Source organism: Parazoarcus communis SWub3 = DSM 12120 (genome assembly GCF_003226565.1).
Taxonomy (GTDB): Bacteria; Pseudomonadota; Gammaproteobacteria; order Burkholderiales; family Rhodocyclaceae; genus Parazoarcus; species Parazoarcus communis.
This window is the reverse complement of sequence record NZ_QKOE01000015.1, coordinates 57672-114706: the sequence shown is the minus strand read 5'-3', so window position 1 is coordinate 114706 and position 57035 is coordinate 57672. Positions and strand designations below refer to the sequence as shown.

47 protein-coding genes (1 of these 47 only partly in view) are annotated in these 57035 nt (G+C 63.5%); 23 read left to right on the top strand and 24 right to left on the bottom strand.

Translation table 11 applies throughout. The annotated features are described in order from the left end of the window. The 5 genes from DNK49_RS25170 to DNK49_RS17530 form a co-directional block, all read right to left on the bottom strand. A partial coding sequence (locus DNK49_RS25170) for a retention module-containing protein (protein WP_120719292.1) occupies positions 1-989 on the bottom strand: 989 nt, incomplete at its 3' end. A 289-nt stretch (positions 990-1278) separates the two neighbouring features. Then, positions 1279-1617, bottom strand: coding sequence for a hypothetical protein (locus DNK49_RS17545; RefSeq protein ID WP_110527472.1), 339 nt, complete (start codon positions 1615-1617; stop codon positions 1279-1281). A 3-nt stretch (positions 1618-1620) separates the two neighbouring features. Continuing rightward, positions 1621-2130, bottom strand: coding sequence for a response regulator transcription factor (locus DNK49_RS17540; protein ID WP_243632426.1), 510 nt, complete (start codon positions 2128-2130; stop codon positions 1621-1623). A 104-nt stretch (positions 2131-2234) separates the two neighbouring features. Further along, positions 2235-3671 carry an HlyD family type I secretion periplasmic adaptor subunit gene (locus DNK49_RS17535; protein ID WP_424445275.1) on the bottom strand — a complete coding sequence of 479 codons (1437 nt, stop codon included), beginning with the start codon at positions 3669-3671 and terminating at the stop codon, positions 2235-2237. Further along, entirely contained in the window at positions 3668-5836 is a 2169-nt protein-coding gene (locus tag DNK49_RS17530) for a type I secretion system permease/ATPase (protein WP_110527466.1), read from the bottom strand. The genes DNK49_RS17535 and DNK49_RS17530 overlap by 4 nt, the downstream gene beginning before the upstream one ends. A gap of 232 nt (positions 5837-6068) precedes the next feature. Here DNK49_RS17530 and DNK49_RS17525 point away from each other — a divergent pair, with 232 nt between their 5' ends. Further along, positions 6069-6437, top strand: a complete 369-nt coding sequence (locus DNK49_RS17525) for a PilZ domain-containing protein (protein ID WP_110527464.1) — start codon at positions 6069-6071, stop codon at positions 6435-6437. Between the two features lie 42 nt (positions 6438-6479). On the opposite strand, the gene DNK49_RS17520 is transcribed toward DNK49_RS17525, so the two are convergent. The 4 genes from DNK49_RS17520 to DNK49_RS17505 are packed head-to-tail and all read right to left on the bottom strand — an operon-like array spanning position 6480 to position 9581. After that, the gene (locus DNK49_RS17520; protein ID WP_110527461.1) at positions 6480-7088 is read right to left on the bottom strand and encodes a DUF3299 domain-containing protein; all 609 of its coding nucleotides are present in this window, start codon (positions 7086-7088) and stop codon (positions 6480-6482) included. Between the two features lie 2 nt (positions 7089-7090). Then, positions 7091-8359, bottom strand: a complete 1269-nt coding sequence (locus DNK49_RS17515; protein WP_110527458.1) for an ABC transporter permease — start codon at positions 8357-8359, stop codon at positions 7091-7093. Continuing rightward, the gene (locus DNK49_RS17510; RefSeq protein ID WP_110527455.1) at positions 8356-9012 is read right to left on the bottom strand and encodes an ABC transporter ATP-binding protein; all 657 of its coding nucleotides are present in this window, start codon (positions 9010-9012) and stop codon (positions 8356-8358) included. The genes DNK49_RS17515 and DNK49_RS17510 overlap by 4 nt, the downstream gene beginning before the upstream one ends. 50 nt (positions 9013-9062) lie before the next feature. Further along, a complete protein-coding gene (locus DNK49_RS17505; protein WP_165843369.1) occupies positions 9063-9581 on the bottom strand; it encodes a ZrgA family zinc uptake protein in 519 nt (172 codons plus the stop codon). Positions 9582-9719: 138 nt separating this feature from the next. Here DNK49_RS17505 and DNK49_RS17500 point away from each other — a divergent pair, with 138 nt between their 5' ends. From DNK49_RS17500 to DNK49_RS17485, 5 genes are all read left to right on the top strand, one after another. Then, a complete protein-coding gene (locus DNK49_RS17500; protein ID WP_110527452.1) occupies positions 9720-10157 on the top strand; it encodes a Fur family transcriptional regulator in 438 nt (145 codons plus the stop codon). An 88-nt stretch (positions 10158-10245) separates the two neighbouring features. After that, positions 10246-10392 (top strand): hypothetical protein, encoded by a 147-nt coding sequence (locus DNK49_RS24155; protein WP_165843368.1) that lies wholly within the window; start codon positions 10246-10248, stop codon positions 10390-10392. Between the two features lie 14 nt (positions 10393-10406). Continuing rightward, positions 10407-11165 (top strand): metal ABC transporter ATP-binding protein, encoded by a 759-nt coding sequence (locus tag DNK49_RS17495; RefSeq protein ID WP_110527449.1) that lies wholly within the window; start codon positions 10407-10409, stop codon positions 11163-11165. Next, the gene (locus DNK49_RS17490; RefSeq protein WP_345790820.1) at positions 11162-12034 is read left to right on the top strand and encodes a metal ABC transporter permease; all 873 of its coding nucleotides are present in this window, start codon (positions 11162-11164) and stop codon (positions 12032-12034) included. The genes DNK49_RS17495 and DNK49_RS17490 overlap by 4 nt, the downstream gene beginning before the upstream one ends. Positions 12035-12049: 15 nt before the next feature. Next, positions 12050-12991, top strand: coding sequence for a metal ABC transporter substrate-binding protein (locus DNK49_RS17485; protein WP_110527446.1), 942 nt, complete (start codon positions 12050-12052; stop codon positions 12989-12991). On the opposite strand, the gene recD is transcribed toward DNK49_RS17485, so the two are convergent. The 6 genes from recD to DNK49_RS17455 form a co-directional block, all read right to left on the bottom strand. Beyond that, positions 12954-14819 (bottom strand): exodeoxyribonuclease V subunit alpha, encoded by a 1866-nt coding sequence (gene recD, locus DNK49_RS17480; protein WP_243632425.1) that lies wholly within the window; start codon positions 14817-14819, stop codon positions 12954-12956. The two genes, DNK49_RS17485 and recD, sit on opposite strands and share 38 nt — an antisense overlap. Continuing rightward, positions 14816-18610 (bottom strand): exodeoxyribonuclease V subunit beta, encoded by a 3795-nt coding sequence (recB, locus tag DNK49_RS17475; protein WP_243632424.1) that lies wholly within the window; start codon positions 18608-18610, stop codon positions 14816-14818. The genes recD and recB overlap by 4 nt, the downstream gene beginning before the upstream one ends. Then, a complete protein-coding gene (gene asd, locus DNK49_RS17470; RefSeq protein WP_110527440.1) occupies positions 18603-19454 on the bottom strand; it encodes an archaetidylserine decarboxylase in 852 nt (283 codons plus the stop codon). Before asd ends, recB begins: the two co-directional genes overlap by 8 nt. 130 nt (positions 19455-19584) lie before the next feature. Continuing rightward, positions 19585-21003, bottom strand: coding sequence for a hemerythrin domain-containing protein (locus DNK49_RS17465; protein ID WP_110527437.1), 1419 nt, complete (start codon positions 21001-21003; stop codon positions 19585-19587). After that, complete coding sequence (gene nosR / locus DNK49_RS17460; RefSeq protein ID WP_243632423.1) at positions 21000-22343, bottom strand: response regulator c-di-GMP phosphodiesterase, NosR family; 1344 nt, start codon at positions 22341-22343, stop codon at positions 21000-21002. Before nosR ends, DNK49_RS17465 begins: the two co-directional genes overlap by 4 nt. Further along, a complete protein-coding gene (locus DNK49_RS17455) occupies positions 22340-23680 on the bottom strand; it encodes a sensor histidine kinase (RefSeq protein WP_110527435.1) in 1341 nt (446 codons plus the stop codon). Before DNK49_RS17455 ends, nosR begins: the two co-directional genes overlap by 4 nt. A gap of 97 nt (positions 23681-23777) precedes the next feature. Here DNK49_RS17455 and DNK49_RS17450 point away from each other — a divergent pair, with 97 nt between their 5' ends. Next, positions 23778-25175, top strand: coding sequence for a cyclic di-GMP phosphodiesterase (locus DNK49_RS17450; protein WP_165843367.1), 1398 nt, complete (start codon positions 23778-23780; stop codon positions 25173-25175). A gap of 42 nt (positions 25176-25217) precedes the next feature. Here the strand turns inward: DNK49_RS17450 and recC are convergent, their stop codons facing one another. The 3 genes from recC to DNK49_RS17435 all read right to left on the bottom strand — a co-directional run bounded on the left by recC (position 25218) and on the right by DNK49_RS17435 (position 29609). After that, on the bottom strand, positions 25218-28604 hold the full coding sequence (gene recC / locus DNK49_RS17445; RefSeq protein ID WP_110527488.1) for an exodeoxyribonuclease V subunit gamma: 3387 nt from the start codon (positions 28602-28604) through the stop codon (positions 25218-25220). 50 nt (positions 28605-28654) lie between these two features. Further along, positions 28655-28879 (bottom strand): DUF3820 family protein, encoded by a 225-nt coding sequence (locus tag DNK49_RS17440; protein ID WP_110527429.1) that lies wholly within the window; start codon positions 28877-28879, stop codon positions 28655-28657. Positions 28880-28994: 115 nt separating this feature from the next. Beyond that, the gene (locus DNK49_RS17435) at positions 28995-29609 is read right to left on the bottom strand and encodes a MarC family protein (protein ID WP_110527426.1); all 615 of its coding nucleotides are present in this window, start codon (positions 29607-29609) and stop codon (positions 28995-28997) included. Positions 29610-29827: 218 nt separating this feature from the next. On the opposite strand from DNK49_RS17435, the gene DNK49_RS17430 reads away from it, so the two are divergent. The 13 genes from DNK49_RS17430 to DNK49_RS17370 all read left to right on the top strand — a co-directional run bounded on the left by DNK49_RS17430 (position 29828) and on the right by DNK49_RS17370 (position 44017). Beyond that, positions 29828-31486, top strand: a complete 1659-nt coding sequence (locus DNK49_RS17430) for an ATP-binding domain-containing protein (RefSeq protein WP_110527423.1) — start codon at positions 29828-29830, stop codon at positions 31484-31486. A gap of 125 nt (positions 31487-31611) precedes the next feature. Continuing rightward, the gene (locus DNK49_RS17425) at positions 31612-33684 is read left to right on the top strand and encodes a type VI secretion system Vgr family protein (RefSeq protein ID WP_110527485.1); all 2073 of its coding nucleotides are present in this window, start codon (positions 31612-31614) and stop codon (positions 33682-33684) included. Between the two features lie 8 nt (positions 33685-33692). After that, on the top strand, positions 33693-34715 hold the full coding sequence (locus tag DNK49_RS17420; protein WP_110527420.1) for a DUF2169 family type VI secretion system accessory protein: 1023 nt from the start codon (positions 33693-33695) through the stop codon (positions 34713-34715). 2 nt (positions 34716-34717) lie between these two features. Further along, the gene (locus tag DNK49_RS17415) at positions 34718-35758 is read left to right on the top strand and encodes a beta-ketoacyl synthase N-terminal-like domain-containing protein (protein WP_165843366.1); all 1041 of its coding nucleotides are present in this window, start codon (positions 34718-34720) and stop codon (positions 35756-35758) included. Positions 35759-35775: 17 nt separating this feature from the next. After that, a complete protein-coding gene (locus tag DNK49_RS17410; protein WP_110527414.1) occupies positions 35776-36156 on the top strand; it encodes a DUF4150 domain-containing protein in 381 nt (126 codons plus the stop codon). 4 nt (positions 36157-36160) lie between these two features. Next, positions 36161-37186 (top strand): AHH domain-containing protein, encoded by a 1026-nt coding sequence (locus DNK49_RS17405; RefSeq protein WP_165843365.1) that lies wholly within the window; start codon positions 36161-36163, stop codon positions 37184-37186. A gap of 19 nt (positions 37187-37205) precedes the next feature. Beyond that, positions 37206-37766, top strand: coding sequence for an imm11 family protein (locus tag DNK49_RS17400; protein WP_110527408.1), 561 nt, complete (start codon positions 37206-37208; stop codon positions 37764-37766). Between the two features lie 26 nt (positions 37767-37792). Further along, entirely contained in the window at positions 37793-38221 is a 429-nt protein-coding gene (locus tag DNK49_RS17395) for a hypothetical protein (protein WP_110527405.1), read from the top strand. Between the two features lie 8 nt (positions 38222-38229). After that, complete coding sequence (locus DNK49_RS17390; protein ID WP_133255120.1) at positions 38230-39444, top strand: hypothetical protein; 1215 nt, start codon at positions 38230-38232, stop codon at positions 39442-39444. An 18-nt stretch (positions 39445-39462) separates the two neighbouring features. Next, complete coding sequence (gene tagH, locus DNK49_RS17385) at positions 39463-41220, top strand: type VI secretion system-associated FHA domain protein TagH (protein ID WP_110527399.1); 1758 nt, start codon at positions 39463-39465, stop codon at positions 41218-41220. Beyond that, on the top strand, positions 41217-42047 hold the full coding sequence (locus DNK49_RS17380) for a PP2C family protein-serine/threonine phosphatase (RefSeq protein ID WP_110527397.1): 831 nt from the start codon (positions 41217-41219) through the stop codon (positions 42045-42047). The genes tagH and DNK49_RS17380 overlap by 4 nt, the downstream gene beginning before the upstream one ends. A gap of 31 nt (positions 42048-42078) precedes the next feature. Next, positions 42079-42732, top strand: a complete 654-nt coding sequence (locus DNK49_RS17375) for a glycine zipper domain-containing protein (RefSeq protein ID WP_110527394.1) — start codon at positions 42079-42081, stop codon at positions 42730-42732. 49 nt (positions 42733-42781) lie between these two features. Then, positions 42782-44017 (top strand): hypothetical protein, encoded by a 1236-nt coding sequence (locus tag DNK49_RS17370; protein ID WP_110527392.1) that lies wholly within the window; start codon positions 42782-42784, stop codon positions 44015-44017. A 26-nt stretch (positions 44018-44043) separates the two neighbouring features. On the opposite strand, the gene DNK49_RS17365 is transcribed toward DNK49_RS17370, so the two are convergent. From DNK49_RS17365 to tssJ, 6 genes are read right to left on the bottom strand one after another with little or no spacing between them, the layout of a single operon-like run. After that, positions 44044-46011 (bottom strand): serine/threonine-protein kinase, encoded by a 1968-nt coding sequence (locus DNK49_RS17365; RefSeq protein WP_110527389.1) that lies wholly within the window; start codon positions 46009-46011, stop codon positions 44044-44046. A 32-nt stretch (positions 46012-46043) separates the two neighbouring features. Further along, a complete protein-coding gene (gene tagF / locus DNK49_RS17360) occupies positions 46044-46745 on the bottom strand; it encodes a type VI secretion system-associated protein TagF (RefSeq protein ID WP_110527387.1) in 702 nt (233 codons plus the stop codon). Between the two features lie 2 nt (positions 46746-46747). After that, entirely contained in the window at positions 46748-50323 is a 3576-nt protein-coding gene (gene tssM, locus DNK49_RS17355) for a type VI secretion system membrane subunit TssM (protein ID WP_110527385.1), read from the bottom strand. A 33-nt stretch (positions 50324-50356) separates the two neighbouring features. Next, entirely contained in the window at positions 50357-51658 is a 1302-nt protein-coding gene (locus DNK49_RS17350; RefSeq protein WP_110527383.1) for a DotU family type VI secretion system protein, read from the bottom strand. A 33-nt stretch (positions 51659-51691) separates the two neighbouring features. Continuing rightward, positions 51692-53026, bottom strand: a complete 1335-nt coding sequence (gene tssK / locus DNK49_RS17345; RefSeq protein ID WP_110527382.1) for a type VI secretion system baseplate subunit TssK — start codon at positions 53024-53026, stop codon at positions 51692-51694. Between the two features lie 56 nt (positions 53027-53082). After that, positions 53083-53598 carry a type VI secretion system lipoprotein TssJ gene (gene tssJ, locus DNK49_RS17340; RefSeq protein ID WP_165843364.1) on the bottom strand — a complete coding sequence of 172 codons (516 nt, stop codon included), beginning with the start codon at positions 53596-53598 and terminating at the stop codon, positions 53083-53085. A gap of 16 nt (positions 53599-53614) precedes the next feature. On the opposite strand from tssJ, the gene tssA reads away from it, so the two are divergent. From tssA to tssC, 3 genes are all read left to right on the top strand, one after another. Beyond that, positions 53615-54874 carry a type VI secretion system protein TssA gene (tssA, locus tag DNK49_RS17335; protein ID WP_110527379.1) on the top strand — a complete coding sequence of 420 codons (1260 nt, stop codon included), beginning with the start codon at positions 53615-53617 and terminating at the stop codon, positions 54872-54874. Between the two features lie 118 nt (positions 54875-54992). Beyond that, positions 54993-55502 (top strand): type VI secretion system contractile sheath small subunit, encoded by a 510-nt coding sequence (tssB, locus tag DNK49_RS17330; protein WP_110527376.1) that lies wholly within the window; start codon positions 54993-54995, stop codon positions 55500-55502. A 62-nt stretch (positions 55503-55564) separates the two neighbouring features. After that, on the top strand, positions 55565-57035 hold the 5' portion of the coding sequence (tssC, locus tag DNK49_RS17325) for a type VI secretion system contractile sheath large subunit (RefSeq protein WP_110527373.1). The gene runs 26 nt beyond the window's last position; 1471 of the gene's 1497 nt are visible here — the first part of the coding sequence; the start codon lies at positions 55565-55567; its stop codon lies off the right edge, out of view.

Here is a 57035-nt window from a genome sequence, read left to right as displayed (position 1 = left end):
TCGGCATCGGCGTCCGCATCAGCATCCGCGTCGGCATCCGCGTCGGCATCCGCGTCGGCATCCGCGTCGGCATCCGCGTCGGCATCCGCGTCGGCATCCGCGTCGGCATCGGCGTCCGCGTCGGCATCGGCGTCCGCATCCGCATCCGCATCCGCATCCGCATCGGCATCGGCATCGGCATCCGCATCAGCGTCCGCATCCGCGTCGGCGTCCGCATCCGCGTCGGCGTCCGCATCTGCATCGGCATCAGCATCTGCATCAGCATCAGCATCAGCATCAGCGTCGGCATCTGCATCAGCATCGGCGTCCGCATCTGCATCTGCATCTGCATCGGCGTCCGCATCAGCATCGGCATCGGCGTCGGCGTCCGCATCGGCATCAGCGTCCGCATCGGCATCAGCATCAGCGTCTGCATCCGCATCGGCATCCGCATCCGCATCAGCGTCGGCATCCGCGTCTGCATCAGCGTCGGCGTCGGCGTCGGCGTCGGCGTCGGCGTCGGCATCAGAATCGTCCTCAGCGCCGGCGCCATCAAACTCATCGATGAACGTCGGCAACTCAGTGCCGAATTCGAACGCAAGCGGATCGACAGCCTCGTTTACGCGGAGCAGGCGGACAAAATTGCTGCCCTCACCCCCCGCTCCGCCAGCAAGACCGGCAGCCGGGGCTTCGAGGATGTCGTCCAGGTTCTGACCCTGATTCAAGGCCTGGATGACCTGGTCGATCGAGCCCCCGGCAAGTTGCGCTTCGGCAGCCGTGGGGCGAGTGGATTCGGCAAGGTCTGCGGTGAGTTTGACGGTTTGCGACTCATCGATGGCCAGCAGATCACCGTCGACGGTTGCCAGTTCGACCCGGCCGCCAGCCGAGGTTACGATGGACTCACCCTCATGCAAGGCGTCACCCGCCTTAAGCGGACGGGTCTTGCCCGCTGCGTCGCGGATGAAGGCGTCGCCAGTAACAGCAACTACAGTTGCGATGATTTGTGCCATTTCTAATAGTCCTGATGAATTCAAGAACACCCGAGCACTGACGCACGGGCGGAAATTGCTGAATTACCATCAAGCCTACCGATTTAGCAGAAACGGCAGAATTGGACCTAAGTACAGTTCGTGCGGAATTTCACACCTGAATGATCATCCCGGCAAGCGCAGTTGATCGCTGGCTGCCAACCCAGCAACCAGCAGAGCACCCGATCATCCGCCTTCGACAGTGGTCACCGAGCCGATAAGTGTGCGACACGCCAATTGCTGCATCTATGATCATTGATGCGAGCGTCAGTCAGATCAATCCATCCCCATCATCGAGCAAGCTGAGTTTGTGGCGCTCTGCACGCGCACTGCGACGCTCCATCAACTTGCTTTGTGCAGCAGGGGGCAAATCCGTGAACCGGATGATCGAGCGCTCGATGAGCAGATCGATCACGTCCTCGAGCACCCGCACGAAGCCCAGATCCGACCGCCGCAAAGCGTCCACTTCATCACTGACCGTGGAGCAGAACGCAACGACGTCGGGGGCGTCGTTCGACACCTCGACCCAACCCTGCGCCGGATCCTGCTCTGTCGCATCGCGACTGAGCGCAATGATCTGGCCACGTTCATCACGTTTGACGTACACCATGACCTAGTCCGCCACGCCGGATGTGACTCGACCCGCAAGACGCAAGGTCAGTTGCAGCCGATCGCGAACCTGCAGTTTCTCGAACACAGAGCCGAGATGAGCCTTGACGGTACGTTCGGTAATGCCGAGCTGAGCAGCGACCTCCTTGTTCGATCGGCCAGCAGCCACCGCACGCGCCACCTCAAGCTCACGCGCAGACAGAATGCTTTCCAGCGGTTCAGACGATTCTGGTAATTGACGACGGATCGCGCCAACAAAGCGCGACAGGAGTTCCGGCCCGACCCACAAACCGCCGATGGCGACGACCTGGGCAATCTCCCGAAGAAGCGTGGGCACGGCAAATGAATGGCAATAGCCACGGGCGCCAGCCTCAAGCGCGGTCAGGGCCTCTTCCGTCGTCGGGCTGCTTGAGAGCACCACGACACCGCAATCCGGCTGCTGCGCCCTGATCCCTGCCACCAGCGCCTCCCAGGCGGGGTAGCCTGCAGGCAACCAGACGATGTCACCAGCCATGAGGGTCGGACGGCTTTCAGCCTCAACCACCCGTCCATCGGGAAACGCCTCGCACCAACGTCCCGATGGCGGGACTGATCGGTCAACTATCAGAATATTACGTGTCATCGCTCGGTCATCGCATTGGCCTTGGCCCGCAGCACGGGCTTGAGCAGGTAGGAAAGTACCGTCTTCTTGCCGGTCAGCACATCGACCTCGGCCACCATGCCAGGGATGATGGGCAGGTTCTCGCCAAGCCGGGACTCATGCGTGCGGACGCGTACCAGATAAAAGGCATTGCCTTTATCGTCAGTGACGGTATCGGCCGAGATATGCTCGACCTCCGCTTCCAACCCGCCATAGATCGAGAAATCGTATGCAGTGAACTTCACCAGTGCAGGCTGCCCCGGACGCAGGAAAGCGATGTCCTTGGGCTTGACCTGCGCCTCGAGCAAGAGCGCGTCATCCAGCGGCACGATCTCGACAATCTCCTTGCCCGGTTGCACGACAGCACCCACGGTGTTGACCAGCAAACGCTTGATCGTACCGCGCACCGGCGAACGCACTTCGGCATGCTTGACCTTGTCAGCCAATGCGCGGCCCCCTTCGCTGAGCCCGGCCAGCTTGGCCATGGTGTCCGAGAGCTCATTGCGCAACTGGTTGCGGACATTGAGCTCGACCTCACGGATCTTGCCACTGGCTTCGGTAATGGCAGCCTGTACTCGCGAGATCTGTGCCGAAGCCTGATCGCGTTCACCGCGCAGGCGGGCAACATCCCGCTCAAGGCGTAACAGGTCGACTTCGGAAACCGCACCTGAAGCCATCAGCGGACGCGTCACGGTCAGTTCCTGCATCACCAGGTCGTACGCTCGCCCAGCTTGTTCCCTGCGTGCCCGGATCTCATTGAGTTCCTGTTCGCGCTGCGTCAGCTGCTGGCGCGCAATCGATAACTGTGCATCCATTTCAGCCGACGAAGATTCATACAGACGCCGCTCGTGTGCAGCAACGTCCGGTGCATCCCGCAGAACCTCTTCAGGCATCTTCAGTGGCGTGCCCTGCGTCAACGCTTCGAGCCGGGCGGCCTTGGCTTGCAGGGACAGATACTGGGCGCGGTTCTCCAGCATCGATGAAACGAACCGGGTGGGGTCAATGCGCACGAGCAACTCGCCAGCATCAACTACCTGCCCTTCCCGCACCGGCATCTCCTCGACCACACCGCCATCAACCGACTGAATGATCTGCAGTTGAGAAGACGGAATGACCTTGCCTTCGCCACGCGTGACTTCATCAAGCGGCGCAAAAGCTGCCCAGACCAATAACATCAGCAGTAGCACTGCAACGACACGCAACAACCAGCGTGCCCGCAACGGTTCCTGCTGCAGGCGCGCCCAATCGGCGTCCCCCGCCCAGTCAAGCCGGGCGGACTCCCGTTGTGGCGGCAGCAAGCGTGCAAACACCCGGTCCAGCAAGGGGCGTGCTGGCCTGGACAGCCGCGTTGACACCACCCCAATACCATCGAAGGCACGCTGCGCGGTACTGCCTGACTGCTCGCGAGCCATCATCCTGCCCTCCCGATGCGGCCTTGACGCAAGGCTTCGACCACCTGGGCCTTGGGCCCGTCAGCAACAATGCGCCCTCCATCGACGACAATGATGCGCTCGGCAAGATCGAGCAAGGAAGTGCGATGCGTGATGACGATCATGGTCTTGCCAGCAGCAAACCCCGCCAGCCGGCGCTTGACTTCCTCCTCGCTGGAGTGATCCATCGACGCAGTCGGTTCGTCGAGCAGCAGCATCGGCGGATCATTGATCACCGCACGCGCGATCGCGACACCCTGACGCTGACCACCCGATAGGGACTCGCCGCGCTCGCCCACCACCATGTCGAAGCCGCGCGGATGCGCATTTGCAAAATCGGTAATGCCAGCGACCTCGGCGGCCTTCAGCACTGCGCTGTCTTCGGCCAGGGGCGATGAAAGCGCAATGTTCTCCCGCAGGGAGCCGTAGAACAGGGTGACGTCCTGTGGCACATAACCAATGTGTCGCCGCAGTTCGGCCGGATCGAGCTGGCGCAGATCGATGCCGTCGATCAGCACGGCACCCGACGTCGGCCGATACAGACCGAGAATGAGCTTTTCCAGCGTTGTCTTGCCAGAGCCGATACGTCCCAGGATGGCAACGTGCTCACCCGGCCGGATGCGGAACGATACCCCACGCAGGGCCTCGACCTCCTGCCCCGGATAGGTGAAACCAACGTCACGAAACTCGATCTCGCCCTTGAAGCCCTGACGACTGATGAAGGTCGCGCCCTCCGGACGCTCGACCTCACGCTGCATCAGGGTATCGAGTGAAGTCAATGCGGTCGAGGCGTTATGGTATTGCACCAGCAGGCCAGCCACCTGTCCGATTGGCGCCATCGCCCGCGTCGACAGCATGTAGCAGGCGATCAGCCCACCCATGGACAGCGCCCCCTCTCCGATCAGATGCACGCCAATCAGGATCACCCCCAGGCTGACCATGTGCTGCACCCAGCTGGAACCGTTGACCGTAGACGCAGACAGCAGGCGTAGCTGCGTGCCAACGCGGGCCAGCAAGGCGGCGCTGGCCTCCCATTTGCGCTGCACGACCGCCTCGGCCCCCATCGACTTCAGCGTTTCCATACCGACCAGCCCCTCAACCAGCGTCGCGTTGCGCTGCGCACCGGCACGGTAGGTCGCCTCGGCCAGCTCGTGCATGCGGCCCTGCACGGCCATCGCATAAATCAGCAGGATGACCATCCCGAGTACGAAGGGCAGCACCAGAGGCCAGGCAATCCAGCCAATCACGATCATGAACAACACGGCAAAGGGCAGATCGATGAACGCGGTCACGGTAGCCGAGCTGATGAAGTCGCGGACCGACTCGAAAGCCCGCAGGCTGGCCGCCAGCGATCCAGCCGACGCGGGTCTTTGCTCCATGCGCATGCCGAGCACACGTTCCATGATGAAGGCGGACAGCCGAACATCCGCCCGACTGCTGGCCAGATCGACAAAATGTCCGCGCAAGGTGCGCAACACAAGATCGCCAGCCAGCACGACAAGCACGCCTGCAGTCAGCACCCACAGGGTTTCAATGGCATTGTTCGGCACCACCCGGTCATACACATTCATGACGAACACAGGCATCGCCAGCGCGAACAGGTTAACCATCAACGCCGCAAGCAGCACATCGCGGTAGATGCTGCGATTCTCCGCAATCACCCCCCAGAACCAGTGTTCTCCGCGCACTGCCCCGACCTGTGGCGCCCGCGCATCGAAGCGGAACCCGGGGCGGACGTAGATCACATGGCCGGTGTACTGTACGGCCAACTCTGCCACCGGCAGCACGACCTCTGCTTCGCCCAGTTCAGGAAACACGAGTCGCGCGCTGCCACCATCCTCGCTGAACCCAAGCAGGACGCAGGCACGCGCACCCGACAACAACAGCACCGCCGGTAGCAGGGCGGTATTGATTTCTGCCAGATCCGTTACGGCAATATTGCTGCGCATGCCGGCACGACGGGCCGCGCGTTCGAAAAGACTGGGCGACAAGCGCCCCGCCTCGAGCGGCAAGCCCGCCACCACCCCATCACGGGTCTGTACCTGTCCATGGGCACGTGCAATCAGCAACAGACAGTCGAGCAAGGGGTCCTGCGCCTGCGTCCCGGGCAACGTGGCCCAGTCCGTCTGCCAGCCCTGACCCGCCTTCATCACAGTCTCACTTGCTTCTGCCACTCATCGCTCCATTGGACAAGCTCCCAACCCGATATTCTGGCCAGCTTCGCCGAACTGGCAAAGCCCGATATGCCCGCGAATGCGCATTGAAGCACACTCTGCGACAAACTACCCAGGTTGAGCACAGGGTCTTCGGCTTGCCGACCCGGTCAACGAAGAACAGAATGCGCCTGCACCGCCCACTCGCTACCCATTAGAGGAAGACAGCATGGAAACCACCCAACGGCGGCATTTCTCCCGCATTCATTTTCATGGTGCAGCCCGGGTGCTGTGTGACGACCACGAGTACCCCTGCGAAGTACTGGATCTGTCGCTGAAAGGCGCACTGCTCCGGCTGACCGCGCCGCTGCCGCAGCAGGCTGTCGGTCAACGCTGCCTCCTTGAGCTGGCCCTGGACGAGGGCGACGCCAAAGTCCGCATGGAGGGCGACATCGCGCACCAGGAGAACGGACAGCTGGGCCTGAGTTGCCGCGAGATCGACCTGGACAGCGTCACCCATCTACGCCGTCTGCTCGAGCTCAACCTCGGTGACGCGGAGCTGCTCAACCGCGAGTTTGCTGCCCTGATCACGCCATGACGGCACCCGACGCAAGGCGCAGTCTTCCCTCCGCCTGCAGCCTTACTTAGGCATCGGATCCTTGTACTCCTCGACCTTGATGCCCTTGATCTGGTAGCCGGCGTTACCCAGCTCGGAATCGAAACGGGCGACGTTGATCACGCCATTGACCCACACCGGCGCCATGTTCAGGCCCGCCGCGATCGGTTTGTCGGGAATGACGTGAATCAGCTGATTGGCCGGCGGCGGCGGCACATGCACACAGGCACCAAAGTAGGGTACCAACAGGAACTCGCGGATGGTCTTGCCGTCGGTCTCGAGCGGCACGACAAAGCCCGGAATGCGGATGCGCTGGCCGTTGAAACGTTCGACCAAGGGTGCCCGATCCCATTCCTCGCGGATCTTCTGCATCACCTCCATGGCCCGGGGGTCGCTATCTTGCAGTTCGTCGAGCTTGAGATCGGCAAAGAACTTCTCCGGGTTCCAGTCGGCCGGGATCAAGTCATCCCAGCTGATTTCGCGAAAGCCGCCCTTGACCGGCACGGACTTCGCCGGCAGCCGGTCACCCACCTGATAATCGCCAGATGACGCTTTTTGCGCCCATGCCGACGCGCCACCCAAGCCCACCACGACGGCGGCAAGCAGCGCGCCCACCCGCTTCATTACACTCATGCTCACATCCTGATCGTCATGCCATCGGCCACCGCATAGCGATAGGCCCGGTAGGCTGGCACCAGGCTCGCCAGCACACTGGCGGCGAGCACCGCGCCGAGCAAACCCCATTCTGACAGCGAAGGCCAGCCGATGCCGAGATAAATCCCATAGGTCGTGGTCAGCCAGCCCCCACTCATCCAGATCAGACCATGGACCAGCAACAAGCCGCAAAGGATCCCGACCACCGCCAGGGTGACGCTTTCCAGCATCAGCAAGCCCAGGACATGTCGCGGCCCGGCCCCCAGTGCGCGCAGGATCGCCAGTTCGCGCCGACGCTCGCCCAGGCCGGCGATCATCACCGCCACCAGTCCCGCCAGACCGACCACCACTACGACGGCAGCAACCGCCAGCAGGGCACGCTCGGCAACCCCGACCAGCGACCACAACTCCTGCAGCGTCGCGCCGGGCAGGATTGCAGTCAGTGGCTCGTCGGCGAAGGTATTGATCTGGCGCTGCACGCGGAACACCGTCACCCGGTTCTTGAGCCCGACCATCGCCGCAGTGACCGTCTTGGGCGTCAGATCGAACTTGCGTACATGCTCGGCGCCGATACTCACCCCAGGAATCGGCGCACCACCCTGCCAGTCGACATGGATCGCCTCGATGCCTTCGAGACTGACCAGCACCGAACGATCGACCGGTGTTCCGCTGGGCGCCAGGATCCCGACCACGGTGAAGGGTTTGTCGCCATGGTCGGCAAACCCGCCGCTGCCATGGCTGAGCACAATCTTCGCGCCCACCTGATATCCATGACGAACTGCAAGCTCGGCGCCGATCACCGTCTCGAAGATACCCTCGGGCGCCGGCGCAAACGCACGACCAGCAGCAAAGACCAGGGCGCGATCATCGCCATGACGGAAGCGGGCAAAGTACTCGGCCGTCGTACCCACCACACGGTATCCAAGATGGGTGTCCCCGAGCGACAGCGGCACCACCCAGTCGACCTGCGGCAAGGCGGCAATGTGCTGCACGCTTTGCCATGACAGGTTGTTGCTTGCATTGCCGATGTGAAATACCGAGTACAGCAGCAACTGCACCTGCCCGCCGCGTGCGCCAACGATGAGGTCAGTACCGGACACCGTGCGGGCGAAGCCGTCACGGGCGTCGTTACGCAAACGCTCCACGCCGATCAGCATTGCCACCGACAAGGCAATCGACAACACCGTCAGCAACACCGAACCACGCCGGTTCAGCACACTGCGCCACCCCAGATACGCGATCGTGTTCATGCGACCTCTCGCACCGTAGCCTGGTTGATGTCCGCCAGTTCGACCACCCGGTCGAAGTGCTCCGCCAGACGGGCATCGTGACTGACGAACAACAAGGCGGCCCCTGCCGCCGCACACTCATCCATCAGCAAGTCGACAAAGCGTGCCTGCAATTCAGCATCCAGCGCCGATGTCGGCTCATCGGCCACGATCAGGCCGGGGGCGCCAATCAAGGCCCGCGCCGCCGCCACACGCTGCTGCTGTCCGACTGAAAGCGCCGCCGCGGGTCGCTCAAGCAAGGCGGGCGTCAGTCCCAGCCGGGCCGCCAGCCGTTCGGCCTCAGCCTGTGGAAGCACGCCCATCTGGCTCAGGCGCGCGCGGCGGGCGGGCGAAAAACGGCAAGCCAGCAGGATGTTGTCCCGCGCCGAAAGCCATGGGAGCAGATTGAACAACTGGAACACGAAGCCGATGTGATCGGCGCGAAAGCAATCGCGCGCCGCCGCGCCAAGCACATCAAGTGCTTGCCCCCCGACGCTGATCCGCCCGGCACTTGGCTGCAGCACCCCGCCGATCAGGGACAGCAAGGTGCTCTTGCCACTACCGCTCGCCCCACGCAGAAACACCCGCTCACCCTCAGCGAGTTCGAATCGCTCGATGTTCAAGGTCTCTGCCATGGCTCCGGGCCAGCAGAACCGCAAGCCCTCGACCTCGACTGCAGCTTGCCTCACAGCGGCAGGTCAGCCTGCTTCGAGCGCAGCGTGACAGCAGTCTGGCCGCGAGGCGACAGACGCTCGGCGCGAATCTGCCGGGTCCGCGAGAAGACATCGAACACCTTCACCTGCAGAACATCGAGTGCAGCCGGCGTCGCGCATTTGAGCGTATAGACTGCGCTCACCCCCGCATGCCCATGTGCATGACCGTGATGATCCTGCGAACCGAAAGGCGCCTCGACAGCCACATCGACCATCGCGCAACCTGCTGCTGCCGGCAACCCAAACAAGCGCTCGAACGCACCAACTGCTTCGAGCGCCTCCTGCAGCGCCTTGCGCTGACGATCGTTACGGGGCTCGTGCTCGAACCCGACCAAGTTGTCGAGCGGCGTCTCGAAACTGATCTCGACCTCAGCCCCGGCAATCGCCACCCGCAACTCGGCGACTCCATGTTCGTGGGCAGCATGCGGCCCGTGTGCCATCGCAAGACCGGCGCAGGCCATCAGCAACCATCCGTTCAGCAAGCGTTTCATCAAACCTCCGTCACAGAGCAGGCAGCAACGCCGCCACCCATTTAATGCTACAATGTTGCAGTTACTACCGCAAATATCAGGCACATCGTGAGCCCCACGCCCGCCCCTCGCTCCCGCCCCGCCGGTGACCGCCACCAAATGGCGCGCGAGCTGATCACCCGCCATGGCGGCCGGGTAACCCGCACCCGGATCGCTGTGATCGAGACCCTGCTCGCCAGCGATCAACCCCTGTCGCACGATGAACTCGGCAGCATGCTGGCCGAGATCGACATCCCGCACGACCGCGTGACGCTATACCGGGCACTCGACTGGCTGGTGGAGCACGGCATTGCCCGCCGCATCGCGGGTGGCGACCGTGCGTGGCGCTTCGAGGCGGCCCGGGCAGATGGGCATCGGCATGCGCACTTTCACTGTGACCATTGCGGTCAGGTCATCTGCCTCGAGCACCTTGAACCCAGTTTCAGCACCGTACTACCCGACGGCTACCGGGTCGATCGTGCCGAACTGATCCTGCACGGCGCCTGTGCAAGCTGCAGCCCGCAGCGCAGCGCCAACGAGCCCTGCTGCCCGCACTGATGCGAACGCTCACGCTGCGCCTGTTGCGCCCCCTCCCAGAACACGCGATCAGCCACTGAACAACCCGCACTGCCGCCCACCGGACTCCATGCACGTTCATCACCATACGCCCTCCAGACCGCGCCATCCGCGCAGCCCCCTCAGTCCGCTCGGCGCGGGGCTGGGTATCCGGCTGGCCATCGCGGCCGCTGCCATCAGCGCGCTGTGGCTGGCGCTGGCATGGGCGCTGAACTGAGAGGCGATCCGGACATGCAGCCCGACCTCCCCCCCTTGCTCCGCTTCGACAACCTGACCCTCGGTTACGAACGCCATCCGGCCATCCACCACCTGAGTGCAGCCATCCCGGCGGGCGCCCTGGTTGCGGTGATCGGCCCCAACGGCGCCGGCAAGTCCACGCTGCTCAAAGGCGTGGCCGGCGAGCTGCGCCCGATTGGCGGCCACATCCACCTGCCGGAGTTCGGTCGCAAGGGTATTGCCTACATGCCCCAGCGCAGCGAGATGGATCACAGCTTTCCGGTGTCGGTGTTCGACATGGTGGCCATGGGGCTGTGGCACGAGCTGGGCCCCTTCAGCGGCCTGAGCCGCGCACAGCGCGACCGTGTCGGCCATGCGCTCGAGGCTGTCAGCCTGGCCGGTTTCGAACGCCGCCCCATCGGCTCGCTGTCCGGCGGTCAGTTGCAACGCGCACGTTTTGCCCGCCTGATCCTGCAGGATGCCCCCGTGATCCTGCTCGATGAACCCTTCGCCGCGATCGACACCCGTACGGTGGATGACCTGATGCACCTGATGCTGCACTGGCACGGCGAAGGCCGCACCATCCTCACCGTGGTGCATGACTACAACCAGGTCCGCCAGCATTTCCCCACCAGCCTGCTGCTGGCGCGCGAACTGGTTGCTTTTGGCCCGACTGCGGCAGTCCTCACCGACGCCCATCTTGCCCGCGCCCGCCACCTGTCCGAAGCCTTTGATGACAACGCCCCCGAGTGCCATGTCGAGGAAGCGGCATGAGCCTGTACGAACTGCTGCTGGCCCCCTTTGCCGACTTCGGCTTCATGCGTCGCGCACTCGTCGGCTGCCTGGCACTGGCCTTGGGTGCCACGCCAGTCGGCGTATTCCTGCTACTGCGGCGCATGAGCCTGATGGGGGATGCGATGAGCCATGCCATCCTGCCCGGCGCGGCACTGGGCTATCTGGCCTTCGGCCTGTCCCTGGGGGCGATGACGATCGGCGGCATCATTGCCGGCCTGGTGGTGGTATTCGCCGCCGGCATCGTGACGCGCGCCTCCATCCTCAAGGAAGACGCCAGTCTGGCGGCGTTCTACCTGCTGTCGCTCGCCGCCGGGGTCATGATCGTCTCACTGCGCGGGCGCAACCTGGACCTGTTGCATGTGCTGTTCGGCTCGGTGCTGGCGCTTGACGACGCCTCGCTGATCCTGATCTCCGCCATCTCCAGCGTCACCGTGCTCGGCCTTGCGCTGCTGTTCCGCCCACTGGTGCTGGAGTGCTTTGACCCTTCCTTCCTCCGCGCAGTCAGCCGGCTGTCGCCGGTGGCGCACTACGGCTTCCTGATGCTGGTGGTCCTGAACCTGGTCAGCGGTTTCCATGCATTGGGTACGCTGATGGCGGTAGGCATCATGATCCTGCCCTCGGCCGCGGCCCGGCTGTGGGCGCGCAGTCTGCCCGCCACCTTGCTGGTCGCCGTCCTCATCGCCTTTGGCAGTGGACTGATCGGCCTGTTGGTCTCCTTCCATATCGACGTACCGGCAGGCCCGGCCATCGTGCTGATGTGTGGTGTGGCCTATTTTGCCTCGCTGCTTGCCGCCCCGGGTGGGGTGCTTGCTGGCCGTCTGCCGGTACGGCGCCATCTCGAATCCTGAAACTCCGGAGTTCTCATGCGTTTTTCTTCCCGCCTGCTACTCGCCACGCTCGCCACCCTGAGCCTGATCTCGGGCACGGTCCGTGCAGAACCCCTCATGGTCACTGCCAGTTTCAGCATCCTGGGAGACTTCGTGCGCCAGGTGGGGGGCGAGCGGGTTCAGGTCGAAGTGCTGGTAGGCGCCGATCAGGATGCGCATGCGTTTCAGCCCCGTCCCTCCGACAGCAAGCGCATTGGCGCAGCACAGCTGGTGGTGGCCAACGGCCTGGGGTTCGACGACTGGGTTGAGCGCCTGGCGCGCTCGGGCGGCTACAAGGGTATCGTCCTGAAGGCCAGCCGGGGGGTGAGCACGATCAAGATGGCCGATGACCACGACCATGGCCACAATCACAAGCATGATCACAAACACGGCGGGGGCATCGACCCGCACGCCTGGCAGGATGCAGGCAATGCACAACGCTATGTCGGCAATATCGCTGAGGCGCTCATCCAGGCCGACCCCGCAGGCAGCGCCTACTACCGTGCCAATGCCGAACGCTACATCGGTGAGCTGAAGCGCCTGGACAGCGAGATCCGTCTGGCCATCGACAGCCTGCCCGCCGAACGGCGCAAGGTGGTGAGTTCGCATGATGCCTTTGCTTACTTCGCCAAGGCTTATGGCCTGCAGTTCCTGTCACCGGTCGGCGTCTCCAACAACGCCGAACCGACCGCGCAAGGCGTTGCCCGGCTGATCCGTCAGCTACGCGCGGAAAAAGTCCCTGCCGTGTTCATCGAGAACGTGGCCGACCCGCGTCTGATCGAGCGTATCCAGGCCGAAAGTGGCGCCAGCGTGGGCGGCACGCTGTATTCGGATGCACTCTCGGCCGCAAGTGGCCCGGCGCCGGATTACCTCACCATGATGCGGCACAACCTTGCCAGCCTCATGACTGCGCTGACAGCCGTGCCGCCAAGCCGCTGAGGCGGCGCGTGCGCAGCGCACAGGCCGCAACAAACACATTTGCCGGCCCGGCTATCGTCACCCGCTGCGCTGCGCGGGTCACCGCGGTGTATAGCAACTCGCGGCTGAGCACACGCACAGGCGTCGCCGGCAGCACCAACAGCACCTCGGCAAACTCCGAACCCTGACTTTTGTGCACCGTCAGGGCAAATGCCGTGTCGTGCGCCGGCAAACGCAAGGGGGCGATCGCCCGGTAGCCGCCACCGGCCTGCGGAAAATAAACCATCAGCTCGCCACTTGCCGCCGGCAGACACAGGCCGACATCGCCATTGAACAGTCCCAGCAGGGGATCGTTACGCAACACGATGACAGGTCGCCCCGGCCAGACATCGCCGGCCCGCGACAATGCCGGCAAACCCTGCCCTCTGCGCAGGCAGTCCGTCAGATGCGCATTCAACGCGGCCAGGCCACGGGCGCCCTCCCTCACCGCCACCAAAACGCGAAAACGCTCAAAGGCAGCAAATGCGGCGGCCACCCGCGCATCGACATCGCCAGCCATCTGCTTCACCAAATCGAAATAGGCCGCGTAGCCTGCCTCGGCGACAGTCAGCGTGCTGACTGAGGGTCGAAGCGCCTCATCTTCGATCAAGTGCACTGACTTATCTTCGCCAGTTCGTAGCCACGCCAGCGCCGCAGCCCCCGCGCCAGCGTTGATGTCGGCCGCCAGACGGCCAATCCCCGAGTCACGGCGGAAACGATGGCTTTCAGTCAGCCACATCACGCAATCAGCCAGCGGAGCGTCCGGTCCAGCTGCACCAAGCGAAGCACTCAGGGTCTGCACCTCCGTGCCGCTCGCAGCCGCCAACCAGGCAATGCCGTCAGCGCTGAAACAGCGGCTCGCCGACAACTCGGCGAATACTGCCCCTGCCTCGACCGCGGCCAGTTGATCCTTGTCGCCCAACAGCACCAGACGGGCATGTGGCGGCAAGGCATCGAGCAAACGCGCGGCCAAGGCCAGATCCAGCATCGACGCCTCATCCACCACCAGCAGATCAAGCGCCAGCGGATTGCCGGCATGGTGGCGAAAACGCCCCGCCGCCGGGGTAACGCCCAGCATGCGGTGCAGGGTGAAGGCTTCCACTGGCAGGCGCTTGCGCAAGGCGGGTGCCAACCCTGCAGCACGCGCCCGCAACGCCTCCAGCATGCGTGCGGCAGCCTTGCCGGTCGGCGCGGCAAGACCGATGCGCAGCTCGGGTTGCAGACTCAACAGACAGGCGAGCAGTGCAGCGACGGTCGTCGTCTTGCCCGTGCCGGGCCCCCCACTGATGACTGTCAGGCGGCTGCGCAAGGCCAGTGCGACGGCCAGCTTCTGCCAATCCGGCCCCGGCTGTTCGCGCGCCGGAAACAAGGCGTCAAGCGCTGCGCGCGTCGTCTCGGCCAAACCGCCGGGAAGCGGTCCGGTCAGGCGCTGCAGGGACGCCGCCAGCCCGTGTTCCAGATCAAAGTAACGTCGCAGATAGAGCCGGCCACCCTCATCGAGTACCAATGGATGGGCAGACAGCTCAGGGGGCCTGGGCGCCGCCCGGGTGGCGACCCCGGACGCAAGCAGCAGGTCCTGCAACTCGGCCGGACTGCAATCGATCCCTGCCTCGCTGGCCAGCTCATCCACCAACAAGCACACATGACCCTCCGCGGCCGCGCAAGCCAGTGCGCGTGAGACCGGCGCCAGCAGACTACAGGCTGCCGGCGGGGCGCCAAGCTGCCCGGCCCAGGCCTGCAGATGTTGCGCAAAGCCATCGGCCAGATCCACTTCGGGCGCAGACCGACGCTCGGCGTGCATGCGCTTCATCCTTGCACCTCCAGGACGGGCGCAGACAGCATGGCGTCCAGCTCAGCCAGCGTCTGCGCCGCCATGCGGTGATGAAAGACACCGGCCTGCTGTCCATCGGCCAGCTGCCAGTCCGGCCTGACTCCCCGAACGAAGAGATAGAGCACACCACCAAAATGGCGCTCATAGTCGTAACCGGGCAGGCTGCGTCCGAGATGGCGGTGCAACGCGACGCTGTAGAGCAGGTGCTGCAGATGATAACCATGTGCCTGCATGGCAGCCTCGAGTGCAGCCGGGCCATAATCGGCCGGCTGCTCGCCCAGATGATTGGACTTCCAGTCCAGTACCCAATAGCGCCCCCCGTGCTCGAACACCAGATCGATATAGCCCTTCAGGTAGCCCGCCAGATCACCGAAACCCAGTCTGGGCACCGGGTAGCCGCGCGATGCCAGCCAGGCGTTGAGGCGGGACGCATCCAGGTGCGGCACCGGCAGGTGAAAGCCCAGCTCAACCATACGCTGCGGCGGGGCGATTCCATTGAGCCGGATGCACTCACCCGTGTCGCTCTCCCGTAAGGGCGTGCTCAGCACCTCACGCAACATGCGCCTGAGCATAGCCGGCAGGCGCTGGCGTTCTGCAGCAGACAATCCGGTTTGCAGGTGGCGCTGCAGTGCGTGCTCAATCGCCGCATCCCAGCTTGCAGCGTCGGTAAAGTCGATCCGTTCGAACACCGCGTGCAGGCAATCACCGGCGACCGGACCACGCGGAAACTTCAGGATATCGTCATCAGCAGGCGGCGCCACCTCGACGCCCACGGCATCTGCACCATCGGTGACATCCATTTCATCCGCAACGAGCGCCTCGGGCGTCAGGGCGCGGGCATCATGGTCCACCGCCGCCCCCTCATGCTCCGCCCCGGACACCAGGGCACTGAAGCTGCCCATGCGCCAGCCCGAAGGCAGTTGCGGAGGCTTGAGCGCGCGCGGCACGCTACCCTGCCCCTCATCCGACACCAGCGGCGCGCCACTGCCATCGGGCAAGTCCTCCAGCAAGGTCACCGCCTGTCCGTCCATCACGCTGTGCTTGACCAACTCGCGCCAGCAGGCGTCCACTTCGGCGGGCGAGCGCTTCTGCTCCCGCCAGGCATCGGGCGCAATGCCTGCGCCGGCCACCATCCAGTTGAGCAGACTGCGTGTGGACTCGCTGTAGCTGGGATGACCAAAGCTCATCATGGCATAGCTGCCAACCACCAGATGACAACGATAGATCGCCCGCGTCAGCGCAACGTAAATCAGGCGCAGATCCTCCGCATCCCGCTCCTGCTGCAGGCGCGCGCTGATGTCCTTGTCCTTTGCCGAGGCCAGGCGATAGTCGAGCACCAGCTTTCCGTCCTGCCGGTGCCATGCCCGCATGGGGCCACTGCTGGCTGGCACCGGCCGGCCATCGAAGAGGAAGGGGCAGAACACCACACCGTATTCCAGCCCCTTGGCGCGATGCACGGTCACGATCTGTACCAGATTGCGATCGGATTCGAGGCGCAGTTGACTGGCCTCGCCACTACGCCCCTCGGCCCGTGCGCTGGCCAGTGCACGCAGCAGCGCTTCGGGCGATGCGGTACCGACGTCCTGCTGCAGCAGTTCGGCAAGGTGCATCAGGTTGGTCAGCCGACGTTCGCCGTCATCGCGCAGCAACAACCGGGCCGCAACGGCTTCATCACGCATCCATCGCCTCAGCATCACGCCGAAGCCATGACGCAGCCAGGCCTCGCGCCAGCCAGCAAAACGATCCAGCACTGTCAGCAAGGCGGCTTCGTCGCCGGCCAGTCTGGCGAGTGCGGTCGCATCGCGCCCCATCAAGGTCGTCGCCAGTGCGGCCTTGACCCGACGCTCACGCGCCGGCTCGCTGATGGCCAGCAGCACACGCTCAAGTTCTTCGGCGTCCTCGGTGGCAAACACGCTGACCTGCGACAGCTCGACGCTGCCTACACCCATCCGCGCCAGCGCCTGGCGCATGCGTGCGCCCTGACCATGGCTGCGCACCAGCACAGCGACATCTGCCGGCACCAGCGGGCGGGTGCCGATACGGATCTGTCCGGCACGCCCCGCCGCGAGCAGACGCGCGATCTCTGCCGCAGTGGCCGCCGCGGCACGTTGCAAGGCCTGCGCGCGCGGCAGGCGGTCGCCCCCCTCTTCACCCTCTTGTGCTTCATCGCGGGGAATGCGCCACAAGCGCAGCGCTGCCGGACTGGCGCCGGAAGACGTGTCATCGGTCAGGGGCGGCCGCGCCCGGTCGCCACGCCCGACCCATTGATAATCCAGTCCCTCGAGCATGAAGACCCGCGGATTGCTGGCAAACAGGCGATTGCAGGCCTCGATCAGTGCCGGGGTGGAGCGCTGGTTGCGTCCCAGACTGTAGCAGGCGTCGGTTCCGGCACGTGCTTCCAGGTAGGTAAATAGGTCCGCGCTGCGAAAGCTGTAGATCGCCTGCTTGGGGTCACCCACCAGGAACAGGCTGCCATGCCGGCCTTCCTTCCGATACAGATGATCGAAGATGGCGAACTGCAGCGGATCGGTGTCCTGAAACTCGTCGATCAGCGCAACCGGATAACGCTCGTGCAGCGCCCCGCCCAGCCATGGCTGTTGCCCACTGGTCAAGGCCTCGTAGGCATTCCACAGGATATCGTCGAAGGCAATGCTCCGGCGCTCACGCTTGCGCCTGCGCAGTTCGACCACACCCTGCTCGAGAAAACGTCTCAGCAACTGCATGCGCGCCAGTGCCACGCCTTCGTCTGCACGCTGGCGGGCCTCAAGCAGCACATCGGCACGCTCGAAAAAAACATGGCTCGGTGGTGCGATACCGCGCTTGCTGCCTTCCTTGGTGGTCTTCTCCGCCAGCTTGGCGGCACTCAAGAGCACCAGCTTGCTTTCCTTCTCCGCGGGCAAGGACACAAACGCATCGGCAGCCTGAAACCACGCCTCCCACTGCCGGAACGCCAATTCGATGGTTTCAGCCTTGTAGCTGCCCTTGTGCAAGCCGTCGAGCGCCTCGCCCAGACTGCGCATCACGGCCTCGCCACCGGCCCATGCCTCGCGCGCATCCCGATAGGCTCGCCGCAAGGACGCGTCTGCGGCCTCCAGCTCGGTGGTGGACACGCTGGGGTCCCACAGTGCTTCAGCAAGGGGCCGGGCCATGGCGATCTTCAGATATCCGGCCCAGCCTTCCGGGCTATCGCCGCGCGCCACCAGTTCGCTTGCCAGCGCGGGCGGCAGCGCCGCAGCGGCCACCTCCCGCCGCCAGAAATCCTGCGCCACTTCCAGCCGCAACGCGGTGTCGTCCTCGCTCAGCTCCAGCGCATACGGCAGACCCGAGGCAAATGGCGTATCGGCAAGTGCACGCTGGCAGAAACCGTGAATGGTGAAGATCGCCGCTTCGTCGAAAGTCTGCAACGCGTGACGCAGCCGCTCCCCCATCTGTCCGGGGGTCACTCCGGCCGCAGCAACGGTGGCAATCAAGCGTGGAACAAAGGGGTCGCCACCCGCCTCACCGCCGTCGAGCACGCGCAAGGTCTCGACAATGCGATCGCGGATGCGGGTGGATAGCTCGGCCGTAGCCGCACGGGTGAAGGTCACCACCAGGATCGCGCCAAGCTGCAGGTCACGCTCCAGCAACTGACGCAGGTACAGTCCGCAGATGTTCCAGGTCTTGCCGGTACCCGCCGAAGCCTCGATCAGCTGCACGCCATCGAGCGGGCAGCTGAAGACGTCCAGATCTGGCGTGACCACCGTCATCGTCGCCCGCAGTGGTTCAGGCACGACCCAGGGCGGCCATCGCCTCGCCCATACGGATCGCACCGCCGGCCGCCCAGGCAGGATTGAAGTCCAGACGGGGTTTCGGGAACAGCATGACCACCGTGGAGCCCAGCAGGAAACGCCCCATCTCGGCCCCCTGCTCGAGCACGATGTCCTGATCGTCATAACGCCATTCACGTACGGTCGACGAGCGCGGCGGATTGACCACACCATGCCACACCGTTGCCATGCTGCCAACGATGGTCGCCCCGACCAGCACCAGCACGAAGGGGCCAAAAGCGCTGTCGAACACGCACACCACGCGCTCATTGCGTGCGAACAGACCGGGCACGCCACGTGCCGTGGTCGGGTTCACCGAAAACAAGGCCCCTGGCACGTAGATCATGCGCATCAGCCGCCCACGGCACGGCATGTGGATACGGTGATAGTCGCGCGGGCTCAGGTATAGGGTGGCAAAACTGCCATCCTCGAACTGCGCTGCCAACTCACGGTCCCCTCCCACCAGCGCGCGGGTGGAGTAGCCATGCCCCTTGGCCTGAAACACCTGATCGCCCATGACCGGCCCGAACTGGCTGATCGCACCATCAACCGGGCAGATCAGCTCAGCCGACGCCAGCGGGCGCGCGCCCTCGCGCAGCGGACGGGTAAAGAACTCGTTGAAGCTGGCGTAACTGCGGATGTCCGGATTGGCGGCTTCGCCCATATCCACGCCATAACGGCCGACAAACCACTCGATCACCCGGGTGGTCAGCCCCCCCCCCTGCAGCCCGGCAAGCTTGCCGGCCAGCACGGTGAGCGCCTGCTTGGGAATGAGATATTGCGGAAGAACGGCAAGACGGTCGGACACGGTAACACCCTGGACTTGATCAGCCCCGGATTATGCCCGATTCCATCTGCCGGACCGCGCCGCGACGAGCCCATCGAAACCTCCACCGCCAGGCCGAAGCCACCCCTGAGAGCAGGCCGGATCGCCAGGATCAGGCCGCTTCAGGCAAGCTGAAACGGAACACCGCCCCAGATGGCGTATCGCACAGTTTGAGCTGCCCACCATGGCGCAATGCGGTCTGATACGCCAGATAGAGCCCCAGGCCGGTGCCGCTGCCGACCGGCCGGGTGGTAAAGAAGGGTTCGAAGATGCGTGGGGCGATGGCCGGATCGACACCCGGGCCGTTGTCGGCGATCTCCAGCCAGACCTGATCATGCTCATGCCCCATCCGGCAACGCACTGCGCCACCGCGTCCGGCCACGGCCTTGATCGCGTTGTCGAGCACCTCGGAAATGGCTTCGGCCAGCACTTCCGGTGCCGCCAGGACGGGTGCTCCGCCCTCAGCCAGCTGTTCGATGACGACATTGCCCGGCAAGGTCGGGCACAAACGGGCAATGCACTGATTGGTGAGCGCACCCAGATCACATCGTGTCGACGGCTCGGCCCCTGCCGCCGCGGTGCGGCGCAAGGCGCCGACGATGCGCTGGATTCGCACGAGCCCGACGCGGGACTCTGTCAGGAGTGCCGGTACATCCTCGCGGATGAAGTTGCAGTCCGCCTGACGACAGGCCGACTGCCACGCATCGTCATGCGGACCCTCTGCCAGCAATGATCCGGCGGTGTCACTCAGTTTGATCAGACGCGAGCAATAATCTTCAAGCGCATTCAGGTTGGCCCCGATATAGCCGAGCGGTGTATTGAGTTCGTGCGCAGTACCCGCAGCAAATTGCGCGAGCGCGACCATTTTCTCGGCATGTACCCGCTCTTCCTTGGCGGCCTGAAGCTGATCGAGCGCCTTTCGCAGATCCGCCGTGCGCTCGGCCACTCTGCGCTCCAGCTCGTCCTTCGCCCTGATCAGTTCCGCGTTGCGCTCGGCCACCGTGGCATAGAGCGTGTGTACGGCGTTGACCAGGGCTGCGTTGGCGGGGTCCACCTCGCGCACTTCCCGTTCGAAAGCCTCAGCCGCACTTGCACCGCGTTCAATCACGCGCAGCTGACGTGCCATCGACATGTCGATCCCGAGGATGTGGAACGCCAGCCAGCTCGAAATGTAGCGCAGCAATTCAGCCAATCCACTGCTGTCTGGCCTGTGCGCAGCCTCTGCAAGCAGGTCGATCTGCTCGACAAATTCGGCATGGGCGCGGCAATGGGCTTCCAGATGGCGGCGATCGATACCAAGCCGCACCATCATCTGCTCTTCGGTCGCAAAATGCAGCGTGGCGTACTTGCGCAAGCCACCGAGCACATGCTCCAGTTCAGCCGGATGAAGCGACTGACCACGGGTCAGCCGCTCGCCCAGTGCATTCACCAGCCCGACCAGTTTGCCATGCTGGGCATCGACCTCATCGAAGCCGGTTTCAAAGTAACTGGCCCAGGCAAAAGCATCGACGTTCGCCGGCTTGAGGTTCATACCCCGTCAGCCGCCTGTTGCCTGACAACGACGATCACGGCACGCCCCTCACTTTGCTCAAGGCGCAACAGCTGGTCGACGATGGAATCATCGACGACAAAGCCTCTGCCCAACAGGAGATAGCCGTCTGCATGGACCAGATCCTCGGCCAGCACCATCCCTTTGCTCAGTTGAGCGGGCCTCAGTCGCCGCACCGGACGTGCCGGCTCGGGAGGGCTGGCCACCCCCACAGCGACCAGCGCATCCACAACCTCGGGGTCGTACCGCTTCCCGCGGTTGGAGACGATGAACTCCAGCGCGTCCTTGGGGCTGAGCGTACGCCCGACCAGCGTACCCAACTGCAAGGCATCGTAAGCATTGGCAACCGCAAGGATGCGCGCCAGCCGGTGGATGGCCAGGCCGGCCAGGCCATCCGGGTAACCGGTGCCGTCAAAGTGTTCATGATGGCTGCGCACAATGCGTGCGGCTTCGCGCAGCGGGGTGATGCCCATCAGCAAGGACTCGGCACGCGACGGATGCAGCATCACCGCGCCACGCTCCTCTGCCCGCAAGGTGCTGAATGGCTTCACCAGCAGCTCGTCCGGCAACCCGAGCTTGCCCATATCGTGCAACATCGAGGCCAGGATCAGGGTCTGCTGCTCGGCTTCGCTGATACCAAGCTGGCGCGCAAGGCTGCGGCTGAGATCGGCCACCCGGCGTCCATGCCCTTTGAGCAGATCGCTGCGCCCCTCAATCAGTTCGCAGAACACCCGGACCGTGCCGGTATAGGCCTGGCGCAGCTCCTGGTGGGCCTTGTCCGCAGCAGCAAGCGCCGTCTTCAATTCGCGCGTGCGACGCTCGACCGTGGCTTCAAGCTCACTGTTGAACTGGCGCAACTGCTCATTCTGCGCAGAGATGGTCTGTGCCATGCGCTGGTTCTCGAGCTTGAGACGGCGATGGTCGAGCGCATCGCGGACAATCAGCTTGAGCTCGTTGTCATCCCAGGGCTTGGAGACATAGCGATGAATGCGGCCCAGGTTGATCGCCTCGATCGTCGAGCTCATGTCCGCATAGCCGGTCAGCAGGATACGCACCGTATCAGGCCAACGCTCGGCGGCTGCAGCAAGCAGCTGGGCGCCGTTCATGCCCGGCATCCGCATGTCGGATACGATCAGGTCGACAGGCTCGGCAGCCAGCAACTCCAGCGCCTCTTCACCACTTTCGGCAGTCAGCAGGCGGTAGCCCAGGGGGCGGAACAGCCGGCGCAGGCTGGACAGGATATTGGCCTCATCATCGACCAGCAACAGGGTCGCCGAGGGGGAAGGGCTGCCACTGGCAGCAGAAGCGTCTGGCATGTTCATGATGGCATCACAGGATTGCCCGCCTGCATCGCGGCCTGGTTCAAGGTCGTCAGCGGCAGTTCGACGGTAAAGGTCGTCCCCTGCCCCTCCACACTGCTCACACGGATCCGTCCATGGTGGCGGGCAACGATGTCCTGCGCCAGCGACAAACCCAAGCCAGTCCCTTTTCCTGCAGCCTTGGTGGTGAAGAAGGGCTCGAAGATGTGATCGAGATGCTCGGCGGCAATGCCACAACCCGTATCGGCAATGTCGATGCAAACGTGATCGGACTCCACCCGGGTGCGCACGGTAATGACACCTTTGGCCGGAATGGCATGAACCGCATTGACCAGCAGATTGAGGAAGACCTGGTTGAGCATCGACGGCACGCACCAGACGACGGGAAGATCGCCATACTCACGCACGACCTCGGCCTTGTGCTTGATCTCGTAGCGCAGGATGTTGAGGGTGGAGTCGAGCCCATGGTGAAGATCGGCAAACTGCCACTCCTGCTCACCGATGCGTGCAAAGTCCTTCAGGTCACGGACGATGCGCTGCACCCGCTCCAGCCCCTCGCGGGTTTCGGAAAGCAGTGCCGGCAGATCTGCCTTCAGAAAATCGATATCCGCCGCGCGATAACAGGCGTCGGCGTCGGCAAACGCATCACGATCAGCGTGCTCGATCGCTGCCGATCGGTAGGCCTCGACGGCATTGAGCAGTTGTCGGGCATAGCGCTCCAATGAACCGAAATTGGAGCTGACGAAACCCAGCGGCGTGTTCATCTCGTGCGCAACACCTGCTGCGAGCTGACCAATTGCGGCGAGCTTTTCCGACTGTACAAGCTGGACCTGTGCACCTTCGAGCTGCTGATTGAGCCGGACGGTCTCGGCCAGTTGTTGTTGCAGGGTGGCTTCAGCGTGGCGCATCGCGCTAATGTCGCGCTGGGTGCCAACCATGCGGCTGGGCCCACCCTGCGAGTCGCGTTCGACCAGCTGACCACGGGTCTGCATCCAGCGGTATTCTCCATCCTGATGACGGATGCGCAGATCGCACGCAAATGCCTCATCTTCATGCGTAAAATGGTGCTCGATGCGCTCGTGCAGGCGCCGCAGGTCATCCGGATGAACATGGCGCAGGAACGCGTCGAAGGTCGCAGCAAAGGTGGCGTCGTAACCCAGCATGGCCTTGAAGCGCGGACCGAAAAACATCGCACCACTGACAATGTTCCAGTCCCAGGCTCCATCGCCGGCATACTCCAGTGCCGCATGCCAGCACCGGCTCACCTTGCCAGGCGGCAACTGCGGCCAGCACGCCGCCTGATTGGCGGGAGAAGGCAGTTCAGGCACATCTGCGGGCATGCCGGCGATCCTGCTTGATTTCAGTTAAGTGAGAATATCGGCAGGCGCGGCTAAAATCCAGTTCAGGCCTGTTTCAACAAAAAGGGAACACCCCGCCGTGCTCAAGCAGACGACCCACCAAAGCGCTCGGGATGAGGGCGTGGAGATCGACCCGGCACGGTTGTGCCCGGGCCTGTTCATCCGCCTGAACCTGAGCTGGGTTCAGCACAACTTCCTGTTCAACCAGTTCCGCATCTCCACCGACGTACAGGTTCGTCAGTTGCAGGCGCTGGGGCTGAAGACGATCACCTACTACCCTTCACGCAGCACCTGCAGCCCCTTGAACGGGACGGCATGCGCCACCCGGACAGGAACCACGGCAACCGCGACACCCACAGACCTGCCTGACCGCTCATCACCGGCCACCGCTCCAGTGCAGACGGCAGAGTCGGACAAACCCTTCGACGAAACAACGGGCACCGGCAACGACACGTTCCCACCCTCGTCACCAGTTGGCGGAGCAACGCCAAAACAGGAACAGGCACGCAAACTGGCCGCACAGCGGGCAGCCATTGCGCGCTGCGAACGTCGATACGTCGCCGCAGCAGCTGAAGTCAAGAACGTGATGCACGACATCTTTCCAGCCGGCCCACGTGCAGTCGAGTCAGCACGCAAACTGGTCGACGGCATCGCAGAGGGCCTGACCGGCTCGGGCGAAATCGTGCTGCACCTGATGAACGAAAAGCTGGCCGACGAATCGGCCTACTTTCACGTGCTCAACGTCATGGTGCTGTCGATGCTGCTCGGGCGTGAGCTGAAACTGCCGCGCGAAGTCCTGCAGTTGCTGGGTGAAAGCGCACTGTTGCACGATATCGGCAAACTGAAGGTGCCTGACACGGTTTTGCGCAACGACCATCGTAACCGCCACGAGGAGGAGTTCTTCCGCCTCCATACCCGCTACGGGCGTGAGCTGGCGCAGGAGATCGGCGGCCTGGCGCCGGCGGTGTGCGACGTCATCGAACTGCACCACGAAACCATGGACGGCAAGGGCTACCCCCGGGGGCTGCGTGATCAACAGGTCCCCCTGCTGGCCCGCATCGTCGGCATTGCCAACCGCTATGACAACCTGTGCAATCCGATGGCGATGGACAAGGCGCTGACCCCGGCCGAGGCGCTGACACGGATGTTCCGCGACGAAGGCAAGGCTTGGGACAAGACCCTGCTGCAGGCCTTCATCCGCCTGATGGGGGTCTATCCACCTGGCTCGCTGGTACAGCTCTCAAATGGCAATGTGGCGCTGGTCGTGGCGGTCAACCATGCCAACCTGCTGCGCCCTGCGGTGATGGTGTTCGATCCGGAGACGCCCAAGGAAGACGCCCTGGTAGTGGATCTGATCGAAGAGCCCGACGTACAGATCGACGTGGTGCTTGCACCGCGCGACCTTGAGACGGCTGCACTGAACTACCTCGCACCACGGCGGCGGATGAGTTATTACCACGACCAGCGCAGCACCTGAGCCGGACTCGCACAGGTGGGCCTGACCTTCACGCATCAGCCATCACCCCAGCCGGGCGTCATCCAGGTGTCGCAGCAGCGGACCGAACACCGTCAGCGCATGGCTGAAGAAGTCCTCGTTCAGCGCCTCGCCACGCCCACGCAAGGCCAGCCGGTAAGCCGGATCCTGAGACTCGGCGAAAGCCGGATTGCGCCCCCCGCGCCAGCGCTGTAGCGCTGCGCCAACCTTTTCGCCATTGACCACATAGGCCCACGCCGACTTCGGAAAAAAGTGCAGCGGCGCACTCAGACCCGCACGATAAAGCCGGATCAACACCGCCAGTGCGGCATGCGCCTCTTCGACGCCCAGCCCCTCCAGGCGGAACTCGCCATCCCGCGACAGCCCCAGCGTATCGCCCTCACAACCCGCAAGCGGGGCTGCGTTCAACACCAGGTGATGCAGCCAGGCCGCCAGATAATCCACCGGCCGGGTATCGTCGTAGCGCTGGAAGGTCCAGCCACGGGGGCGCAGATCGCCAAACGCTGCGCTCAATGACCAGGTTTCGCCGTCAATGTCGAACACCAGCCGGGGCGCATGCGGCGGCAGCACCGCATCCGCCCCCGCCCGGATAACCCGTCCGGCAAAGTCACACAGGCAGGCCACTTCGTCGCGCAAGGCGGTGTCCCCAATCACTCCACCGGGATACTCTCCGCCGGCGCGCGCCAGTTCCATCAGCCCTTCAGGCTCCAGGGTCTGCCCGGTCGCACTCAGCAAGGTCGGCAACAGTCGCGCCGCCAGTGCCTGGCGCCCCGGCCAATCCGGCAGAAAGGGCTCGACATCGTCGAGTGCTTCCTCCACCTCGGGCAAATCCAGGCCCAGACGCTCGCGCAGCAGGAAACGGCATGGGTTGCGGAAAAAGCGGACCAGTTGCATCAGCCCGACCTCACGCCACAAAGGCTCGGGCGCAGCCAACGGCAGTTCGAAGAAGGGGCGCTGCACAGCCTCTGCATGGCCTTCATCGCCCTCCTCGTCCCCGTCCTGCACCCACCCTGCGGCGGCGCCCTGCGGCACCCTGCCCCCTTCACCCCGCAGGCGGTGACGCATGCGCGCAGCGAGCGCCTTGGCATAGTCGTCGTTGAAACTCACCAAGCGTGAATCAGCCCCCTTCACTGGCACGAAGTAATCCACCGAGAAGGCCTGCAATGGATGATGCACGGTCAATCGACGGCGGGCCGCAAGCAAGGCCTCCGGACTACCGGGGTCTTCGGCACAAGCCTGTGCCAGGGTGTCGAGCAGCTCATCCACCAGAACGGAGGGAGGCAGCTCGGCGCCATCGCGGGCACTGCGCCCGACGTAGGACAGATGCAGCACCTCGCGGGCAGACAGGATCACATCAAGGAAGAGGTTGCGATCATCGAGTCGGCGCTGCCGGTCACCGCGTCGCGGGCGCGTCGCCATCAGATCGAACTCGGCCGGACGATCACTGCCAGGGAAGGCCCCCTGGTCCAGTCCAAGCACGCAGACCACCCGATACGGCAGGCTGCGCAGGGAGGTCAAGGCCGAGAAGGTGACCGTACCGCCCGGCACACCACCGCGCGCCGGATCGTCCAGCCTCGCGACCAGCGCGGGATGCAGTACATCCAGCCCAATCACGGCAGCACCCAGGCCGGCCGACATGTCGTCGGTCAGTGCGCCGATTGCCTCGCGCACCTCACGCAATGACTCGGTCCAGGACTCGGCTCCTCCAACCAGATCGTCGAGGGCATCAAGCAATGTCGCCCGCCAGTCGCTCCCGCACTGGGGTCGCCGAACCCGACCTTGTACGCGCTGGAGCATCTGCGCGTAGCGCCAGAAGCGCCCAAGCGCCAGACCGGTACTGCCTTCGGGCGCAGCGGCGCCAATACGCCCGGCAAACGGCGCAACAGCCGCCGCATCGCCGGCAGCCCAGGCAAGAAAGAGCCGATGCAGACCTTCTTCCAGGGTATGCACCGGTACGGCCGCCATGTCGCCAGCCTGCCCGGCGTCCAATCCCCAACGAATGCCGGCTGCACGCATCCAGTCGTGCACCGACTCGAGATCACCTTCACTCAAGCCAAAATGCGCCGCCACGACCTCCTGTTGCAGCAGATCGAACACCCGGGTCGCCGGAAAGCGCCCCACCAGCAGTGACAACAGGCTGTCCAGCGCACGCGCCACGGGGTTTTCCTGCGTGCTGCCCAGACCGGTGATCCGCCACGGAATGCGGCGCGCGGCAGGTACGGTACCGAACACCGCCTCGATCAGCGGCGCAGCGCTTTCCAGATCGGGCAGCAAGACCACGATCTCGTCCGGCCGCGGGGGCTGACTCCCCTTGAGCAAGGCCAGCAGGCGGTCGTGCAGCACTTCCAGCTCGCGGGTTCGCGAATGACACACATGTACCTCGATGCTGCGGTCTCCCGCGGCAAGCGGCACACCACCTGGCCTCAGCTCCTCGAGGTCAAGGATGGCATTGTGCAGGCGCGCCAGCAGGTGGCGTCCCGGATGCGGCTCGAAGTCGGCCTCCTCCACCACGGCGTACTCGCCTTCGAACAACAGGCCGATATGCGCCTGAGTCTGCTGTCCCCACGCCGCCAGCAGGCGATTGCCGGTCTCATGGAACAGCTCCTCCTGACGTGCGGCCAGCCATGACAGGCGACGTGCGTCGACAATCTCGAACCAGAACTCGCGACACGGGTTCAGCGCATACAGCCGCACATCCACCACCCGCGCCAGTTCGCGCAAGATGTCGAGATACAACGGCGGCAGCGCCGGCAGCGCAAACACATGAACCGTACGCGGCAACCCGAGGGAGGCGAGCTCGGCCTCGTCCATGCCCACCACCCGCTGCAGGAACTGCACCGCGGGGTGGGTACGACCCAGTGTCAGGCTGTCGTGGATGCGCCGCCATATTGCCGCCTGCCAGGCCTCGTCCGCACGCGCGGTGTCGTCTGCGGCCTCCAGTCCGGCGGTCTGTCCCGCCGCCCAACGCTCCAGCCACTGCGGACGGTAGGTGAGGTAGTGGTCGAACACCCGCGCGATGCGCTCGGCAAGTTCAAAACACATTCGCCCGTCCGCCCCTGCCAGATAGCGCGCCAGCCGCGGATGCGCCTGCACCCATTCGCTGTCGGCACTCGCGGGATCGATCAGCCCGAATATCCGCCACGCAAGCAGTGCCGGGGCAAACGGCGAGCGCGCCTCGACCTTCACCACCTTGCCAATCTGCGTCCACAACCATTGCGCCAGATAATCGAAGCCGACGTTGGCACAAATCCCCTCGCGATCGGCAATCGCCAGCTCCAGCCGGCGTCGCAGGGCGCTGCTGGGCACCACCACCTCACGCCGTCCGAACGGCCCCGGCCGCTCTTCGGCCAGACGGTCGAGCAGGCTGCGCTCAAGGATTTCGTATCGGTTGGAGAAAACGATGGAGAACATGGACTGACCCGGTAAGCAGCCATCGATGATGGCCGAGGCGGGCGGATCTGTCACCTCTCCGCGCCCTGCCCACGCAGGGGCGTCAACAGATCCTTCAGCCCGTTGTGATCGATCTCCTGCATCAACGCAAGCAGCCGCCCGATTTCGCCGTCGGGGAAGCCCTCACGCGCAAACCAGTTCAGATAGTGCCCCGGCAGATCGGCAATCAGCCGGCCCTTGTACTTGCCAAAGGGCATGCTGCGGGTGACGAGCCGTTCGAGATCGGCAGGCGTCATGGACGGAGCCTCCCGTCCACACCGTGCCCGTCTCCGAATGACGAACCTGCCGGGACAGCACGCCTGACGGACAGACCTTCAAAGGGTCGCTGCAAGCACGGGCCGCACATCGCCGTCACACCGCCGCCAGCGTGCGCACCCCGACGGCGACGAACTCCACCGCCAGCGCAGCCAGGACCAGCCCCATCACCCGGGTCATGATGTTGAGGCCAGTCTGGCCGGCAAGCCGGCTGATCGGACCCGCCATGCGCAGCGTGACCCACACCACGCAGCCGATCACTGCACCGATCAGCACCAGCAAGGCCATCTCCCACCAGTGCTGGGTGCGATCTGCGTAGATGATGACGGTACTGACCGTGCCCGGGCCGGTCAGCAGCGGGATGGTCAGCGGCACCACCGCAATACTCGAACGCGCGCTGGCTTCGTGCGCTTCTTCGGGGGTGCTGCGCGCGCTGTCCGGCTCGGCATTGAACATCTTGAAGGCCAGAAAGAACAACAGCAGCCCACCACCGACCTGCAGCGAGGCAATGGAGATGCCGAAAATACGCAACAGCATCTCGCCGAACAGCGCCGCCACCGCGATCACGATGGCAGTGGCCACCGCGGCGGTATTGATGGTGGAACGCACCTGCGCGGGCCCTTGCGCGGCGGTGAGGCCGAGGAACATCGGGATCGCACCGAAGGGGTTGATCAGAGCCAGTAAGGTGATGAAGACCTTGAGTGTTTCCATGCTGTACGCGCCTGCTTGAAGCCCCGTCGACGTGGGCACCATCGGATGCAGGAGGATAACGTATCGCCAGTCCTGCAGCGGTGCTGAACACAAGGTCCGAATCGGGTGCCACCCACCGCTGACACACGATCAAGGTGAGGAACCCGAGCTTGACGCGCCCTCGCCGTCCACATACCGTGTTCCGACCAAGGCATCCAAGCCGCGCAGGAGGTTGAGAAGTGGCCCGTATCCATCCCGAAGGCTGGCGTCATCTGCCCACCGACGGTGCGCGCGGGCGCGAACTGGCAACGCTGGCCTTGCTGGCCGAGCATCTGCCCGACGACTTCAATGTCTATCACGACCTGCACTGGACCCGCGCCGAAGGGCAGCATGCGGTGTTCGGCGAGATTGCCTTTGTCGTACTCGGGCCCGCTGGGCGCATCCTGCTGATCGAGCAACAATCGGGCTTTCTGGACGAAACCACGGCCGGACTGCTGCGCCCGGGCAAGCGGCGCAACCACGACATCCGCCTGGATCTGGCGCGCACGGCCGACGCATTGCGTGCACGCCTGCGCCCACTGCTGGATGGTACTGAACCACAGCTGGACAGTCTGCTCTACTGCCCCGACTACACCGTGCGCCAACCCGGCACTGCCGGCCTCGATCCGGCGCGCATCGTCGATGCCAGCCGACGCGCGCAACTGGTGCCGATCGTGCGCGAACTTTGCGGACGCGAAGCCGGGTCACCCGCAGCGCCGCCATCCCGACATACCGTATTGCACCGCTTCTTCGCCGACCTGCTCGAGCTGGTGCCCGACGTCCAGGCCCTGGCGGGTCAGGCCGTGGCGCTGACCACCCGTCTGTCCGGCGGGCTGGCGGAGTGGGCGCGGCGCTTTCGCATCGAGCCTCACCGCCTGCGCGTCGTCGCCACGGCTGGCAGCGGCAAGACCCAGCTCGCGCTGGCAGCCTTCAGCGACGCGATCGCCGCCGGACGCCGCCCCCTGTACGTGTGCTACAACCGCCCCCTGGCCGACCACTTTGCCCGCATCGTGCCACCCGGTGGCGAGGTCGCAACCTACCATCAATTGTGCGACCGCCGCCTGCGCGCCGCCGGCCAGCCACCGGACTTCTCCGCACCTGATCGCTTCCGCCGCATGGAGGCAGCGTTTGCCGCACTGCTCGACAGCGGCGTGGACGATCCGGCGTGGCGGTTTGACGAGTTGATCGTCGACGAGGGCCAAGACTTTGTCGAGGACTGGCGTGACAATCTGCTCAAGCTGCTGCAGTCAGGCGGCCGGGCATGGTGGCTCGAGGATCCACTGCAGAACCTCTACGGCCGCGCGTCCGTTGCACTGCCAGGCTGGGCAGGACTGAGTGCGACCACCAACTACCGCACCCCGGCCGACGTCATCGAGCTGCTCAATGCCTGCCTGCCGCTACCCGAGCCGATCACTGCTGGCAGCCCGGTCGCCGACAGCGATCCCGAGGTGTTGAACTGGGCGGACGAGAACGAACTGATGGAGGCAACCAAACGCGCCATCACTCGCGCCATCGGCCTGGGCTTTCGTCGCGACATGATCGCCATCATCAGCTATCGCGGCCGCGAATCCTCGCGTTTCACCCCGCTCACCCACCTCGGCCCACACCGCCTGCGCGCCTTTCGCGGGCGCTACGACCTGTTTGGAGAAGCCGAGTACAGCGAGGGGGACCTGCTGATCGATTCGGTATACCGCTTCAAGGGCCAGTCCGCGCCCTGCGTGATCTTTACCGAGATCGATTTCGACACCCTGGACGAACTGGCCACACGCAAGCTGTTCGTCGGTGCGACCCGCGCAACGATGAAGGTGATCTTTGTCGCTTCCACCCGGACCGCACCGCTGCTGCAACCCCTGACGTGAGGCGCTTTGTGCCTGCACCAGCGAAGGCGGCGCGTTCGCACACACGCAGCACGGCTGTTCTGCCCTAGAATGCAACGTCATGCGCAATGCGCATGGGCGCGATGCATCCCGACCAGGCGACGATCATGGCAGAACAAACCCAATTCGAACTACTGACGCCACTCGGCCCCAATGTGCTGCTGTTTCATGCACTCGAGGCGCGCGAGGCGCTTTCGCGGGTCTGCGAATACGAGATCGACTGTCACAGCGAACGCAGCGACGTGGATCTGGATGCGCTGCTCGGCAAACCGATGAGCCTGCGCATGATGCTGCCCGAGGGGGGCAAACGCTTCTACAGCGGACATGTGATCCGCTTTGCCCACACCGGTACCCGCGGTCGCTTCCAGACCTATCGCGCAAGTGTGCGCCCGTGGACCTGGTTCCTGAGCCGCACCGCCGACTGCCGCATCTTCCAGAATCTCACCGTACCTGACATCGTCAAGCAGGTGTTTGCCGACCACGGTCTGGCAGACTACCGGCTGACCTTGAGCGGGTCGTACCGCAAGCGCGACTACTGCGTCCAGTACCGCGAGACCGATCTCGACTTCGTCAGCCGCCTGCTTGAGGAAGAAGGCATCTACACCTTCTTCGAGCATGCCCAGAACAAATGCACCCTGGTACTGGCCGACGCCTACGCAGCACATACCTCGGTAGCCAGTTACGCCAGCGTGGCCTTTGTCGAAAACCGCCTGGGCCGCGCCGACGAACTCGGGCATATCGACAGCTGGCAGTTCGAACGCACCGTGATGCCCGGCAAGACCCTGCTGGTGGACTACGACTTCACCAAACCCTCGGTCAGACTGGAAAGCTCGGCAACCGTGCCGCGCGAACATGCCGAAGGCAAGCACGAGGTGTTTGACTACCCTGGCGAGTTCGACCAGACGGCCGATGGCCGGCACTATGCCCAGGTCCGCATCGACGAACTCCAGGCCCAGCATGAACTCGCCCATGCCACCACCACCGCACGCGGCCTGACGGTGGGCTATCTGTTCAAGCTGACTGGCCATGTCCGGCGTGACCAGAATCGCGAATACCTGATCACTGCAGCAGAAACCCGCATCCTGGCCGAGGGCCACGAATCCAATGACAGCGGTGGCAGCCTGTTCGAGAGCCGCATCACGGCACTGAACAGCCGGCAGGACTTCCGCCCGCAGCGGCTCACCGTGCGGCCGATCGTCAAGGGGCCACAGACCGCAGTCGTCGTCGGCCCCTCGGGTGACGAGATCCACACCGACAAATATGGCCGGGTCAAGGTGCAGTTCCACTGGGACCGCTACGGCAAAAAGGATGAGCACAGTTCATGCTGGGTCCGGGTATCCCACCCCTGGGCAGGCAAGAACTGGGGCTTCATCGCCATTCCGCGCATCGGCCAGGAGGTCATTGTCGAGTTTCTGGAAGGCGATCCTGATCAACCCATCATCACAGGCCGCGTGTATAACGCCGACCAGATGCCGCCTTATGCCTTGCCGGCCAACATGACCCAGACCGGCATCAAGACGCGCTCGACCAAGGGTGGTGGCACCGACAACTTCAACGAGATCCGCTTCGAGGACAAGAAAGGCGCCGAACAGCTTTTCATCCACGCCGAGAAGAACCAGGACATCGAGGTCGAGAACAACGAAACCCACTGGGTTGGCCACGACCGAACCAAGAGCATCGACCACAACGAGACCGTTACCGTTGGCAACGACCGCACGGAGTCGGTCGGCAACAACGAGACCATCAGCATCGGCAACAACCGCAGCGAATCGGTGGGCAACAACGAGACGATTGCAATCGGCTCGAACCGCAGCGAGGACGTTGGCAAGAACGAGACGGTCAACGTCGGCAGCGATCGCAGCGTGACCATCGGCAACAATGACAGCCAGGACATCGGCACCCACCATACCGTCACCATCGGCAAGAACCAGACCCTGACCATCGGCGAGACCCGCAGCACCAGCGTGGGCAAGGACGACCGCCTGCAGGTCGGCAAGAAGCTGTACATCGAAGCAGGGGACGAGATCACGCTGAAGACCGGCAGTGCCAGCATCACCCTGAAAAAGGACGGCACCATCCAGATCAAGGGCAAGGACATCACGATCAGCGGCAGTGGCAAGATTTCCGCCAAGGCCTCCGGTGATGTGGTGATCAAGGGCTCGAAGATCGCGCAGAACTGATCGCACCCATGCTGCAGGTCATCAATCCTACGCCCCTGCCAGCCACGCTGGCTGTGTTCGCCAACCCGGCGGGGGTGGAGTCCGCCTATATCGCGGTCAAGGCCACCTTCGACCTGACGACGGGCAAACCGCAACTGAGTGCTCGCCAGGCCGGTTTTCTGGCCACCGACGTCTATTGGGGCGACCCAACACAGAGCAGCCTGCGAGCAGCCGCGGACCTGACGCTGACCAAGCCGACCACGGACATTCTGCTGTTGGGCCGTGCCGTTGCCCCGCATCCGGTCGACACGATGACGGTTAGCCTGCGGGTCGGCCCGGTCATGCGCCGTTTGCAGCTATTTGGTGAGCGTACCTGGCAACGCCAGCGCGACGGCTGGGTCATCAGCCCACCGCAGCCGTTCGAACGCATGCCGCTACGCTGGGAACTGGCCTACGGCGGCGCAACACCACCGAAACCGGATCTGCCGCCCGAAGTCGACGCGCGCAATCCGGTAGGGCGCGGTCTGATCGGTCAGCAGGAACGGGACTTCGATGGCCGACCCCTGCCCTGTATCGAAGATCCCGATCAGCTCATCCAGCACCCGGGCGATCGTCCAGGCCCTGCCGGTCTGGCCCCCATCCCCCCCGCCTGGCAGCCGCGCCTTGGCCGGGCGGGCACTTATGACGCAGATTGGCAACGCACACGTGCGCCCTATCTGCCGCTTGATTTCAACCCGCTCTTTTTCAACACCGCGCCGCCCGGACTCATCGCACCCACCTACCTGGAAGGCGGCGAAGCGGTCGAGATCGAAGGCTGCAGCGCGGGGGGGCCATTGCGGTTTGCACTCCCCCGCCTCAACATCGACCTGCTGTGGGATTTCGACGGTCGGCGCCTCCCCGCACGCCCGGCGCTGGACACCGTGCTCATCGAGCCCGACCAGGGCAGGCTGCAGATGGTATGGCGCGCCGAACTGGCCGTGGACAAGAAGCTCACCCGGCTGCGCCAGGTGGAGCTCCACTGCAGCGACATCCTGGTCGAGGAGCCGGCCTGATCATGGCAATCGACATCCTGGCAGCGGGCTGCATCTCGCCCATCGGCTTCACCCTTGCCGAGACCGCGGCCGCTGCACGCGCGCGTATGGCCCGCCTGCGTGAAATCGCCTGGCTGGACCGGCGCTTCGAGCCTTACATCGTCGGGCGTGTGGATGACGAGGGACTGCCTCCGCTGTCCACTCAGCTCGAGCTGCTGAACCTGCAGTCACGCGAAGCACGCATGCTGCGCCTTGCCCACGCTGCGCTGGCAGAAACCCTGGAGGCCTTGCCGGACAGTTCGGGGCCAATTCCGCTGTTGCTCGGACTGCCGGAACATCACACCACCTTGCCGATCGCCCCCTCCAGCTTTCTGACCCGTCTGGTGATACAGACAGGCGCCCCGCTGGATGCAGGGCGCAGTGTCGCGGTGGCGCGCGGCCGTGCAGCCGGGCTGATGGCGCTGCGTCAGGCGCTGCTGCGGGTGACGAGTGGAGAGTCGGATTACATTCTGGTCGGCGGGGTAGACAGTCTGGTGGACCTTTATGTGCTGGGCACCCTGGATCGCGCGCAACGCATACGTAACGCGGGCAACAATGACGCGTTCTCGCCAGCGGAGGGCGCCGCCTTCCTGCTGCTCGGCCGCTCCGGTCCCGGCGCCACGCCGCTGGCCCGCCTGACCGGTTGCGGCACCGGCATGGAGCCGGGGCACCTCTATGCGGACGCCCCTTACCTGGGCGACGGTCTGGCCGCTGCCATCGGTAGCCTGCTTGAAGCCACGCCACCGGCCACACCCATCGCCTGCACCTACGCCTCATTCAACGGCGAGCGCTACTGGGCGCGGGAATTCGGCGTTGCACGCCTGCGCAACAGCCACCATTTCGCCGAGCCGATGGCGATGGAGCACCCTGCCGAATGCTGTGGCGACCTGGGTGCAGCCCACGGGCCACTGCTGGCCGCACTGGCCGCCCACGCACTGGCCGGACGCTACCGACCCGGCCCTTGCCTGGTCTATGCTTCATCCGACCGCGGCGACCGCGCCGCAGCCCTGCTCACCCCGGCCTGAAGAATGCGGAGTCGCTCATGCCATGTACCGTCCATAACATCCAGGGTTTCGCGCACAAGACCAGCGGCGGACTCAGCATGGTCTTTCCGGACGTCTGCAACACCCCTGCCCCACCCGGTCCGCCCGTCCCCATTCCCTACCCCAATATCGGCAAGTCATCCGATACCGTCAGCGGCACGACCACGGTCAAGGCCGACGGCAGCATGGTGATGGTGAAGGGCGCAAAGTACATGATGAGCGCCGGCGACGAACCGGGAACCGTCGGTGGGGTCATGTCGGGCACATTCAAGCAGGAGTGCGAGTTCCTCATGTATTCGTTCAATGTCATGCTCGATGGCAAGAACGTGTGTCGCATGGGTGACCCCCTGTGGCACAACAAGAAAAACATCTGCGGGTAAGCCCATGACACAGCTCGGCGAAATGGTGGCGATCGGCATCATCCAGGACCCGGACGAACCGCCTTGCCCATTTACCCACGAATCCCCACCCGAGAGAGATCCGGGCAAGAACGAGCTGATCGGCTCGGGTTCGATTCTGGCGAAGTCGATGAAGGGAAGCACCAGCACCGACCTGCTGGGCAGCGCCAAGCCCGATGCGGTGGAAAACCCACGCTATATTGCCAAGCACCCCTTGTATTCACCTGGGTCCCTGCGCAGTGCGAACGCCGCCACCCAGGAAAACTGGCCGGTCAGCATCAGGCTCAGCGATGACGACATCCGCAAGCTGCCCGTACGCTGCGCCGCACACCATCTGATCCCCGCGCAAGAGTCCTTGAAGGACAGCCGGCTCGTGCCCTTCATGGTGCACAAGGACACGCCGGAGGACGTCAAGGGCGGATCGGTAAAAGGCGTGCTGTGGCGTGATGTGGGCTACAACGTCAATGGCAGCGAGAATGGCGTGTTCCTGCCAGGCTCCTACGCCGTTGGCGGTGGACGTGGGGGGTTGCGGGTATGGAGCACGGCCGACGAGCCCGACCATGAACAGGAAGACCTGCCGGAAAACGCCGACAACTGCGAAGCCGCATTCCTGACCGGTAACCCGGACGCCATCGACGAGCACACCCCAAAGTGGCAGTACGTCAAACAGGCCATGCGGCTGACACCAGGGCAATTTCATGACCGGCATGCCGATTACAGCCGTGAGGTCCAGCTCAAGCTCGACGGCATCGCCAAGACGCTGGCCAAGCAATACAAGGACCGCGAGCGTAGTGCCGAGTGCCCCTGCGAGGAATGCAGGAAAAGCCGTGACAAGTGGAAAGATGCCGGCTACCCGCCCCCTGCTGCGCTGGTCGCGCGCCTCAACACCGTCTCCAGCCGCTTTGCGCTATACCTCAACGGCTCGGCCTGGGCCATGAACCTATACACCTCCAAATGGTGCAAGGCCTACATGCAGGGACGCCAGGCCGGCAAAGCCTGGGCCAAGACTTGAGACGGAGACGTAACAGACGATGTACTACATTCTCAAATGCTTCGACCCTGCGGAGGGCTTCATCGCGCGCATCGAATACCGTGACGACGATCCCTTCCGTTTCTGGAACGGCGGCGAGCGCTTCGACGACGAGCCCGAAACGCCCTTGCGGGCGACCGTCGTCAGCGATGCCCAGAGCGTACTCGCCGAGTTGTGGGAAACCCCCTTGCCCATGATGACTGCGCGCCTGCATCAGGCACTCTGCCAGCTTGGCGTCAGCAACCTCGACGTCTATCCGGTCGAGCTGACCGACTCGCGTAGCGGCAAGATCATCGACGACTACCTCGCCTTCAACCTGATCGGCGTCATCGCGGCAGCCGACCTGCAGCAGACGCGGTTTGCGCCCGGCAGCCCGGAGCGGATGATTTCCGCCGACATCGATCACCTGGTGGTCGCACCCGACCGTATCGCGGGGGCGCACATGTTCCGCCTCGGCGAATCGGTCAGCGCGATCATGGTCGATCAGCAGGTCAGGGACGGCCTGATCGCTGCCGGATTCGACACCCTGAGCTTTCTGCCGCCCGATCAGTGGGTGGGCTGAACGCCAACACGCCAAGGACATCCACCATGCCACGCCAGAAGGTTCTTGCCTTTGCACGCCCCACCGCGAGCCCGATGTCTGGCACGCAACGCGCCCGGCTGACTGCCATCGCCGACGACGGTACGCTGACCGTCGCCACGACCGAAGGACACAGTTTCAACTGCGACTGGCTCGAGAACGGCCAGGGCATGACCCTGCAGTGTGGAGACGAGGTGCTGACGCTGACGCCGGACGCGGGAGGCCGTGGCATCGTGCTCGGCCGCGTGGGTCCTTATCGCCCCCCTGCGCCTCAAGCCCGGCTGACCCTGGAGGCCACCGAGGTCCTGACGCTGAAGTGCGGCGACGCAACCCTGGATCTGCGTGCAGACGGCCGGGCGATGTTGCGCGGCGAGGATGTCCTGCTCCGCGCCCGGGGCACACAGCGCATCCGCGCCGGAACAGTCGCAATCAACTGATCATGGTCATGATTGCTCCCCTGCGCCGGCAACGCAACTTCATGCCGGCGCTCGTCATCAGCCACGCCGAGGAGCTCGCCTACCTGTGGGGGCGCCGACGTCATGGCCTCTACTCGGACACGCTCACGATACCGGACCTGCAGCAGCTGCAGGAACGCATCGAGGCGCATCTGCAAGGCGTGGCCGTCGCCGCTGAAGCCACCCACGAACTGTTGGGCGAGGGTTTGCAATCCGACGACCGGGATGAGGTGTTCGCCGCAGCCTGCGCACTGTTGCGCAGCGGGAGCACACGCGCGGTGGCCGAGGTGGTCGAGGCCTTCCACTGCGCATCCGCCGCACGCCTGCCCGGACTACGCGATGCGCTGGCCATCACCCCACAGCCCGGCACGATCAACGCACTGGCTGCTGCGCTACGCAATCTCCGCAGCCCGGCCCAGGCGGTTGCCGCAGCGGCAATCCTGGCCACGCAGCGCAAGCTCGACTGCGACGATGCGACCCTGTTCGGACTGCTAGCGCTGGACGACCCCGATCTTGCCCGACAGGCCTGGCAAGTGCTGCCCCACCTTCCCGCTGAGCGTGTGCAAGCACTGAAGCTGCCCTACGCCGCGCGCCTGCAGACGGACTCGCCGGCGCTGCGGGACAGTGTGCTGAGCGCCGCATGCTGGTGCAACGAACCCTGGGTCGAGCCCTTCGTGCACAAACTCGCCGAGCATGGAGACACTTTCGGACTGAGCTGGCATGCCGCCCTGACCCGTCAGCCACCTGGCCCGATCTGGCAACAAGGCCTGAACAAGCTTCCCGGACCTCAACGCTGCAGTCTGCTGGCACGCGCGGGGCACCCCGACGCACTTGCGCAACTGGTCGAAACCCTGTCCGATGCCGACCCGGCAACCGCGGCGGCGGCGGCTGGTGCCTTCCAGCGCGTGACCGGTCTGGACGTCAATGGCACACGCCGGACACTTGCCCCCAGGGACGACGCAGACGAGTTCGAACGCGAATTTGCCGATGAGGTATGGCTACCCGATCTGAACCGCGCACGGCAGCTCTGGTCCCGCTTCGAGCCCCATTGGCGAGGCGGCAGCCGCTGGTGCCGCGGGCACGAGATCTCGTCCTCGCTATCATCCGCCGCACAAACAGTCATCGATCTGGCAGCACGCTGGGATTTCGGCATGCGGGCCGCGCTGGCTGGCGCCCGTCTCATCCCTCCACCGCCGGTCATCTGATTTCCTGGAGACAATACGGTGCTACGCATCTCGGTACTTCATTTCAACGGCGCGCCACCCAGCGCGCCGATCACGCACGATTTCGACGAGCGTGGTGGCACGATTGGTCGTGACGACAGCAACACCCTTGCGCTACCCGACCCGGACCGTCATATCTCCCGCATGCAGGCCCAGATCCAGTTCGACGGCATGCGGTACATCCTGATCGATCACGGCGGCAATCCCACCAGCATCAATGGCCGGCCCTTGGGCAAGGGCAGCCAGGCCACATTGCGGGACGGAGACGAACTGGGGGTTGGCGACTACACCTTGCGCGTCACGATCACACGCGATGTCACCGGCTTTGGTGGAGATACGCTGCCGAACATCGGGGCAGGCACCGATCCACTGGGCTTGTTTGGCAGTGCGCCATCTGCCACGCCCTCATTACAGCCGCCCCCCTTGTTCGCACCTGCCGCACCGCCTGCTGCCGCCCATTCGGACGATCCGTTCGCGGTCTTTGCCGGGACCGGTGCGGCATCCCCTCCCCAGGCCCCATCCACCTCACCAGCAACCGACGACCCCTTCAGCGCTTTCGCCGTACCGCGACACATACCCCGACCTGTCGCACCCACCGCACTCGACCCGCTCGGAATCGGCGATCTTGCCCGTCCAGCAGAGGCCAGTTCGCTCGATGCCCTGTTTGGGCTTTCAGGCAGTGCCCTGACACAAGACCCCTTCTTCGGATCACCGCTGGGCGACCCCGCCCACGCCCCGCAGCCAGCCGTCTCCTCGCCTATGGACCCGCTGGCGCTGTTTGGCGCCAGCACATCGCCGGCCGCGGCCGGCGATGTGCTGCGCCATGACTCCCCCCTACTAAACGATGCCTTCACGCCGCCTCTGGCACGGGCAGAAACGTCATCCGCCACTACACCAGCAAACCGGCTCTCGGTACCACAAGCCCCCCAGGGAGGCGTGGTGTCATGGTCGAACACCGGCGCTGTACTGCCTCAGCCTGTATCGGCAACGCCTGCTGTCGCAGCATCAGACATCGCGACACCAGATCCCTCGCGTGAAGCACCAACCCTGATCGTCTCGGCCAAAGCGACCGCCGCAGAGCCAAACCAGCAGCCTGTCCCGCCTTCACCTGCAGCAGCGATTCCGTCCACCACTGTGACCGCTACACCCAGTGATATCGGCACCGATGCACTACTGGCCGCATTCGTTCGTGGCATCGGCCTGCCCGCGCTCAAACCACCCGACGGTCTGACTCCCGCGCTGATGGAGCAGGTCGGCATGATATTGCGTGAAGCCGTGCAAGGTACGGTCGAGTTGCTGATCGCACGTGCTGCGACCAAACGTGAAGTCCGAGCCGATGTCACCATGATCGTCAGCAAGAACAACAACCCTCTGAAGTTCTCGCCCGATGTCGACTTTGCACTGACGCAGCTATTGCTACCGCAGGGCAAGGGATTCATGGGACCAAACGAGGCAATGCGTGATGCCTACGACGATCTGCGTGCGCACCAGATCGGCTTCATGGCCGGCATGCGGGCGGCGCTGGCGAGCGTGCTTGCACGTTTTACGCCGGAGGAACTCGAAGCACGACTCACCAGCCGCAGCCTGCTTGACAGCGTGCTGCCGGCCAATCGAAAAGCCCGGCTTTGGGATCTATACGAGCAGCGCTACCAGGACATTTCGCGCGAAGCCGAGGACGATTTCCATACCTTGTTTGGACGCGAATTCCTCAAAGCCTACGAAGCGCAGATCGCCCAGTTGCAGGACACACAACAATGAGCCTAGACCATGAAGAGGTACAGGCGGCTTCAGCCTCTGCCAGTGACGCCCTTCCAGCACTGACCCTGGAAACCGCCTATGTTTCACGCATCGGCCGTCGCTCACGCAACGAGGATGCTTGCGGTTACTGGCATTCGGAACAGGCAGGTTGCTGGGTGGTGTCGGATGGTGCCGGCGGACACGGCAGTGGTGATCGAGCCGCACAGATCGTCGTCAGCACCGTGCTCGAACGCTTCTCCCAAGCCCAGGCGGTGGACGACGTACAGGCCACAGGACTGCTCGAAGCCGCCCAGCAGGCGGTCATGGGCGAGAAGCGCGCACACCCCGAAGGCGACAACATGCATGCCACCGCTGCAGTACTGCTGATCGACCTGCTGGCAGGCAATGCGGTGTGGAGCCATGTCGGCGACACCCGCATCTATCTATTCCGTAACGGACAGGTGCTGCACCAGACCCGCGATCACAGTCTGGTGCAAGGCATGATAGACGCCGGTTATGGCAATCCGGACATGATCCGGACGCATCCACAACGCAGCCTGCTGACCTCGGCCATCGGTCACGAAGAGGGCTTGACGCTCGACGTCTCGGGTACGCCACTACCGCTCGAGGCAGACGACGCATTCCTGATCTGCACCGATGGCTGGTGGGAGTATGTCGACGAAGCCAACATGCTGACCTGCCTGCACGACAGCCAGTCGAGCGCCGACTGGCTTGAACGCATGGCCCTGATCATCGCCGAGCATGACACAGCCCGTAGCGACAACTACACTGCGATCGCAGTACGCGCACTTATTTCGGAAGGCCCAACCACTGTTTTGCGGATCTGATCTCCAGACGTCATCAGACAGGACACTTACCATGAGAATCCAGACCACCCTCTTGCCCCTGGCCGCGATCCTGGCGTTGAACGGTTGCGGCACAATGGACAGCAAAACCGAAAGCGCTGGCATCGGCGCCGCCATCGGCTGCGCTGCCGGTGCGCTGCTTGCCACCATGACCGAGAACGATGCGGGTGGTGGCTGTGCAGCCGGCGCACTGGTCGGCGGCCTGATCGGCTACATGAAGGCACGCAACGCCGAAATCGAGGAAGCCCGTCGCGCCACCGAGGCGGTGACCGTAGTACAGGGCGCAACCGTCAGTCCGGTAAAGACCGAACAGGTCAAGGTTGTCGACGTCAAGGCCAACAAGACCGAAACCGTGTCGGCGTTCAAGTCGGTCTCGGTGGACATTCCTTTGAGCCAGGTCGACACCAAAGAGGGTCGCGAAGCCATGGCCAAACTCGAAGCCTATGCCCGCAAGACCGCCACCGAACGCGGCGAGACCATCGATATGACCATTGCCGCAGCGCCCACCAGCAAGAACGCCAGTGCCTCTCCAGTCACCCTGACCGAGACCTCGGAACGTGCCGGCAACGGCCAGGTCCTCCATGTTCGGGTGGCAGATCCAAAAATTCCAGCCAACGTGCAACGGGTAACCATCGAGGCCAAGAACAAGACTCGCGTCGAAGTATGACAAAGCTGTAGCTCTCGCGCCAACTCATCCTGATCGGAGTCGTGCATCCATGCCTGCCAAGAAAAGCCTCCTTCATGCCGCCCTGCTGGCGGGTGCTGCGCTGCCCATGACGGCCAGCGCCGTGTGCAACAACAAGAACTACGGCGTATTGCTGAGCGTATTCGTGTCCCAGACCGAGACCGTGGAAGAAGGCACGCGCTGCGAGAACACCGCCGAGAAGTTCTTCGACCTGCTCAACGACGCATCATTTTCATCGATTGTCCCCAGCTACAATTCCGAGTCGATCGCGTCAGCCACGGTCAATTTCAATTCGCTCCCCATCCAGTTCGATTTCGAGGACTCGGGTAGTGCCTTGCGTTTCCGCATCGCCGCGCTGGGCGTCGATCTGATGTTCGAGGGCGTCGACCGGGATGACTCCAGCGACATGCTGGTGGACTATCTGAAGAAGAGCGGCATTCTGGCCAGCATCCTCAAGTATCAGGCCGAAAACTCGCCAAACAGCCCGATCGCCGGTCCTGGCGGCATAATCCCCAGCGCCGCGGCGGCCGACTTCGATGCCGCGATGTCCGACACCCTGCGCGAGATTCAGGGGAATACGGCCGACAGCCCCAACCTCTCGATGGGGGCTTCCTGGGGATCGATGGATATCGATGGCAAGAAGGGCGAAGTGACGAATCTGCCGCTATCACGGGCATGGCGGTCCACCGAGGTCCCAGGGCGGGTGTTCACGCTGTCGGGCTCGCTGACTCAGGTGAAAGTGGCTGGTGCTGCGTCCTACCACGGCGGCCTGGGTGTGGCGTACCGTCTGCCCGTCAGCAGCCGATGGTCACTCACCCCCAGCCTGCGCTATGCAGTCACCGGCTCGGCGGACCTGGCATCGGTGGCGGGGCTTTACTCGGTGGGGGTATCCAGCACCTATCACATCCCACTGGGCAGCATGGATCTGGTCATCGGCAACATGGCTGGCTACCACAAGACGACCAAGGTCTCGTTCGGCGACTACTCGTTCGATCCGGACATCAAGACCTGGGCGCTGCGTAACGGCGTGATGCTGTCGCAGGCAGTCAATCTGGCAGGCTTGCCGCTGGCGGTGGAGTATTCGCTGGTCGACACGCGCTACACCGGCGGCACCAAGTTCTTCGTTGATAACACCCAGGAAATCGGCGTATCGGTCGGCACCAACCGTAGCGGCGACCTATCGAAGAACTTCATGCGCTTTGGCCTGCGCTACCTTCATGGCCGTGACACCAACACGGTCACCTTGAGCGGCAGTTACTGGTTCTGACCGACACGCGGGCCCTGAAGGTCCGCTTACTGTCCCTGCAGCAGGCGGTCGAGATCCTTGTTGAGTTGCTGCATGTACTCACGCTCGGCCGCCGTTGCGTCGTCTCCCTTGTTCGCTGCGGCCGGACGTTCACGCACCGGAGGGGCAACGGGTTGCGCTTGAGCCCTTGGACGCGGCGTGGGAGTAGCTTGAGCTGCTGGCCTGGGTGCGACGACCGGCGCCTGTACGGGTACGGGCAAGGTTTCGGTCACCACGGCCGCTGCCACACCAAAGCGCCCCGAACACGCCGCATCGGGCGTACATTTTGGCTCACCCAGCAAGGCTGCAATGCTGGCGCCTCCCGCCAGCCCCGTCTCCAGGTCGGCACGGCTGGCGCTCAGCAGATCTCCGTCCTGCCTGAGCAGCGAGGTGGAAAAATCGCGCGCCTGCTCCGACACGACAGCAAGAACACGCCACTCTCCCACCGGATGCTGCGCCGGGTAGGTCCATGGCATGCGCAGATGGCTGCGCGGAATATGAAAGTTATTGCCCGCCCCGATCAGGCTGTCGACGTCGGCATCATTGGGAAACAAACGGTACACCCGATCATCGCCCGTGTCCCACAACAGCAGGTACAGATGTCCGGAGACCCGGCTCTCGAGCTTGAGCGTGAGATGGTCGGTGCCGGCGACCACCGACGCCGGCACCTCGAGCGTGGGTGCCATGTCCGGTGCAGCGAAATCGACTACCGACTGAAACGCCGCGGCCAGCGTCGGAGCAGGCGGTCGCGGTAGTGCAGGAGGCGTAACGACCGCAGCCGGCGACGGCGTAGCGGGCTGCACCTCGGCAACTGATGGCGGCGGTGCGACAGGTTCGCGCGACAACCACCAGTACCCTACCCCAAGCGTCGCGACCAGCACGGCACCGCCGATCGCGTAAAGTGCAGGACGGCCCGTACCTGACGTGCCACTGGAAGCAGGCAACGGGTCAGGCGCAGCGACAATGCGCGTAGCGGCCTCGTTCGTCGGAGCGGCAGTGGTGGCAAACAGTGGCGAGTCGAGACTCCAGCCAAGCAACTCGCGCATTTGCGCCATATCCTGCGGTCGGTCCTCCGCCTTGACGCTCAAACACCGGTCGACGCCCCGCAGGAAAGTGTCGCTGTATTTTCCCGCCACCAGTTGCGCCAGCGGCTGGTAGCTGTCCTGCATCATCCGCCCCACCGACGGTGGTGGCGTGCGGCCAGTGATCATGAAGTGGATCACCGCTGCCAGCGCATAAACGTCGGTCCACGGCCCTTGTTGCATGCCCGGCATCTCGGCGTATTGCTCGATCGGTGCATAACCCGGCTTCAGGATCACGGTCAGGGCTTGCGTCATATCACCAATGACCCGTCGCGCCGCACCAAAATCGAGCAAAACCGGACGGTCGTCACGCAACAGCATGATGTTGTCAGGTGCAACATCACGGTGGAAACATTTCTCGCGGTGGATCAGCTCCAGCGCATCGATCACCGGCGCCAGCACCTTGCGGATCCAGCTTTCGTCCGGCAATCCGCCACGCGCCCTCAACACATCTCGCAGGGTACGTCCGTCATAATAGGGCATGGCCATGTAGGCCGTGCCGTTTGCTTCCCAGAAACGATAGACCTTGACCAGCGCGGGATGATCGAACTGAGCCAGCAGTCGCGCCTCGTTGACGAAGCTGCGGCGACCAATCTCGAAAGTTTCGCGATGGCGTTCAGAGCGCACCGAGACAGTCGCGTCACCTGCACGCGACGCCAGTGAGGCCGGCATGTACTCCTTGAGCGCAACCTTTCGCTCCAGAGAGTGATCCTGCGCCAGGTAGACGATGCCGAAGCCTCCCTCACCGACCAGTCCGATCAGTTCGAACTCGCCCAGGAGCGTGCCGACTGGCAGCGCATTGTGCGAACTTTCCACAACCGGTTTTGCCGCTGAAGCCTGGGCCGCTGCGGCGCCCCCAAGCACCACCGTCTTGTCCTCGTCTTCCTCAGTCACCGGCCACCATCCTGTCGTTCGATCATCTCGCCTCAAACCTGGCCTGGCACATATTGCAACATGCGCGAGAACACCGCCGCGCTGGGCATGCCATGACACGCAAACCCACCGGCCTGTCCATCAAGCCCTCGGCACCACCATAGCGTGTAGGGTGCAAACATCGTGCTCAGCATCGCATCACCCGCATCGGCAGCAAGATCGTGCAAACCGCGCGCACCTGTGCGCTCCAGACGTACGAAGGCAGCATTGTGCAGCACAGCCTCGCCCAGCCCACCCGCCACCACGTGGCCAGCCAGTGCCGGTGTCACACACTGCGCCAGCGCCATGTCGAACACCTCCAGCCGACCTAGCGGATCCAGCCCCTGCCGAGCACACGCCTCGAGCGTGTCAGCCCACTGCTCCAACGCGTGCAGGGCCGGACCGGAAAACGACAGATCGGGAATCGGCGCGCACACGGTCAGCGGAAAATAGCGCCCGACGCGATCCACCGATGGCAACACCACACCCGCCCAAGGACGGTTATCCAGCGTATGCGCCCCCAACACGAAGCGCCACACTGGTGCAGTCAGAAAGGCATCCAGCCAGGCACTGCCAAGATGCTCCTGACTGTAAGTCATGCCACGCTGCAGCCAGGCATCCCATGCGGCGACAAAATCCTGTGGCAGACGGCGGGTGGCAAAATCGCCCAGCACCGGCAGCTTGCCGAACCAACCCGGCGCATTGCTGGCATCCATGTTCAAAGCCCGGCCGGACAACGAAAATCCACCAACTCGCGCAGACGGAAGGGATTCTGTACGCTCCCCGTCGTCACCTCGAAGACCGCCGAACGGCCATCGACGACAAAGGTTGCACGGAATTTCTCCGGCAAGGCGGTGCCTTCGATATTGGCCTTGTCGAGCATGCGGAACAGCGCCCAGGGACCATCGGTCGCCACACCGGAGGTGCCGCTTTGCCCCGGTGGTGTAATCTGCACGCGAACCTGCAGCCCACCCTTGGGGCCAGGCCACTGCACCGACTGCGGCACCTGCGGTCCATGCGCATAGTTGATCAGCTGACCATCGACATCAAGGGTGAACTGGGTAATCGCCGGGTCCATCTCGATCGGCCTGAACTCCAGCCGCATCGGCCCCCCGCTGCGGAAGAACACATCGCGGATCACCGCAGCACGCTGGAACTGCACCAGGTTGCCCGGCGCCCCAAGTGACTGCTCCTGTACCTTGCGGAACGTCCAACTGCGGGTGCTGGTATCGACATAAGGCGCAAGATTCTGGTTGAAGAAAGCATCGAAACGCCCGCCTGGCCCGAACAGCGCAGCGAAGTCATCGCGCGTGACATCACGCGCGCTATTGCGCACGAAGGGGTAACGGCCATCCGTGGCCTGACTGCAGAACTGGCCCACCTGCGATGCCACAGCGGCAGACAGCGACTCGCGCAGCGAAGTCAATGCCTGACCCGCACCCGCCGCAGACAGATCCTGCAGCATGGAACGAACTGGCTCGGGCATGCGTGCACTCTCGGCCTTGACCCGGGCCGCCGCGTCCCCAGGCGGTGGAGTAACCTTGTCACGCAAGGCGGTTTCGGTCGCCGACAGGTTGACGTAAACATCATTGATCAACTGCACGACATTGTTGACGGGTGCGGTATTGCCCTCCCCTGTCACCAACTGGCGTAGCGCGACAAAGCGATCGTCGACAATACGCTCGATCGCCCCCTCACCGGTCGCCGCAGCAGGGCCCTGCTGTCCTGCACCAAAGATCATGCGACCCAGCTCCGAACGGGCTTCGGCAACCCGCTCCTGCGCCCGGTCGATCACCGACGACGAATTGCCGGGGGCTACCATCAGCGTCGTCTCACGCGACATCGCCCTCATCAGCTTGGGCAAGGGCGAATCCGCTGCCGACAGCACCCTTGCCACCTGGATGCTCTGCTGCAGGCTGGGCGCGCGCTGCACCGCAACATCTTCGACGAAGGCAGCCCACACATTGGCGTAGTCGGTCAGATACAGCCGCCGGACTTCATCCGCAATCCGCTTGGCGCCCGCCGCATCAGGGCTGGCCGAGCTTGTCCCCAGCACCCAGGGCTCCTCTTGTGCGAGCTGCTGCGACACACGCTCTACCTGCGGACCAAAACCCTTGTGGTAGCCGTCAAAACTGTACAGTCCGGGCACCCCACGCGTGAGAGGTTGACCACTGCGCCGCACGAAGACCAGTGCCGCAGACGGCCCCACCGCCTTCTCGACGGTGAACTCGGGGAACCCACTGCCCACACCCTGCCGCTTCAAGCGGCTGTAGATCCGCGCCGGAAGCGTGAAGCGCAACAGTTGATTCCGCACGTTGCCAACCAAGGCGGTGTCGGCCATCAAGGGCGATACCACCGGTCCGTCCTTGAACAAGGCGTCGAGGTAGGCAAGCAACTCGGTACGTTGCTCGGTCGTGGTTTCGCGCGGCAGGTTGAGTTCCCAGTCGAGGCTGATCCAGGCCTTCAATGCATCAGCGTCGAAATGTGCTGCCTCGTGCAGCATGATGTAGCTCTTGAGTGCCTCATAGGCAAACTCGAGATTGTTCGGGTCTACATTGCGCAACTGGCGCTCGACCCGCATGACGATGCGTGGCAGCAGGACGTCGCGCAGCAACCCACGGTAGGCCTGATGCGCAGCGGCATCGAGCTTGTCTCCCTGATACAGGCCAAAGCGCATCGACAACGGCACATCCCCGCTGGGCCGGGCATCGGTATGCGAGACCGTGCGTACCGCATTGAGCACCGGCAGGATGCCGACCACGTCGTCGGAAGCCGCCACCCGTGCCTCTGCCACCAGCGGCTGCACCGCCTGCACACGTGCGGCGACATCGTCCACATAGGCATCGTTGCCGCGGTAGCTCAACGCCCACGCCAGCGCGAGCCCCACGGTCACCAGCCCGATACTGGCAAAACTCGCCAGCCGCACCAGGCTGCGTCTGCGCTCCCATTTCAGGTTGGTTCCACCGATACGCTGCTCGGCAAAAACCACCTCGCGCAGCAGGCGGGTAATGAAGAAACTCTTGCCACTGCCCGCCTGCGGCGGAATCAGCCGGCGCTCAAGCCCAAATGCCGCGCCCAGCGAAGACATGACCCGATCGATCGGACTACCTTCCTGTGTCCCGCTGGTGAAATACACCCCGCGCAGCATCAAGGCATGGTCGAACCCTGAGGGTGCAAACACCTTGCCGAGATAATCCGCCAGCAGCCGGTTGGCATTGGCCAGTTGCTGGTCAAAGGCCGCAATTGCACCACGTCGCACCAGATCACGTTCGTCACGCAAACGCACTGGCAGCAGGCCAAGCACACGTTCGCGCAGACGCGACAGTTCGGCCGGCAAGCCTTTGAGCACGTCGGTCGATTCGCCCTGCTGCGGGAAGGTGACCCCCCAGACCTGGTCACGAGCCTCCTTGCCAAAATCGCTGAAGAATTCGTTGAAACCCGCAATCAGATCGCTCTTGGTCACCAGCACATACACCGGCAGGCGCACATTGAGCTGGGTATAGAGCTCCTGAACCCGTGCACGCAAAGCCGCGGCATGGCGTTCGGCACCGTCAGCATCCTGCGACAGCAGGTCGGCCAGGCTCACGGTCAGCAACACCCCATTGAGTGGCTGTCGCGGCCGATGGCGCTTGAGCAGCCCCAGAAACCCCTGCCAGGCACCACGGTCGGCATCCTGGTCGGAGTCCTGCGTGGTGTAACGTCCGGCGGTGTCGATCAATACGGCTTCGTCGGTGAACCACCAGTCGCAGTTGCGCGTTCCGCCGACCCCCTTCAGCTGATGTACGCCCAGTTTCTCCGCCAGCGGAAAATGCAGGCCGGAATTGATCAAGGCGGTCGTCTTGCCGGAACCCGGTGCCCCGATGAAGACATACCAGGGCAGTTCGTAGAGGTAACGCGCCGACCCCAGTGACAGCAGCCGACTTACGCCCCCTTGACGCGCCTTCGCCTCGGCCTGGCTGTCCTTGAGCACCCGCAGCGCTTCCTCGAAGCGATTGCGCAATGTCGCGACTTCGTCGGCGCCCGGCCTGGCAGGCTCGGCAACATCGGCCTTGACCAGGCCTTCAACCAGCTGCGCGTTACGCTGCCTGGACTGATAAGCCTTCCAGATCAATCGGACCACCACGAAAACCAGGACGGCCGAAATCAGCACCAGGCGCGCCAGAACCGACTCGAGCGGCGCAAAGCCGGCAATCGCGATCATCGGTCCAATGAACCAGATGACCAGTGCCAGCGCAATCAGGCCGAGGATGACGAGCAGCACCGGATGGAGGAGGAGCTTGAAAACAGTTTTCATGCTGTGCTCAATAGGATGACGGCGCCGTGGCGCTCAGTTGCCCGCAGCCGGGAACACGATGATCTCGACACGACGATTGCGTGCGCGTCCATCCGGAGTATCGTTGCTGGCCACCGGCTCGCTTTCAGCACGTCCTTCCGTCTCGATCGGCAGCCCACCCAACCGGGGACTCAGCACCGTCGCCACGGATTCGGCCCGTGCCTGCGAAAGGTGCCAGTTGGACGGAAAGCGCGCAGAGCGGATCGGCCTGTTATCGGAGTGCCCCCTGACCAGCACGCTGCCCTTGACGCTGGCTACTGCGTCACCGATGCGATTCATCAGGGGCAACACCCGCGGCGCAAGCGTGGCGCTCGCCGGCTCGAACAAGCCATCCCCCTGTATCAACACGATGCTGCGATCGGGCAGATCACGCACCACCACCAGCCCCTCGCGAATCTCCGGCGCGAGAAAACCCTGCAGGCGGTCAGGCACCTTGGCAGGCTCAACGACGGTCGGCTTGGCCAGTGGTGCCGGTGGCGCGACACGCAAACCCAGAATCTGCGCGAATGCGGGGTCGGAGTGACGATTCAGCGCGTAGGACGCGCCCAGGTAGATCACCACCAGCAGCAACGCGGCAATCGCTGCCACCGCCCACAGAGGCACCGCATCATGCAGCGGGCGCACGGTCGTCGCCGTGGTCTGCCACTGCGGAGACAGCTCGCGGGCGGGCTCGCCACGCTCCTTGATGATCATCTGTGCCAGACGCTCACGCACCGCGTCCAGCTGGGCACGACCATTCTGCACTACCCGGTAGCGACCTTCGAAGCCCAAGGCAAGGATGAGGTAGAACAACTCGAGCAGATTGCGATGTGCAGCCGGCTGCTCGGCGAGCTTGCCCAGCAACTGGAAGAACTTCTCCCCGCCCCAGGCCTCGTTATGAAACTGAATCAACAAGCTGCGCTGCGCCCAGAGCTTTTCGCCCCACGGAGTATTGGCTGCAGCCTCATCGAGAAAAGTACATAAGGCATAACGAGCACCGACTACATGCTCGTTTAACACGCCAACCTCGCGCGCCTTGGCCTCGAACACTTGAACGGCTCGCGCGAGGGTTTCACGCAAGCTCGCTGGGTCAGGATGATGGGCCTGACGCAGATTAGGAACAAGGTTGAGCAATGGATTCGCCGCTGCAACCAGGGGATTCAGGCCATCACTCCAATCCAGCGCAGACAGCTCGATACGCTCGAAACTGAATCCAGAGGCAGAAGATGCAGCTGACCGTGGCGCTCGCGTACCGGGATTAGGAATTACCAGGGTCCGGTCGCCGGGTAAACTCCCGAAAGGATCGTCATTGCTCATCGTGGACTCCACCTTGTCACCATGGCTTGCGGGTCAGCCGCGAATGGCCCACAGGGCCACATCCAGGCCGGGAAAGTCTCCGGTCACATACATACCGAGACCGCCCGAGGCATCGAGCTGTTTCCACAGGTCACCGCTGTTATCGAGTTCAAAGTAGGTGTAGCCGGCATGAAAGGGAATCTGCCTCGGAGCCACTGGCAAAGGCCGCAGGGCAATGCCTGGGAGCTGCAGGTTGACCAGTTCGCGAATTTTCTCGACCGGACCGAGCTTGGCCTGGGTGGGGAAGCGGGTACGAACCGCCTCTGCCGGCATCTGCGCCCCGACCGCTAGCACGAAACCGGCCTGCTTCAGCAGCCCCCGGTCCGCGATGATCCCCACGTAGCGCCCCTGCTGGTGATCCTGCAAGGGGATCTGCAGGGCGTTCTGCTCAAGGATAGCCGACAGACTACGGCGGATCTCACGCATCGGGAACTCAAAGCTGTCCTGCAAAGCATCGTGCCGATACGCCTGCAAGGTCGGCGGACGTCGATCACCCGCGGTCAGGGTGGATAACTCGCCCATCAGGGTGAGCATCTGGCTGTAGAGCCTTTCCGGATGCAATGGACGCAACTGTTCCAGATGCGAGAACACGGGCAAGTGGCGATTGACCGCCAACAGGAACAGGAAGTCAGCCATCTCGGCAACGCCACCGTTTCCAGCTTGAACCATGCGCCCAGCCAGGGCCTCCATGCGCTGCCCTAGCAAACCGACGATCTCGCGTAACATCGAACTGAGCTGGGGCGCCGCATCACACGCCAGCACCGAGGGAATGTAGCCCCGATCCACCAGCAGACTGCCATCCGGACGTCGCTCGGTGATACGAACGACACCGATGCGGACAAAAGCATCGGAGAAATCATCCGACAACCCGAGGCATAGCCGTGGTCGTCCGAGTTGAACGACCTCCGCCCCACCACCTTCGGCTGCGGTGTCCGGCAGCGTGACATCTGTCACCACAAAACGCGCCAGTGAGTCATCGTCACCACTGATGTCGTACTCCGGCATGAAGGGGCGCTGCAGCGGTAATGCGAGCACCACAAGCGCATCCTTGACCTCAGACGGAAAATCAAAAGCAACCGGCCCCTCGTGTGCCGCTGGAAAGTCAAACGGAGTTCCGTCGGGAAGGATGCCGCTCGCACGACGGATCACGACCTTGCCAATCGCCAGACCTGCGTCGTCCACGTCGAGCCGAGCGAAACCCCAGCCGTTGGCATGAAGGTGCATCCGATACACCTCATTCCGCCATTCGGCATGCCGATCCTGCTGCTGAAAATGCTGGGGCCGCAGGAACAGCCCTTCGGACCAGACTACCTTGCTGAACCAGGACATGGATGGTGAATTCCTTGAAGAGCGGACAGCCAAGAATGATCTACGCTGTACCCAGGTTATTTGGTGGCCGGCCTTACCGCCGACAACGTGGCAGACAGCACAACCCGGTTGCCCTCAAGCCGGACAGCAACCTCATTGGTTCGGCCGTTGACCACCGGAACCGTCGCGCGCCAAGCGGCACGGTCGACCTCGCGGAAGGCGGCGAACACACCCAGCGCCTTCACACCATCGACCTCACGCGGATCAAGCTTAAGTACTTGCCCAGGCTTTAAAACCCATTCTTCATGGGCCACCAGGGTATCGCCAAGTGTCTGCTGATCGCGTTCGAACAAGGAGAAGAAGTCCGCCGCATCGAAAACAGCGGTGCTCTTGAGCAGGTAGAGACGAATCACCACCGGCGTCGACCGGTCACGGGCATCGACATTGACCCGTTCGGCCGCACTCAGACTGGCGGAGATCACCGTCGGAACCGGCTTGACAGGCACAACAGCCTTAGTACAGGCCACGAGCATCCCGACAGCACACAGTACGATGCACGAACTGCGCAACAGCGGATGATTTGTCAGATACAAGGTTCGACTCCTCTGAATGGCCACGACGATTGTCGGGCATGCTGCAACAGCGGGCAACCACCGGCCCTTACCGTCCGGATGCACCGTTCTGGAGTTGCAAAGATTTTTTTCTAGTGAGAGATTAACCTGCAACCTATTCATTTACTATATCGATCCATTTGCGAATGCACAGGACGCGCACCAAGGCGAAGGACTCTTCGACTGCGGGCGTGTGAACAGCCCGAACATGCCGCCCGACATCGACCTCGATCACTTCCTGCGCCCGCTGGGTGATGAACAGCCCTGTGGCCCCAATCTTGAGTACGATGCTGACTTTCTTGCCCTGGAGGAAGCAGCCAAAGCGCAGCCTGAGCAGGAGTTCACCAGTAGTGGAAGCGGTGACAAGGTCACCATTGAGGGACAAGGCCCGGATTGGGCGAGCGTGCGCAAGCTAGCGGAGGGTTTGCTGGAGCGAACCCGAGACCTACGGGTTGCGGTGTATTACACCCGCGCGCTGCTCCGTCTTGAAGGCTTCGTCGGAATTCATGCAGGCCTCGGCCTGATCCTCGGTCTGCTACAGCAGCATTGGAACCATGTCCACCCGGAGCTCGACGCTGAGGACGGCAACGACCCGACGATGCGGGTCAATGCACTCGCACCGATGGTCGCCAACGACGCCCTGATCTCCGACCTACGCGCCAGCACTCTGCTGCAGTCCCGTCAGTCCGGTATCCTCACGGTAAGGAATATCGAAGTCTCCCAAGGCAAACTCACCGCCCGCAACAATGAGGAGGTTTTTGCCGAATCGCGAGTTCTCGGCATGCTCGCCGAAGCGCTTGCCCAGACTCCACAGCTAGCCACCGCGATCACGGATAGCATCGCCAGGGTGCATGCGCTGTCCAGCCATCTGCAGGATCATGTCGGCGCCAGTGCCAGTCTCGATTTCAAACCTCTTCTGAACACGCTGCAGGCGGTACATCATGCCCTTGGCGGCATCGCGCTACCTGCTACGGAAATTGCGCCCGACAGTGCCAGCTCCGCCCCCGTGGTTGACATGCGAATCGCAGCCACGACGACAATGGCAATTCGCTCACGTGACGATGTGATCGATACGATTGATCGCCTAGTCGCCTACCTTGAACAGGCGGAGCCGACGAATCCTGCCCAATGGCTGCTCCGTCGGGCTCGCAGAGTCATTAGCATGAACTTCCTTGAAGCCATCGTGGAACTCGCCCCCGATGGTCTGGAGCAGGCTGAGCGCATGGTCGGCAGCCAACTCAATCCGGCAGAGGAGTAGGCTAGTGCTTGTATTGACTTCAGCCACCGTAGCCCAAGACCCAACACTGACCAAGGGGCTGCATCGCAGCAGCGCCTGACGTCAGACTCAAACCATTCTTTCCTGACGGAGGATCTTCATGTCGACCAGCAGCCAGAAATTCATCGCACGCAATCGTGCCCCGCGGGTCCAGATCGAATACGACGTCGAGCTTTATGGTTCCGAGAAGAAAGTTCAGTTGCCCTTCGTCATGGGGGTGCTGTCCGATCTGTCGGGCAAGCCCGCCGAACCGCTTGCACCAGTCGCTGACCGCAAATTCCTTGAAATCGATGTCGACAATTTCGACAGCAGGATGAAATCGATGAAGCCCCGTGCAGCCTTCCAGGTACCTAACACCCTGACGGGGGAGGGCAATCTCAGCGTAGAGCTGACTTTCGAGAGCATGGACGACTTTTCCCCGGCAGCAGTCGCACGCAAGGTCGACGCCCTGAACAAGTTACTGACGGCTCGCCAGCAGCTGTCCAACCTGATCACCTACATGGACGGCAAGACGGGAGCCGAGGAGCTGATTGCAAAGGTCCTGCAGGATCCGGCGCTACTGCAAACACTTGCAGCTTCACCCAAGCCGGAAGAGAAACCATCGGCATAGAACGGGCCTGCCGACGTACGCACCCCACACACTAGCCCACACTCGACGTCGAGGAATCCAGCATGGCTGAAATACAAGCACAGAACGAAGCCCAGGCCAGCGCCCTGGCACTGGAAGGCAACGAATTCGAATCACTGCTGCGTCAGGAATTCAAACCCAAGACCGACGAGGCTCGCAGTGCGGTAGAAAATGCCGTTCGTACACTGGCCGAACAGGCCCTGGCACAGACCACCCTGATCGGCTCCGACGTAGTGAAGTCCATCGAGGCCATCATTGCCGCACTTGACCAGAAGCTTACCGAACAGGTAAATCTCATCATGCATCACCCGGACTTCCAGAAACTGGAGGGTGCATGGCGCGGATTGCATTACTTGGTGAATAACACAGAAACCGACGAGATGCTGAAGATCCGGGTCTTCAACATCTCGAAGAATGAGCTTGGAAAGACCCTGAAGCGCTACAAGGGTACTGCATGGGACCAAAGCCCACTATTCAAGCGCGTATACGAGGAAGAGTACGGCCAGTTCGGGGGGGAGCCGTTCGGTTGCCTGGTCGGGGACTATCATTTCGACCAAAGCCCACCCGATGTCGAACTCCTCGGCGAGATGGCTAAGGTTTGCGCGGCCGCACATAGTCCCTTCATCACCGGAGCCTCGCCCACCATCATGCAGATGGATTCGTGGCAGGAACTAGCCAACCCACGCGATCTGACCAAGATCTTCACCACACCAGAGTACGCAGCATGGCGTTCGCTACGCGAATCAGACGACGCCAAGTACATCGGACTGGCAATGCCGCGCTTTCTCAGCCGCGTCCCGTATGGCGCACGAACCAGCCCGGTCGAGGAGTTCGATTTCGAGGAAGACACCGGCGCTGCTGACCACAGCAAGTATGCTTGGTCCAATGCAGCCTATGCGATGGCAGTGAACATCAATCGCTCGTTCAAGGAATACGGCTGGTGTTCCCGCATACGCGGTGTCGAATCGGGCGGTGCAGTGCAAAATCTGCCGGTGCACAGCTTTCCCACCGACGATGGCGGAGTAGACATGAAATGCCCCACCGAGATCGCCATCTCGGACCGACGCGAAGCAGAACTGGCCAAGAATGGCTTCATGCCCCTGGTGCACAAGAAAAACTCCGACTTTGCCGCCTTCATCGGCGCCCAGTCGCTGCACAAGCCGGCCGAGTACGACGACCCCGACGCCACCGCCAATGCCAACCTCGGCGCGCGGCTTCCCTATCTGTTTGCCACCTGCCGCTTCGCCCACTACCTGAAGTGCATCGTGCGCGACAAAATCGGCTCCTTCAAGGAGCGCGACGACATGCAGCGCTGGCTGCAAGACTGGATCATGAACTACGTCGATGGTGACCCCGCACATTCGACAGAGAGCACCAAGGCCCGTCGCCCTCTGGCCGCAGCCGAGGTCATCGTCGAAGAGGTCGAAGGGAATCCAGGCTACTACACTTCGAAGTTCTTCCTGCGCCCGCACTATCAGCTCGAAGGGCTGACCGTCTCCCTGCGCCTGGTGTCCA

What these genes read in the sequence shown, in the direction of transcription:
- DNK49_RS17545 (WP_110527472.1), bottom strand. Translation starts at nt 1,617, where the DNA reads ATGGTGTACGTCAAACGTGATGAACGTGGCCAGATCATTGCGCTCAGT.
- DNK49_RS17540 (WP_243632426.1), bottom strand. Translation starts at nt 2,130, where the DNA reads ATGGCTGGTGACATCGTCTGGTTGCCTGCAGGCTACCCCGCCTGGGAG.
- DNK49_RS17535 (WP_424445275.1), bottom strand. Translation starts at nt 3,671, where the DNA reads ATGATGGCTCGCGAGCAGTCAGGCAGTACCGCGCAGCGTGCCTTCGAT.
- DNK49_RS17530 (WP_110527466.1), bottom strand. Translation starts at nt 5,836, where the DNA reads ATGAAGGCGGGTCAGGGCTGGCAGACGGACTGGGCCACGTTGCCCGGG.
- DNK49_RS17525 (WP_110527464.1), top strand. Translation starts at nt 6,069, where the DNA reads ATGGAAACCACCCAACGGCGGCATTTCTCCCGCATTCATTTTCATGGT.
- DNK49_RS17520 (WP_110527461.1), bottom strand. Translation starts at nt 7,088, where the DNA reads ATGAGTGTAATGAAGCGGGTGGGCGCGCTGCTTGCCGCCGTCGTGGTG.
- DNK49_RS17515 (WP_110527458.1), bottom strand. Translation starts at nt 8,359, where the DNA reads ATGAACACGATCGCGTATCTGGGGTGGCGCAGTGTGCTGAACCGGCGT.
- DNK49_RS17510 (WP_110527455.1), bottom strand. Translation starts at nt 9,012, where the DNA reads ATGGCAGAGACCTTGAACATCGAGCGATTCGAACTCGCTGAGGGTGAG.
- DNK49_RS17505 (WP_165843369.1), bottom strand. Translation starts at nt 9,581, where the DNA reads ATGAAACGCTTGCTGAACGGATGGTTGCTGATGGCCTGCGCCGGTCTT.
- DNK49_RS17500 (WP_110527452.1), top strand. Translation starts at nt 9,720, where the DNA reads ATGGCGCGCGAGCTGATCACCCGCCATGGCGGCCGGGTAACCCGCACC.
- DNK49_RS24155 (WP_165843368.1), top strand. Translation starts at nt 10,246, where the DNA reads ATGCACGTTCATCACCATACGCCCTCCAGACCGCGCCATCCGCGCAGC.
- DNK49_RS17495 (WP_110527449.1), top strand. Translation starts at nt 10,407, where the DNA reads ATGCAGCCCGACCTCCCCCCCTTGCTCCGCTTCGACAACCTGACCCTC.
- DNK49_RS17490 (WP_345790820.1), top strand. Translation starts at nt 11,162, where the DNA reads ATGAGCCTGTACGAACTGCTGCTGGCCCCCTTTGCCGACTTCGGCTTC.
- DNK49_RS17485 (WP_110527446.1), top strand. Translation starts at nt 12,050, where the DNA reads ATGCGTTTTTCTTCCCGCCTGCTACTCGCCACGCTCGCCACCCTGAGC.
- recD (WP_243632425.1), bottom strand. Translation starts at nt 14,819, where the DNA reads ATGAAGCGCATGCACGCCGAGCGTCGGTCTGCGCCCGAAGTGGATCTG.
- DNK49_RS17465 (WP_110527437.1), bottom strand. Translation starts at nt 21,003, where the DNA reads ATGAACCTCAAGCCGGCGAACGTCGATGCTTTTGCCTGGGCCAGTTAC.
- nosR (WP_243632423.1), bottom strand. Translation starts at nt 22,343, where the DNA reads ATGAACATGCCAGACGCTTCTGCTGCCAGTGGCAGCCCTTCCCCCTCG.
- DNK49_RS17455 (WP_110527435.1), bottom strand. Translation starts at nt 23,680, where the DNA reads ATGCCCGCAGATGTGCCTGAACTGCCTTCTCCCGCCAATCAGGCGGCG.
- recC (WP_110527488.1), bottom strand. Translation starts at nt 28,604, where the DNA reads ATGTTCTCCATCGTTTTCTCCAACCGATACGAAATCCTTGAGCGCAGC.
- DNK49_RS17440 (WP_110527429.1), bottom strand. Translation starts at nt 28,879, where the DNA reads ATGACGCCTGCCGATCTCGAACGGCTCGTCACCCGCAGCATGCCCTTT.
- DNK49_RS17435 (WP_110527426.1), bottom strand. Translation starts at nt 29,609, where the DNA reads ATGGAAACACTCAAGGTCTTCATCACCTTACTGGCTCTGATCAACCCC.
- DNK49_RS17425 (WP_110527485.1), top strand. Translation starts at nt 31,612, where the DNA reads ATGGCAGAACAAACCCAATTCGAACTACTGACGCCACTCGGCCCCAAT.
- DNK49_RS17420 (WP_110527420.1), top strand. Translation starts at nt 33,693, where the DNA reads ATGCTGCAGGTCATCAATCCTACGCCCCTGCCAGCCACGCTGGCTGTG.
- DNK49_RS17415 (WP_165843366.1), top strand. Translation starts at nt 34,718, where the DNA reads ATGGCAATCGACATCCTGGCAGCGGGCTGCATCTCGCCCATCGGCTTC.
- DNK49_RS17410 (WP_110527414.1), top strand. Translation starts at nt 35,776, where the DNA reads ATGCCATGTACCGTCCATAACATCCAGGGTTTCGCGCACAAGACCAGC.
- DNK49_RS17405 (WP_165843365.1), top strand. Translation starts at nt 36,161, where the DNA reads ATGACACAGCTCGGCGAAATGGTGGCGATCGGCATCATCCAGGACCCG.
- DNK49_RS17400 (WP_110527408.1), top strand. Translation starts at nt 37,206, where the DNA reads ATGTACTACATTCTCAAATGCTTCGACCCTGCGGAGGGCTTCATCGCG.
- DNK49_RS17395 (WP_110527405.1), top strand. Translation starts at nt 37,793, where the DNA reads ATGCCACGCCAGAAGGTTCTTGCCTTTGCACGCCCCACCGCGAGCCCG.
- DNK49_RS17390 (WP_133255120.1), top strand. Translation starts at nt 38,230, where the DNA reads ATGATTGCTCCCCTGCGCCGGCAACGCAACTTCATGCCGGCGCTCGTC.
- DNK49_RS17380 (WP_110527397.1), top strand. Translation starts at nt 41,217, where the DNA reads ATGAGCCTAGACCATGAAGAGGTACAGGCGGCTTCAGCCTCTGCCAGT.
- DNK49_RS17375 (WP_110527394.1), top strand. Translation starts at nt 42,079, where the DNA reads ATGAGAATCCAGACCACCCTCTTGCCCCTGGCCGCGATCCTGGCGTTG.
- DNK49_RS17370 (WP_110527392.1), top strand. Translation starts at nt 42,782, where the DNA reads ATGCCTGCCAAGAAAAGCCTCCTTCATGCCGCCCTGCTGGCGGGTGCT.
- tagF (WP_110527387.1), bottom strand. Translation starts at nt 46,745, where the DNA reads ATGGATGCCAGCAATGCGCCGGGTTGGTTCGGCAAGCTGCCGGTGCTG.
- tssM (WP_110527385.1), bottom strand. Translation starts at nt 50,323, where the DNA reads ATGAAAACTGTTTTCAAGCTCCTCCTCCATCCGGTGCTGCTCGTCATC.
- DNK49_RS17350 (WP_110527383.1), bottom strand. Translation starts at nt 51,658, where the DNA reads ATGAGCAATGACGATCCTTTCGGGAGTTTACCCGGCGACCGGACCCTG.
- tssK (WP_110527382.1), bottom strand. Translation starts at nt 53,026, where the DNA reads ATGTCCTGGTTCAGCAAGGTAGTCTGGTCCGAAGGGCTGTTCCTGCGG.
- tssA (WP_110527379.1), top strand. Translation starts at nt 53,615, where the DNA reads ATGGCCACGACGATTGTCGGGCATGCTGCAACAGCGGGCAACCACCGG.
- tssB (WP_110527376.1), top strand. Translation starts at nt 54,993, where the DNA reads ATGTCGACCAGCAGCCAGAAATTCATCGCACGCAATCGTGCCCCGCGG.